Annotated in this window: 52 protein-coding genes, 1 tRNA gene and 3 pseudogenes (1 of these 56 cut by a window edge); 27 read left to right on the top strand and 29 right to left on the bottom strand. The window is 63.8% G+C overall.

Annotation, left to right across the window (positions count from 1 at the left end; translation table 11 throughout):
- The 4 genes from Q0687_RS07610 to rpmB all read right to left on the bottom strand — a co-directional run.
- Positions 1 to 692 carry the 5' portion of a DUF2235 domain-containing protein gene (locus tag Q0687_RS07610; RefSeq protein WP_298874033.1) on the bottom strand. The gene continues 691 nt to the left of window position 1, outside the view, so the window shows 692 of its 1,383 coding nt (coding positions 1-692); its start codon is at positions 690 to 692; its stop codon lies beyond the left edge, outside the window.
- A 102-nt stretch (positions 693 to 794) separates the two neighbouring features.
- Positions 795 to 1,571, bottom strand: a complete 777-nt coding sequence (locus tag Q0687_RS07605; RefSeq protein WP_298874031.1) for a hypothetical protein — start codon at positions 1,569 to 1,571, stop codon at positions 795 to 797.
- 13 nt (positions 1,572 to 1,584) lie between these two features.
- The gene (locus Q0687_RS07600) at positions 1,585 to 1,971 is read right to left on the bottom strand and encodes a DEAD/DEAH box helicase family protein (protein WP_298874030.1); all 387 of its coding nucleotides are present in this window, start codon (positions 1,969 to 1,971) and stop codon (positions 1,585 to 1,587) included.
- Between the two features lie 200 nt (positions 1,972 to 2,171).
- On the bottom strand, positions 2,172 to 2,477 hold the full coding sequence (gene rpmB / locus Q0687_RS07595) for a 50S ribosomal protein L28 (RefSeq protein WP_298874028.1): 306 nt from the start codon (positions 2,475 to 2,477) through the stop codon (positions 2,172 to 2,174).
- A 533-nt stretch (positions 2,478 to 3,010) separates the two neighbouring features.
- Here rpmB and Q0687_RS07590 point away from each other — a divergent pair.
- The 5 genes and pseudogenes from Q0687_RS07590 to Q0687_RS07570 all read left to right on the top strand — a co-directional run bounded on the left by Q0687_RS07590 (position 3,011) and on the right by Q0687_RS07570 (position 9,880).
- Positions 3,011 to 3,826, top strand: coding sequence for a DUF3108 domain-containing protein (locus tag Q0687_RS07590; RefSeq protein ID WP_298874138.1), 816 nt, complete (start codon positions 3,011 to 3,013; stop codon positions 3,824 to 3,826).
- Between the two features lie 648 nt (positions 3,827 to 4,474).
- Positions 4,475 to 7,903: a helicase-related protein gene (locus Q0687_RS07585; protein WP_298874026.1), complete on the top strand. Its 3,429-nt coding sequence runs from the start codon at positions 4,475 to 4,477 to the stop codon at positions 7,901 to 7,903.
- Positions 7,904 to 7,978: 75 nt separating this feature from the next.
- Positions 7,979 to 8,245, top strand: a pseudogene (locus Q0687_RS07580) (RNA-binding S4 domain-containing protein); the annotation flags it as partial.
- A gap of 136 nt (positions 8,246 to 8,381) precedes the next feature.
- Entirely contained in the window at positions 8,382 to 8,720 is a 339-nt protein-coding gene (gene fdxA / locus Q0687_RS07575) for a ferredoxin FdxA (protein ID WP_212333058.1), read from the top strand.
- 350 nt (positions 8,721 to 9,070) lie between these two features.
- Positions 9,071 to 9,880: a CarD family transcriptional regulator gene (locus Q0687_RS07570; RefSeq protein ID WP_298874021.1), complete on the top strand. Its 810-nt coding sequence runs from the start codon at positions 9,071 to 9,073 to the stop codon at positions 9,878 to 9,880.
- Positions 9,881 to 9,974: 94 nt separating this feature from the next.
- On the opposite strand, the gene Q0687_RS07565 is transcribed toward Q0687_RS07570, so the two are convergent.
- From Q0687_RS07565 to cyoA, 8 genes are read right to left on the bottom strand one after another with little or no spacing between them, the layout of a single operon-like run.
- Positions 9,975 to 11,462 (bottom strand): adenylate/guanylate cyclase domain-containing protein, encoded by a 1,488-nt coding sequence (locus Q0687_RS07565; protein ID WP_298874018.1) that lies wholly within the window; start codon positions 11,460 to 11,462, stop codon positions 9,975 to 9,977.
- Positions 11,463 to 11,502: 40 nt separating this feature from the next.
- Positions 11,503 to 12,036 (bottom strand): response regulator transcription factor, encoded by a 534-nt coding sequence (locus Q0687_RS07560; protein ID WP_298874016.1) that lies wholly within the window; start codon positions 12,034 to 12,036, stop codon positions 11,503 to 11,505.
- Positions 12,026 to 13,411 (bottom strand): ATP-binding protein, encoded by a 1,386-nt coding sequence (locus Q0687_RS07555; RefSeq protein WP_298874014.1) that lies wholly within the window; start codon positions 13,409 to 13,411, stop codon positions 12,026 to 12,028. The genes Q0687_RS07560 and Q0687_RS07555 overlap by 11 nt, the downstream gene beginning before the upstream one ends.
- The gene (locus tag Q0687_RS07550; protein ID WP_298874012.1) at positions 13,383 to 14,222 is read right to left on the bottom strand and encodes an SURF1 family protein; all 840 of its coding nucleotides are present in this window, start codon (positions 14,220 to 14,222) and stop codon (positions 13,383 to 13,385) included. Before Q0687_RS07550 ends, Q0687_RS07555 begins: the two co-directional genes overlap by 29 nt.
- A gap of 8 nt (positions 14,223 to 14,230) precedes the next feature.
- The gene (gene cyoD, locus Q0687_RS07545; protein ID WP_298874010.1) at positions 14,231 to 14,611 is read right to left on the bottom strand and encodes a cytochrome o ubiquinol oxidase subunit IV; all 381 of its coding nucleotides are present in this window, start codon (positions 14,609 to 14,611) and stop codon (positions 14,231 to 14,233) included.
- Positions 14,608 to 15,237 (bottom strand): cytochrome o ubiquinol oxidase subunit III, encoded by a 630-nt coding sequence (gene cyoC, locus Q0687_RS07540; RefSeq protein WP_298874008.1) that lies wholly within the window; start codon positions 15,235 to 15,237, stop codon positions 14,608 to 14,610. Before cyoC ends, cyoD begins: the two co-directional genes overlap by 4 nt.
- Positions 15,238 to 17,235 (bottom strand): cytochrome o ubiquinol oxidase subunit I, encoded by a 1,998-nt coding sequence (gene cyoB, locus Q0687_RS07535; RefSeq protein ID WP_298874006.1) that lies wholly within the window; start codon positions 17,233 to 17,235, stop codon positions 15,238 to 15,240.
- A gap of 25 nt (positions 17,236 to 17,260) precedes the next feature.
- On the bottom strand, positions 17,261 to 18,421 hold the full coding sequence (gene cyoA, locus Q0687_RS07530; protein WP_298874004.1) for a ubiquinol oxidase subunit II: 1,161 nt from the start codon (positions 18,419 to 18,421) through the stop codon (positions 17,261 to 17,263).
- 182 nt (positions 18,422 to 18,603) lie between these two features.
- Between cyoA and Q0687_RS07525 the strand changes: the two genes are divergently transcribed.
- Both Q0687_RS07525 and Q0687_RS07520 read left to right on the top strand, forming a co-directional pair.
- The gene (locus tag Q0687_RS07525) at positions 18,604 to 19,941 is read left to right on the top strand and encodes an MFS transporter (protein ID WP_298874001.1); all 1,338 of its coding nucleotides are present in this window, start codon (positions 18,604 to 18,606) and stop codon (positions 19,939 to 19,941) included.
- Between the two features lie 55 nt (positions 19,942 to 19,996).
- Positions 19,997 to 20,395, top strand: coding sequence for a cytochrome c family protein (locus tag Q0687_RS07520; RefSeq protein ID WP_298873999.1), 399 nt, complete (start codon positions 19,997 to 19,999; stop codon positions 20,393 to 20,395).
- 4 nt (positions 20,396 to 20,399) lie between these two features.
- On the opposite strand, the gene Q0687_RS07515 is transcribed toward Q0687_RS07520, so the two are convergent.
- On the bottom strand, positions 20,400 to 21,791 hold the full coding sequence (locus Q0687_RS07515; RefSeq protein WP_298874136.1) for a M48 family metalloprotease: 1,392 nt from the start codon (positions 21,789 to 21,791) through the stop codon (positions 20,400 to 20,402).
- Positions 21,792 to 21,927: 136 nt separating this feature from the next.
- Positions 21,928 to 22,779, bottom strand: a complete 852-nt coding sequence (locus Q0687_RS07510) for a thermonuclease family protein (protein ID WP_298874134.1) — start codon at positions 22,777 to 22,779, stop codon at positions 21,928 to 21,930.
- A 244-nt stretch (positions 22,780 to 23,023) separates the two neighbouring features.
- On the opposite strand from Q0687_RS07510, the gene Q0687_RS07505 reads away from it, so the two are divergent.
- From Q0687_RS07505 to Q0687_RS07495, 3 genes are all read left to right on the top strand, one after another.
- A complete protein-coding gene (locus Q0687_RS07505; RefSeq protein WP_298873997.1) occupies positions 23,024 to 24,229 on the top strand; it encodes an ABC transporter substrate-binding protein in 1,206 nt (401 codons plus the stop codon).
- Positions 24,230 to 24,365: 136 nt separating this feature from the next.
- On the top strand, positions 24,366 to 25,154 hold the full coding sequence (locus Q0687_RS07500) for an enoyl-CoA hydratase (protein WP_298873996.1): 789 nt from the start codon (positions 24,366 to 24,368) through the stop codon (positions 25,152 to 25,154).
- Positions 25,155 to 25,156: 2 nt separating this feature from the next.
- Positions 25,157 to 25,909 carry a hypothetical protein gene (locus Q0687_RS07495; RefSeq protein ID WP_298874132.1) on the top strand — a complete coding sequence of 251 codons (753 nt, stop codon included), beginning with the start codon at positions 25,157 to 25,159 and terminating at the stop codon, positions 25,907 to 25,909.
- Between the two features lie 202 nt (positions 25,910 to 26,111).
- On the opposite strand, the gene Q0687_RS07490 is transcribed toward Q0687_RS07495, so the two are convergent.
- Genes Q0687_RS07490 through Q0687_RS07480 form a run of 3 tightly spaced genes read right to left on the bottom strand, consistent with a single transcriptional unit; the run spans position 26,112 to position 29,211 of the window.
- Positions 26,112 to 26,930, bottom strand: a complete 819-nt coding sequence (locus tag Q0687_RS07490; RefSeq protein ID WP_298873994.1) for an enoyl-CoA hydratase/isomerase family protein — start codon at positions 26,928 to 26,930, stop codon at positions 26,112 to 26,114.
- A gap of 39 nt (positions 26,931 to 26,969) precedes the next feature.
- Entirely contained in the window at positions 26,970 to 28,130 is a 1,161-nt protein-coding gene (locus Q0687_RS07485) for an acyl-CoA dehydrogenase family protein (protein ID WP_194479159.1), read from the bottom strand.
- A 16-nt stretch (positions 28,131 to 28,146) separates the two neighbouring features.
- Complete coding sequence (locus Q0687_RS07480) at positions 28,147 to 29,211, bottom strand: acyl-CoA dehydrogenase family protein (protein ID WP_298873990.1); 1,065 nt, start codon at positions 29,209 to 29,211, stop codon at positions 28,147 to 28,149.
- 255 nt (positions 29,212 to 29,466) lie between these two features.
- Between Q0687_RS07480 and Q0687_RS07475 the strand changes: the two genes are divergently transcribed.
- Positions 29,467 to 30,252: an SDR family oxidoreductase gene (locus tag Q0687_RS07475; RefSeq protein ID WP_298873989.1), complete on the top strand. Its 786-nt coding sequence runs from the start codon at positions 29,467 to 29,469 to the stop codon at positions 30,250 to 30,252.
- Between the two features lie 171 nt (positions 30,253 to 30,423).
- On the opposite strand, the gene Q0687_RS07470 is transcribed toward Q0687_RS07475, so the two are convergent.
- Both Q0687_RS07470 and Q0687_RS07465 read right to left on the bottom strand, forming a co-directional pair.
- Positions 30,424 to 30,696 (bottom strand): GlsB/YeaQ/YmgE family stress response membrane protein, encoded by a 273-nt coding sequence (locus Q0687_RS07470; protein WP_298873987.1) that lies wholly within the window; start codon positions 30,694 to 30,696, stop codon positions 30,424 to 30,426.
- Between the two features lie 42 nt (positions 30,697 to 30,738).
- Complete coding sequence (locus tag Q0687_RS07465; protein ID WP_298873985.1) at positions 30,739 to 31,335, bottom strand: YidB family protein; 597 nt, start codon at positions 31,333 to 31,335, stop codon at positions 30,739 to 30,741.
- Between the two features lie 182 nt (positions 31,336 to 31,517).
- Between Q0687_RS07465 and Q0687_RS07460 the strand changes: the two genes are divergently transcribed.
- A complete protein-coding gene (locus Q0687_RS07460; protein ID WP_298873983.1) occupies positions 31,518 to 32,525 on the top strand; it encodes a 2-dehydropantoate 2-reductase in 1,008 nt (335 codons plus the stop codon).
- A 17-nt stretch (positions 32,526 to 32,542) separates the two neighbouring features.
- Positions 32,543 to 32,746: a hypothetical protein gene (locus Q0687_RS07455; protein ID WP_298873981.1), complete on the top strand. Its 204-nt coding sequence runs from the start codon at positions 32,543 to 32,545 to the stop codon at positions 32,744 to 32,746.
- Between the two features lie 135 nt (positions 32,747 to 32,881).
- On the opposite strand, the gene Q0687_RS07450 is transcribed toward Q0687_RS07455, so the two are convergent.
- Positions 32,882 to 33,490 (bottom strand): hypothetical protein, encoded by a 609-nt coding sequence (locus Q0687_RS07450; RefSeq protein ID WP_298873980.1) that lies wholly within the window; start codon positions 33,488 to 33,490, stop codon positions 32,882 to 32,884.
- Positions 33,491 to 33,857: 367 nt separating this feature from the next.
- Here Q0687_RS07450 and Q0687_RS07445 point away from each other — a divergent pair.
- The 4 genes and pseudogenes from Q0687_RS07445 to Q0687_RS07430 all read left to right on the top strand — a co-directional run.
- Positions 33,858 to 33,995 (top strand): annotated as a pseudogene (locus tag Q0687_RS07445) (alpha/beta hydrolase); the annotation flags it as partial.
- Positions 33,996 to 34,091: 96 nt separating this feature from the next.
- Positions 34,092 to 34,730, top strand: a complete 639-nt coding sequence (locus Q0687_RS07440) for an RraA family protein (protein WP_298873978.1) — start codon at positions 34,092 to 34,094, stop codon at positions 34,728 to 34,730.
- A 112-nt stretch (positions 34,731 to 34,842) separates the two neighbouring features.
- Complete coding sequence (locus Q0687_RS07435; protein ID WP_298873976.1) at positions 34,843 to 37,863, top strand: patatin-like phospholipase family protein; 3,021 nt, start codon at positions 34,843 to 34,845, stop codon at positions 37,861 to 37,863.
- A 112-nt stretch (positions 37,864 to 37,975) separates the two neighbouring features.
- Positions 37,976 to 38,052: transfer RNA gene (locus Q0687_RS07430), tRNA-Arg, on the top strand.
- On the opposite strand, the gene Q0687_RS07425 is transcribed toward Q0687_RS07430, so the two are convergent.
- The gene (locus Q0687_RS07425; RefSeq protein ID WP_298873974.1) at positions 38,053 to 38,880 is read right to left on the bottom strand and encodes a hypothetical protein; all 828 of its coding nucleotides are present in this window, start codon (positions 38,878 to 38,880) and stop codon (positions 38,053 to 38,055) included.
- A gap of 174 nt (positions 38,881 to 39,054) precedes the next feature.
- On the opposite strand from Q0687_RS07425, the gene Q0687_RS07420 reads away from it, so the two are divergent.
- A complete protein-coding gene (locus tag Q0687_RS07420; protein WP_298874129.1) occupies positions 39,055 to 40,194 on the top strand; it encodes an amidohydrolase/deacetylase family metallohydrolase in 1,140 nt (379 codons plus the stop codon).
- 9 nt (positions 40,195 to 40,203) lie between these two features.
- On the opposite strand, the gene Q0687_RS07415 is transcribed toward Q0687_RS07420, so the two are convergent.
- Complete coding sequence (locus Q0687_RS07415; RefSeq protein ID WP_298873972.1) at positions 40,204 to 40,929, bottom strand: alpha/beta hydrolase; 726 nt, start codon at positions 40,927 to 40,929, stop codon at positions 40,204 to 40,206.
- Between the two features lie 162 nt (positions 40,930 to 41,091).
- Between Q0687_RS07415 and Q0687_RS07410 the strand changes: the two genes are divergently transcribed.
- The gene (locus Q0687_RS07410) at positions 41,092 to 42,081 is read left to right on the top strand and encodes a helix-turn-helix domain-containing protein (protein ID WP_298873970.1); all 990 of its coding nucleotides are present in this window, start codon (positions 41,092 to 41,094) and stop codon (positions 42,079 to 42,081) included.
- A 12-nt stretch (positions 42,082 to 42,093) separates the two neighbouring features.
- On the opposite strand, the gene Q0687_RS07405 is transcribed toward Q0687_RS07410, so the two are convergent.
- Positions 42,094 to 43,239, bottom strand: coding sequence for an acyl-CoA dehydrogenase family protein (locus tag Q0687_RS07405; RefSeq protein ID WP_298873968.1), 1,146 nt, complete (start codon positions 43,237 to 43,239; stop codon positions 42,094 to 42,096).
- A gap of 119 nt (positions 43,240 to 43,358) precedes the next feature.
- Between Q0687_RS07405 and Q0687_RS07400 the strand changes: the two genes are divergently transcribed.
- Entirely contained in the window at positions 43,359 to 44,036 is a 678-nt protein-coding gene (locus Q0687_RS07400) for an alpha/beta family hydrolase (RefSeq protein ID WP_298873965.1), read from the top strand.
- Between the two features lie 3 nt (positions 44,037 to 44,039).
- Here Q0687_RS07400 and Q0687_RS07395 read toward each other — a convergent pair whose 3' ends face one another.
- Positions 44,040 to 45,014 (bottom strand): ketopantoate reductase family protein, encoded by a 975-nt coding sequence (locus Q0687_RS07395; protein ID WP_298873963.1) that lies wholly within the window; start codon positions 45,012 to 45,014, stop codon positions 44,040 to 44,042.
- Positions 45,015 to 45,169: 155 nt separating this feature from the next.
- On the opposite strand from Q0687_RS07395, the gene Q0687_RS07390 reads away from it, so the two are divergent.
- Positions 45,170 to 45,973, top strand: a complete 804-nt coding sequence (locus Q0687_RS07390; protein WP_298873961.1) for an enoyl-CoA hydratase-related protein — start codon at positions 45,170 to 45,172, stop codon at positions 45,971 to 45,973.
- A gap of 10 nt (positions 45,974 to 45,983) precedes the next feature.
- On the opposite strand, the gene Q0687_RS07385 is transcribed toward Q0687_RS07390, so the two are convergent.
- Positions 45,984 to 46,868 (bottom strand): LysR family transcriptional regulator, encoded by an 885-nt coding sequence (locus Q0687_RS07385; protein ID WP_298873959.1) that lies wholly within the window; start codon positions 46,866 to 46,868, stop codon positions 45,984 to 45,986.
- A 110-nt stretch (positions 46,869 to 46,978) separates the two neighbouring features.
- Between Q0687_RS07385 and Q0687_RS07380 the strand changes: the two genes are divergently transcribed.
- The 4 genes from Q0687_RS07380 (at position 46,979) to Q0687_RS07365 (ending at position 51,076) form a co-directional block, all read left to right on the top strand.
- Complete coding sequence (locus Q0687_RS07380) at positions 46,979 to 48,343, top strand: FAD-dependent oxidoreductase (protein ID WP_298873957.1); 1,365 nt, start codon at positions 46,979 to 46,981, stop codon at positions 48,341 to 48,343.
- 35 nt (positions 48,344 to 48,378) lie between these two features.
- Complete coding sequence (locus Q0687_RS07375) at positions 48,379 to 49,383, top strand: ABC transporter substrate-binding protein (RefSeq protein WP_298873956.1); 1,005 nt, start codon at positions 48,379 to 48,381, stop codon at positions 49,381 to 49,383.
- A gap of 108 nt (positions 49,384 to 49,491) precedes the next feature.
- Positions 49,492 to 50,265, top strand: a complete 774-nt coding sequence (locus tag Q0687_RS07370) for an ABC transporter ATP-binding protein (protein WP_298873954.1) — start codon at positions 49,492 to 49,494, stop codon at positions 50,263 to 50,265.
- The gene (locus Q0687_RS07365; RefSeq protein WP_298873952.1) at positions 50,258 to 51,076 is read left to right on the top strand and encodes an ABC transporter permease; all 819 of its coding nucleotides are present in this window, start codon (positions 50,258 to 50,260) and stop codon (positions 51,074 to 51,076) included. The genes Q0687_RS07370 and Q0687_RS07365 overlap by 8 nt, the downstream gene beginning before the upstream one ends.
- A 145-nt stretch (positions 51,077 to 51,221) precedes the next feature.
- Here Q0687_RS07365 and gtdA read toward each other — a convergent pair whose 3' ends face one another.
- Entirely contained in the window at positions 51,222 to 52,262 is a 1,041-nt protein-coding gene (gene gtdA, locus Q0687_RS07360) for a gentisate 1,2-dioxygenase (protein ID WP_298873950.1), read from the bottom strand.
- 181 nt (positions 52,263 to 52,443) lie between these two features.
- Here gtdA and maiA point away from each other — a divergent pair, with 181 nt between their 5' ends.
- Both maiA and Q0687_RS07350 read left to right on the top strand, forming a co-directional pair.
- Positions 52,444 to 53,076: a maleylacetoacetate isomerase gene (gene maiA, locus Q0687_RS07355; RefSeq protein WP_298873948.1), complete on the top strand. Its 633-nt coding sequence runs from the start codon at positions 52,444 to 52,446 to the stop codon at positions 53,074 to 53,076.
- Positions 53,066 to 53,578: a MarR family transcriptional regulator gene (locus Q0687_RS07350; protein WP_298873946.1), complete on the top strand. Its 513-nt coding sequence runs from the start codon at positions 53,066 to 53,068 to the stop codon at positions 53,576 to 53,578. Before maiA ends, Q0687_RS07350 begins: the two co-directional genes overlap by 11 nt.
- Positions 53,579 to 53,955: 377 nt before the next feature.
- On the opposite strand, the gene Q0687_RS07345 is transcribed toward Q0687_RS07350, so the two are convergent.
- The 3 genes and pseudogenes from Q0687_RS07345 to Q0687_RS07335 all read right to left on the bottom strand — a co-directional run.
- Positions 53,956 to 55,113 (bottom strand): FAD-dependent monooxygenase, encoded by a 1,158-nt coding sequence (locus Q0687_RS07345; RefSeq protein WP_298873944.1) that lies wholly within the window; start codon positions 55,111 to 55,113, stop codon positions 53,956 to 53,958.
- A gap of 189 nt (positions 55,114 to 55,302) precedes the next feature.
- On the bottom strand, positions 55,303 to 55,518 hold the full coding sequence (locus Q0687_RS07340) for a hypothetical protein (protein WP_298873942.1): 216 nt from the start codon (positions 55,516 to 55,518) through the stop codon (positions 55,303 to 55,305).
- A 111-nt stretch (positions 55,519 to 55,629) separates the two neighbouring features.
- A pseudogene (locus Q0687_RS07335) lies at positions 55,630 to 55,873 on the bottom strand (hypothetical protein); the annotation flags it as partial.

Here is a 55,873-nt window from a genome sequence, read left to right as displayed (position 1 = left end):
TTGACGCTCGGATTGCGCCGCGTGAAGGCGAGCTCCTCCAGGGTGAACACGAGGAAGAAGACGTCGCGGCGCGGCACGATCACGCTCGCCACCGTGTCCCACACGCCGATGAAGTGGATGGTCGGCCAGCGCGTCGAGGTGATGCGCGCGAACTGGGCGGCGAGGTCGAACTCGTCCTTCGGCAGCGGCCCCTCGTCGTCGACCACGATATTCTTGAGGTCCTCGATGTCGTTGCCGCGCCCGAGCCCGGAATATTGCTTGTAGGCGACGAGGCCCGAGCCTGCGAGGTTCGCCTGCTCCGGCGAGATCAGCCCGACCTTGTGGATCAGCCCCGCCAGCACGCGTACGGTGTAGGCGCCGCGCGAAAAGCCGAACAAATAGATGCGGTCGCCCGGCGCATAATGCTCGATCAGGAAGCAATAGGCCGAGAGCACGTTGTCATCGAGCCCGTAGCCGGTGGCGAGCCCCAGCACCAGCTTGATGTTGGCCTTCCACCTGTTCCAGGTCGACGGCTCCGTCACCGTGCCGACCCCGGGATCGTAAAACACCATCTGCCGCGGCGAGGTCTTGTCCGTCTTGCGCAGGCAGCGATAGAGCTTCAGGACGTTGGAGATGTTCTCCGAGATCTCGTTGCCGGTGCCGTCGCAGCAGATAACGAGGTTTTTCGGGGCTAGGCTGGCTGCGTGCTCCATGGGATGCGCCTCCGGGTGATGCTACCGGGGCGAGTATAGCTGAAAGGAGGAAAGGAAGGGCAGTCTGTTAGTGGCCAGTCGCTACTCGCCTCCCGATCGGGATTAGTCTCCGGTTGCAAATAGCAATTGGATACCTAGCGCCCATAATTCGAGTCCCAGCGCTGCGCCGAATGCATCATCTTCGGTGCGTGCGCGTGCTCGCAACTGCTCTAATCGCTGGCTACGCTCAATCTTTCTCTGAGCCTCGGGCGTTCGTTCTGCCATCGAACTGTGGATGGAGAACACAAACGCGCCCTGCGCGGATTCCTCTAGCTTGGGACGCCGGATCAGCGCGCGATGATCAAACCCTTCATAAATTCTATGAACTATTTGGCTAAGGTCACCTGGATCTTCGGCTAATCTAGTCCGAACATTTTCGGCAAGTGAACTAGGTCGAGTGTCACTTACCTGAGTGGGCTCCGAACAAACGTGTATAGAGGTGGTATCGTAAACTATACGGTGAACTCCATCTGGCGACTCGCGAGCATCAAGAGCATTGCGGATTGTGCTTGGGGTCACCGATATAGAATTCTCCAGCACAGCCCCGGCCTCAAAGAAGCTCGCATATTGAGGCCAATCTGCAAATCGCGGAGCTACGTAGTAAGTTTCGGCGCCGTCTTGCTCGGCCTTCAGCAAGGTCTCAAACTGTCCATCTGGCTCCGCTGTGTCGATCGAAAATCGAAAGAACGGGCTCTCAAGTATGGGAGCCAGATAGCCTTTATCTTTCCGGACAAAACGGCGCAAAGATTGGCCCAACTTGAATTGCAGTAGAATTGGCACGCCGGGCTTCTTAAATCCAACGTCAAACCCGAGCTGATCCTCTTGGACGAGGCTCGGCATGAAGGGCACGGTCTTAACTCCTATACCCGGTCGACAGCGAATAGTCGGGGTCGATAACTTCTGAGAAATTGCGAGCGGCGGGTGAAAGTTTCGACCTCTGAAAGCGATCCAGATTTTGTTGGAGAAGCTGCACGCTGTCATTCAGAAGGTGCACGACAACTCGATGTCCATCATCCAAGAGCCTTGCAGTGAGGCATATCATCATCTCGGTTTTGCCGCTCTGCGGCTCGCCGTAGATCACGAATGAAGTCGTTTTGCTGCTGAGGGTCTCGCAAGCGCTGGTGACGGCCGTCTCGATACAGGAGGTCTGTTTGCCGGACTCTTTGAGACGAGACAGTTGCGTTTTATATCGATCGCGCTGCTGCGCGATGGCCCGCAGCTGGCTGACACTGAGCCCCAACCCACTACCCCCTAGTTGAATTATCATTTTTCGCGATCATAGCGGGCAATGGATGCAGGGCAAGGTATGCGGAGGTATAATGCCGCCGCTAGCAAAAACAAAAACGGCCGGATCTTTCGACCCGGCCGCAACGCAAACTCTACTCGGCTAAGCCTACGCCACGCGACGCAACCTAGCCCCCGCCCAACTCGAAAAATCTCTTAGCTGGCCTTCTTGGCCGGCGCGTCGCCGACCTTCTTCTGGATGGCGCGCTTCAGCTCGAGGGCGCGCGGGGACAGCGCGTCGGCCTTGGCCTTGAGCAGGAAGGCATCGAGCCCGCCATTGTGGTCGACGCTCTTCACCGCGTTGGTGGAGACGCGCAGGCGCACGTTGCGCTCCAGCGCTTCGCTGATGAAGGTCACGTTGACCAGGTTCGGCAGGAAGCGGCGCTTGGTCTTGATGTTGGAGTGGCTGACCTTGTGGCCGACGAGGGGGCCCTTGGCCGTCAGTTCGCAGCGGCGAGACATGGCAAAAATCCTTGGTTCGAACCCCCAACGATTGCGGCCGCCATTCGGGGCGCCACGGGGGCTAATTCTTTCGTCCTTGTAGGGAGCGGGCGGACGTATAGGGGGTGAGGGCCGGGACGTCAAGGTTTTGGGCGGGGTTTCACGCTCCCGCGCCCGCGGTGGGTGCGCTCCCTCCCGCGCGCGCGGGGGAGGGTTGGGGAGAGGGTATCACCGCGACGGGGCCGTTAGTGAGAGCCCCCCAGAGGAGAAAGCCCTCACCCGCGCTTCGCGCGACCTCTCCCGCAGGCGGGAGAGGTATCGGAGCCCGGGGCGGGGGCACGGGAAAATCACCAAAACGGCAATGTTTAAAATGCCTTACCATCACATAAAGGGCGCAATCGCCGCCGAAAACAATGGTGAGTTCCCGGCATGGACTGCCCGGATGCATTGCTTAGTGCCGTAACTGGCTTAAGTAACAACTACTCGCCTTCCGACTGGATCGACTCGTGCACACGTTCTCCCTCATTCCGCCGCGGCTGCGCGCGGCCGGCAGGATGGCTTTGGCCACGGCCGGTGGGCTGGTTTTGGCGTGGGGGGCTGCGCCTGCGGCCGCGCAGGGCAAGCTCGAGGCGCAATATGAGGCTTCGCTGTCGGGCATTCCGGTCGGCCGCGGTGCCTGGAATATCGATATCCAGGATGATTTGTTCTCCGCAGCGGCCTCGGGCGGCACCACCGGCATCCTGAAAACCTTCGCGGGCGGGTCCGGCACCGGCGCCTCGCAGGGGCGCGTCGTCAATGGCGCGCTGGTCGCCACCGCCTACCAGGCCTCCACCACCACCTCGAAGAAGACCGAAGAGATCCACATCACCCTCGACAAGGGCAATGTGAAGGAGTTCGGCATCATTCCCGAGCCGCCCGTCGATGCCGACCGCATCGTCGTCACCGAGGCGCATCGCCGCGGCGTGTTCGATCCGATGACGGCCTCGCTGGTGCGCGTGCCGGGCACCGGCGATCCGTTGTCGCCGGAGGCCTGCCACGGCTCGGCACCCATCTTCGACGGCCGCATGCGCTACGAGCTCAAGCTCGATTTCAAGCGCATGGAGACCGTGAAGGCGGAGAAGGGCTATCATGGCCCGGTCGTGGTCTGCGCGCTCTATTTCGTGCCTGTGGCCGGCTACATCCCCGACCGCCCCGTGATCAAATACCTCGCCGCCCAGCGCAACATCGAGATCGCGCTGGCGCCTGTCGCCGGCACGCGGATCCTGGTTCCGTTCTGGCTGAAAGTGCCGACCCCGCTCGGCCCCGCCATGCTGGAAGCCACGAGCTTCATCACCACAGCCCAGCCGCCAAAGGTGGCGAAGACGCAGTAGGGGCTAAGGCCGCGCATTCCCCTCTCAGACCGTCACCCTGAGGTGGCCGCCTCTTCGGCGGCCCTCGAAGGGCGACAGCCCGGCCGTTCCCGCGGCGAATGTCAGCGTCCGCCGCCCGACCCGGGCCGTCCATCCTTCGAGGCTCCCGGCGCGATGCTGCGCATCGCACCACTCGCACCTCAGGATGACGGGTTTGCCAAACTACCTTGTGATATCAATGGCTTGCCAGCCATCACCCCACCTTCCCCCACTCGCCCGTTTCTACTGTGCATGGGGTTGTTTTCGAGTTTTGGTGAGCATGCCCTCATCCCCCGGGAATCCATTTGACTCCGTCCCGATTCTGATTCGACTCCGCGCCATCCCCAACTTAAGGATTTCAGTCGCCAAATCGCCGCTTGTGCGGCACTTGAAAACTCCATCTAGTGCACACGCAAAACGGGTCCCACGACACCTTGCGTGAACGTAACGGGACTCACGGGGGAGTCAGCGATTCGGCCGCGATTCGTTCTAGAGTCGTTCCGAAGCTTAAAGAGCAGAGGGAAAAGCGTCGCAAAGTGAGACAGTTGCGCGGCGGGCGAGCGCCCCGCATCCCACCGCTCCAGATAGCACTGACATTCGCCGCATTAGCCATTACCTAATCAGCCAGACATGCCCTTTTCTTCCTCCTCCTTCGCTTCCGAGCGCGCGCTGTCCGATCGGGTGCCTGGCGCTGGCGTCACCGCGGTGCTCGGGCCGACCAACACCGGCAAGACCCATCTCGCCATCGAACGGATGCTCGCGCATTCCTCTGGCATGATCGGCCTGCCGCTGCGCCTGCTCGCGCGCGAGGTCTATAACAAGATCGTCGCCCGCGTCGGCCCCGAGGCCGTCGCGCTGGTGACCGGCGAGGAGAAGATCAAGCCGAAGAGCCCGCGCTATTGGGTGTCGACCGTCGAGGCGATGCCGCGCGACCTCGACGTGTCTTTCCTCGCCGTCGACGAGATCCAGATCGCCTCCGATCTCGAGCGCGGCCACGTTTTCACCGACCGCATCCTCAACCGTCGCGGCCGCGACGAGACGCTGCTGCTTGGCGCTGCCACGATGCGCCCGATCATCGAGCGGCTGCTGCCGGGCGTCTCCATGATCACACGGCCGCGCCTGTCGCAGCTGGAATTCGCCGGCGACCGCAAGATCACGCGCCAGCCGCGCCGCACCGCGATCGTCGCCTTCTCCGCCGACGAGGTCTACGCCATCGCCGAGCTGATCAAGCGCCAGCATGGCGGTGCTGCCGTGGTGCTGGGCTCGCTGTCGCCCCGCACGCGCAACGCGCAGGTCGAGATGTTCCAGAACGGCGACGTCGATTATCTCGTCGCCACCGACGCCGTCGGCATGGGCCTCAATCTCGACGTCGACCACGTCGCGTTCGCCTCCGACCGCAAGTTCGACGGCTATCAGTTCCGAAGGCTGACGCCGGCCGAGTTCGCGCAAGTCGCCGGCCGTGCGGGCCGCGCCACGCGCAACGGCACCTTCGGCACCACCGGCCGCTGCGGCCCGTTCGAGCCCGAGCTCGTGAACGCGCTGCAGAACCACATCTTCGATCCCGTGAAGATGCTGCAATGGCGCAACTCGAAACTGGATTTCTCTTCCCTCGGCGCGCTCCAGGTCTCGCTGAACCTCGCCCCGGGCCACGAGACGCTGACGCGCGCCCCGATCGCCGAAGACATGCGCGTGCTCGACCATGCCGCCCGCGACGCCGAGGTGCGCGATATCGCGCACGGCAAGGCCGCGGTGGAGCGGCTCTGGGAGACCTGCCAGGTCCCGGATTACCGCAAACTGTCGCCGGCCGCCCATGCCGAACTGGTGACGACGCTCTACGGCTTCCTGATGCGGAAGGGCTGCATCCCCGATTCCTGGTTCGCGGCCCAAATCGACCAGGCCGACCGCATCGATGGCGACATCGACACGCTCTCGGCCAGAATCGCGCAGATCCGCACCTGGACCTTCGTCGCCAACCGCCCGGACTGGCTGAAAGACCCCGATCGCTGGCAGGGGACCGCGCGGGAGGTCGAAAATAAATTATCGGATGCGCTCCACGAACGCTTGACTGAGCGTTTCGTTGATCGCCGGACCAGTGTATTGATGCGCCGCCTGCGGGAGAACACGAGCTTGAATACGGAAATCGGCAAGACCGGCGAAGTGATCGTCGAAGGCCATGTCATCGGCCGCCTCGATGGCTTCACCTTTGCACCGGATGCGGCGGAAGCCGGCTCCGATGCGAAAGCCTTGCAGGCTGCCGCGCAAGCGGTGCTCGCCGGCGAGATCAATACGCGCGCCGAAAAACTCGGCAACGCGCCGGACGACCAGTTCGTGCTGACCTCGGATGGCACCATCCGCTGGACCGGCGATGCGGTCGCGCGGCTGACCGCCGCCGATGAGGCGCTGCATCCGCGCATCCGCATCATCTCGGATGAGCGGCTGACCGGCGGCCCGCGCGACAAAGTGCAGGCGCGGCTCGACCTCTGGCTCAAGACGCATATCGAAAAGCTGCTCGGGCCGATGTTCGAGCTGTCCAAGGCCGAGGACGTCACCGGCATTGCCCGCGGCATCGCCTATCAGCTGGTCGAGGCGCTCGGCGTGCTCGAGCGGCCGAAGATCGCCAACGAGCTGAAGGATCTCGATCAGCCCTCGCGCGCGACGCTGCGCAAATACGGCGTCCGCTTCGGCGCCTATCACATCTATTTCCCCGGCATCCTGAAGCCCGCTGCGCGTGCGCTCGCCGCGCTGCTGTGGGCGCTGAAGCAGGACAATGTCGATCTGTCGGCGCTGTCGGGCGCGCAGCATCTGGCCTCATCCGGCCGCACCTCGTTCCCGGTCGACAAGAGCTTGCCGCGCGATGCCTATCGCGTGCTCGGCTACAAGCAGGCCGGCGAGCGCGCCGTGCGCGTCGACATCCTGGAGCGCCTTGCGGATCTGATCCGTCCGGCGCTGGCCTGGCGCGAGAATTCGCCCGGCGAAAAGCCCGGTGGTGCATTCGACGGCCGCGGCTTCGTGGTGACGCAGGCGATGACCTCGCTCACAGGCTCCGCCGGCGAGGACTTTGCCTCGGTGCTGCGCGCGCTCGGCTATCGCATGGAGAAGCGCGCGCCGCTGCCGCCGAAGCCGGCTGCGCCTGTTGCTACGGAAATGCCGGCTGCCGAGCCATCTGCGGAAGCGCCTGCGACCGAAGAGGCGGCTGCACCCGTTGACGCCGCGATTGAAGCCGCTCCGGAAGCCGTCACCGTTGAAGACGCCCCCGGCATGGAGCAGCACGACGAGCCCGCGCACGAAGTGCCGGCGCTCGAAGCCTCACCCGAAGCGCCGGTCACGCCGGAAGATGCCCCCGGCATCGCGCCGCCGGCGGAAGAGACCGCTGCACCGGCAGAGGCGGCCGCAGAAGCCGCTCCCGCCGAGACCGCGGCAACTGAAGCCGCCGCATCTCCCGATGCCGCTGCGCCCGAGGCTGCGCCGGCTGAAGCTGCGGCCACGCCCGCCGAGCCCGAGCTCGTCGAAGTCTGGCGTCCCGGCGGCCGTCACGAGGATCGCAAGCCGCGTCACGAGCGTCATCGCCATCAGCGTCACCACAATCAGCGCCCGCAGCAGGCGGGTGCCGAAGCGGGCGCCGCGCCGGCCGAAGGAGAGGCCGCGCAATCAGCGGATGGCGAGAAGCGTGGTGAGCGTCATCGTCACGGCGGTCATCGTCGTGACGGCGGCAGAGACTTCCGCAAGCCGCGCGAAGGTGGCGAGGGCGCGCCGCGCCAGGAAGGCCGCGACGACCGCAATCGCAACTTCCAAGGTCGAGAACAAGGCAAGGACCGCGACAAGGATCGCGATCGCAACCGCGACAACAAGAAGTTCGGCGGCGATCGTGACAAGGGCCGCGACAACAGGGGCCGTGACCGCGACAAGGGCCGCGACCGCCGCGATCGCGAGTCCGGTCCGTCGCTGCGTCCCTACGCTTCGAGTGCGAACCCGCGCGAGCGCGATCGTCCGGCCGACCCGAACTCGCCTTTCGCCAAGCTCGCCGCGCTGAAAGAGCAGCTTTCGGGGCGCAAGGAGTAGCATAGCGTTTTCAAGCGAAGTGCGGAGCGGTTCGCGTGAAGAAAACGCGTCAGAAGGAATAGAGCCACGACCACCGAGCGGCAGCGCCTCGACAAATGGCTGTGGCACGCGCGGGTGGTGAAGGCGCGGACCTCAGCGGCTGAGCTCGTCGAGTCCGGCCATGTCCGCATCAACGGCACGCGCGAGAAATCGCCCGGGCATGCGATCAAGCTCGGCGACGTCATCACCGTCGCGCTCGATCGCACCGTGCGCGTGCTGAAGGTGACCGGCTTCAACGAGCGCCGCGGCGATGCAGCCTCAGCACGCTTGCTCTACGAGGAGTTCGGCGAGCGCAAAGAGTAATTAATTGCGCTGTTCGTTCATTTCTTGGTCGATCAATCACGCAAAGCCGTCATGATCGGGGCTTCCCGACCTTGCAGCGCGGAGCCATCCGCGCTACGCAAGCCGCGACTTTTAAAAGAGCTTTTCGGAGCGTTGGATGACTTACGTCGTCACTGAAAACTGCATCAAGTGCAAGTACACCGACTGCGTCGAGGTCTGCCCGGTCGATTGTTTCTATGAGGGTGACAACATGCTCGTCATCCACCCGGACGAGTGCATCGATTGCGGCGTGTGCGAGCCGGAATGCCCCGCCGACGCCATCAAGCCGGACACGGAACCGGGGCTGGAAAAGTGGCTGGAAGTGAACACCCAGTACGCCAAGAGCTGGCCGAACATCACCCAGAAGAAAGAATCACCCGAAGACGCCAAGGAGTTCGACGGGATGGAAGGGAAGTTCGAGAAATATTTTTCTCCGAACCCTGGCTCCGGCGACTAAAATCCGGCGCAAACTTAACCCTAATAGCTTCGTCAGCGCCGAAAACCAGCCCTCAAGACCCCTAAATCATTGATTTTTGCGGGAAATGTGCTATATTGGGCACATTAAGCCGAACCCCCGTCAGCCCAGTTGGCCCCGTTGGGTTCCCGTGAAACCGAATGTCGAAACAGGGGCGTGGCAGTTTCCGCGCGCAGGCTGTGTCACAGAAAACGCGTAAAAAGAGTACTTCAGCGAGGGCTTCCCATAAGGAGGCCAAAAAAGTCGCCGCGGCCAGCCGTAGCGCATCCAAGGGTCGGGCCGCTGCCAAGGCGCCGCCGGCTGCAAAGTCCTCGAAGAACAAAAGAAGCGCAATGCCTAACAAGACTGCCAAACCGGCCGCGAAAGCGACCGTTGCCAAGCCTGCTGCTGCCAAGCCTGCTGTCGCCAAGGCTCCCGCTGCCAAGCCTGTTGCTCCGAAGGCTCCTGTTGCTGCCGCCCCTGCCAAGGCCCCCGTTGCCGCTGCCAAGCCGGCCGTGAAGGCCGCTGCACCTGCGCCGAAGGTCGAGGAAAAGAAAGTTGTGACCCAGCGTCAGGGCTTCAAGGCCAACGAATTCGTGGTCTATCCCGCTCACGGCGTCGGCCAGATCCTGGCCATCGAGGAGCAGGAGATCGCCGGTGCGAAGCTCGAGCTGTTCGTCATCAATTTCATCAAGGACAAGATGACGCTGCGCGTTCCGACCGCCAAGGTCGCCAACGTCGGCATGCGCAAGCTGTCCGAGCCGGCGCTGGTGAAGAAGGCGCTGGAGACCCTCAAGGGCCGTGCCCGCGTCAAGCGCACCATGTGGTCGCGCCGTGCCCAGGAATACGAAGCAAAGATCAATTCGGGCGACATCGTCGCGATCGCGGAAGTCGTGCGCGACCTCTACCGGTCGGAATCGCAGCCCGAGCAGTCCTACAGCGAGCGCCAGCTCTATGAAGCGGCGCTCGATCGCCTGTCCCGCGAGATCGCAGTGGTGCAGCACTCGACCGAGACCGAAGCGGTCAAGGAAATCGAGGCCCAGCTCGCCAAGAGCCCGCGCCGCAACGCCAAGGCGGAAGCCGCCGAGGGTGAGGCCGATGCCGAGGGCGATACCGACGATAGCGATGGCGACGATACCACCGTCGCCGACGAGGCCGCGTAAGCATCTCGTCGCGTCAATCGCAACAGTTCAAGAGCCCGGCCTCTCGGCCGGGCTTTTTGTTTGGATGCCTGATCCATCGGCCGTCCTGACCCGCCTACGGCCTTGTGCGCGGCTGGGTCCAGATCGCGATCGGCCGCTCGAGCCCGCGGATCGCCTGGGGCTCCAGGGCAGTCAACGATGCAAATGGTTCGGCTGTGCCGCCGAGCTCCAGCTTGGCGCGGCTGACGAGATCGTGGCTTGCCACCAGCGCGCAGTCGAGCGCGCGCGTCAGCCCCTCCAGTCGGCTTGCGGCATTGACGGTCGCACCGATCACGGCAAATTCCAGGCAGGTGTGCCCGATGTCGCCGAGCACTACCGGTCCGTAATGCAGGCCAAAGCCGACGCGCATCGACGGTTCACCGAGTGCTGTTCGCCGTGCATTCCAGCCGTCCGCCGCCGCGATCATGGCCTGGGCACAGCGCAACGCGTTGCTGGCATCGCGCGGGCCCGCGAAGGGCGTGCCGAATGTCGCCATCAATCCATCGCCCAGATATTTGTCCAGCGTGCCGTCGTGACGGAAAACCTCTTGCTCCATCAATCCGTGGAATTCGCGCAACGTCCGCACCACTTCGTCCGGAGAGCGCACATCGGCAAAGGCCGTGAATCCGACGATGTCCACGAACAGCACAGCGACGTCCTGGGTGCGCACCTGCTTCAACGGCTCGTCGTGCTTCGATAATTCCGTGACGACATTGGGTGAGAAGTACCGCGCAAGGTTGCCGCGTTCGCGCTCCACCGCGGCGTGTCGGATCAAGAGATCATTGCTGCGGCGAACCGCCAGCGCCAGCGTTATGGCCACGATCATGAAGACGACGATTTCCTGGATGCGGAGGCCGAATCCAATCGCAGTGGGTGAGATCAGCGCGAACAGTCTGTGATCGCTGCCCACCGCCTCTGCAATGCGGGCGGTCAGTGCGGGATCGCGATCAGGTTGCCACCACACCCAGGCCGCGCCGATCGCCCAGAGCGCCGCCGTCCAGGTTCCGACCGCAACAACCGTTCGCCAGGAATAGGCTAGCGTGGCGCCCGCGAGCAGCACGAAGAAGTAGATGAAATTGCCGAAATGGTATTGCATCGCCACCGGCCAGTGCGTCGTTCCGAAGGGGTTCGGGACAACGATGACGATTGTGAGCAACGCCAGGTCGCAGAACAAAAGCGCCAATTCCGATCGCGATACGCCGACCCGCCCGACCCTGACCTGCGCCCAGCCGATCAGCGCGAACAGGCCGAGCAACGCCACGTAATAGAGCTGATCCCATGCCGGGTTGATGACCAGCAGCAAGCAGGCGATGACGGCCAGCGCGACATAGCGCGCCCGTACGGCGAGTTGCAGGCCCTCCTTCTTGCCGGCCTCGAGGGCGGCCTGCGCAAACTGAACGGTTTCGGTCTCGCGCTGGCTGGGGTGGGCGACAGCGCGACGGACGAGCCGAGGCGCTCGACGAGCATTGTCACGGGGCGGTCTCCTCGCTTGGGCCGTTGCAGCACGGGGGCGGCCGTCGGCCGCCGCATCCGACAGTCTAGTGATGCATGGCCGCGAGGTCATCAGCTCGGGTGAGCGTTTTCCTCTCCGCGCGGCGAACCGCTCACTTCACCGGCCGCTTCTCGAGCTTCCTCGCCAACGTGCGCCGGTGCATCCCCAGCCGCCTTGCCGCTTCCGAGATGTTGAAATCCGTCTCGATCAGCGTCTGGTGGATGCGCTCCCATTCGAGCGTCTTGATCGAGGTCGGCCGCACGTCCAGCGCGACCTCGGCGTTGCCCTCGGCCTTGGTGAAGGCGGCTTCGATGTCGTCGGTGTTGGAAGGTTTGGCGAGGTAGTGGCAGGCCCCCAGCTTGATGGCCTCGACGGCGGTCGAGATGCTGGCGAAGCCCGTCAGCACCACGATCAGCATCTCCTCGTCGTGGGCATGCAGCAGCTCGACGCAGGCGAGCCCAGAGGCGCCGCCGAGCTTGAGGTCGACAACGGCGTAGCCGAAGGTTCGGTCCTCCAGAACCTTCCGGACGTCCTCTATCGATGCGGCGAGCACGACTTCGTAGCCGCGGCGCTCGAACGAGCGTTTCAGCGTGCGCGCAAAGCCTTCGTCGTCCTCGACGACGATGAGCGAACGGTCAGGCGTCAAAGCTGCCTCCGATCGCGAGCGTGGCGAGCGGCAAGGTCAGGCGCACGGTGGCGCCACGTTTCCTGTGGTTCTCAGCCGTGACGCTGCCCCCCAGCTTGCGCACCACGTTCACCACCAGGAACAGGCCGAGCCCGCCTCCGGCGCGGCCCTTGCTCGACTGATAGGGTTTTCCGAGCTGCGCCAGCATTTCCGGTGCGAAGCCCGGGCCGCGGTCGCTGATCGAGAGCACCAGATTATCGCCCTCGCGTTCGGCGAGTAGCTCGACCCATTCGCGCGAAACTTCATAGGCGTTGTCGAGCACGTTGAAGATCACCTGCTTCAGCGCGATGTCGGAGACGATCGCGACGTCCTCGCCGAAGGTGTTGGTGAAATAAAGCGTGCGTGCCGAGCGGGCATCGCGCCATTCCTCGACCAGCGCGGTGACAAAGGCGGTGACTGTCGTCGGCGACGATCCTTCGCCGCGCGCTTCGCCGGCCGACACCAAAATCCCCGTCACGATGCTTTTGCAGCGCTGCAGCGAGGTTTCCATCTCCGTGAGGTCTTCGGCGAGCTCCTGATCGGCGGCGAGGTCCGGCATGCGGCGCCAGTCGCTGAGGATGACGGAGAGCGAGGCGAGCGGCGTGCCGAGCTCATGCGCGGCACCGGAGGCGAGCAGGCCCATCCGGACGATGTGATCCTGCTCGGCAGCGTGCTGGCGCAGCGCTGCCAGATGTGCGTCGCGCTGGCGCAAATTCCTGTTGATGCGGGTGACGAACACGACCAGCAACACTGCATTGAGAACGAAGCCCAGCAGCATGCCGGCCACGGTGAGCGTATAGGTCTCGCTCAGCGGGTTCGGCGGCAGGTCGAGCGGCCGGTAGGCCATCGTCAGCCACACGAAGCTCGCGCAGCTCAATGCCACCAGCGACCAGGTCGAGCGGGCGTCGAGCAGGACAGCGCCAAGCGTGACCTGGAGCAGGAACAGCGAGGTGAAGGGATTGGTGGCACCGCCGCTGAGGTAGAGCTGCGCAGTCAGCGCCGCGACATCCAGCATCAGCGCCACCAGCAGCTCGTTGTTGGTGATGGCGGCACGATGGCGCACCCAGATCAGGCTCGAGACATTAAGCAGCACCAGCGCGCCGATCACCGCGCCCATGCGCTCCAGGGGCAGGGGAATGCCGAGCCAGAAATGCACGCCGCCGATCGTCACGATCTGGCCGACCACGGCAGTCCAGCGCAGCTGGATCAGCAGGGCCATGTTCTTGCGGTTGGTTTCGTCGTCGGTGGGGGCAGCGCCGATCAACTCGCTGCGCGCGTCCGCCTGCGATTGCAGCGTGACGGCCAGCTCGCCAAGATTAGTCCCGTCGTCAGGTCGGTTCGACGATCGTTCCAGCATCTGATCCCGTCCTGCGGGCGGAGGCGCTTGCGCCGCCGGCCGGTTCGTGGACGAAGCGTTTGCGGCGGAACAGCCCGCCGCCGCGAAATGTGACGAAAAGTCTGCCGGCCAGCATGAAAGCCAGGGCAAACCACGTCAGCGCGTAGATCAGGTGGTTATTGGGAAAGCGGACCACGGTCAATCCGCCGATTGGACCGCCAGCTTCTTGTGATCCGGCGTCGGCATCGATGAAAAACGGCGCCACATTGTGGAGATCGCGGGCCGCCGCAATCGCGGCGACATCCCGCGAAAACCAGCGGTTGTGCTGGGGCACGTTGTCCCTGAGGAATCCGCCCTTCGGCTCGGTGACGCGCAAGAGGCCGGTGACCGCGACCTGGCCGTCCGGATTGCCGCCCTGGCGCGTCGATGGGTCACGCCGCTCCGACGGCACGAAGCCGCGGTTGATCAGGATAGTCGTGCCATCCGCACGCAGGAGCGGCGTCAGCACCCAATAGCCGGGACCTTCCTCGGTGACGGCCTGAACGAGTGTCTCGCGGTCGTGCAGGAAGCGGCCGGAGACGCCGATATGCCGGTATTCGTCGTTTGCGGCGGTGATCGTCGGCCACGAAGCCGGCGAGGGGATCGGCTGCGCCGGCGCATGAACGCGTTGCTCGACGCGGTCGATCAGTGCCAGCTTCCAGGTGCGACGCTCGACCTGCCAGACGCCGAGGGCCATCAGAACGACGAACGCAGTCAGCGAGAGAAGCGTGAGCCAGAGGCGTGGAGGCGCGGCCCTTGCGGGACTGCGCGCTTCGGCATCCTCTTGTCTCACGGGATCGCTCACTTCATTCCCGTCATCTCGTGAATCGGCATCATGTTGCTGTTGAGGTGGTTCATCACCCACAGCGAACCTGATAGCGCGATCACCACCATCACGATGGTGAAGATCAGCGCCATCATGCTCCACCCGTTCTCGGACTTCGGGCTCATGTGCAGGAAGTAGATCATATGCACGACGATCTGCACGACCGCGAAGGCCATGATGACCAGCGCGGTGATCTGCTTGCTCGGCAGCGTGCCGCTCATCACCAGCCAGAACGGGATCGCGGTCAGCACCACCGAGAGCACGAAGCCGAGCATGTAGCCCGAGAACGTGCTGTGGGCGTGGCCGTCGTCGAGGTGATGGTCGCCGGCGTGGGCGGCGTGGCTATCGGTGCTCATCGCAGAACTCCCAGGAGATAGACGAAGGTGAAGACGCCGATCCAGACCACGTCGAGGAAGTGCCAGAACATCGACAGGCACATCAGGCGGCGGCGGTTGGCTTCGATCAGGCCGAAGCGCCAGACCTGGATCATCAGCGTCACCAGCCAGATCAGGCCGCAGGAGACGTGCAGGCCGTGGGTACCGACCAGGGTGAAGAAGGCGGACAGGAAGGCGCTGCGCTGCGGCGTCGCGCCCTCATGGATCATGTGGGTGAACTCGGTGAGCTCGATGCCGATGAAGGCAGCGCCGAACAGCCCGGTGATCAGGAGCCACATCTGCGTCTGCGCGACCTTGTTCTGCTGCATCGTCAGCATCGCAAAACCGTAGGTGATCGATGACAGCAGCAGCATCGAGGTGTTCACCGCAACCAGGTTGAGGTCGAACAGGTCCTTCGGCGCGGGCCCGGCGGCGTAGTTGGCGCCGAGCACGCCGAAGGCGGCGAACAGCATTGCGAAGATGAGACAATCGCTCATCAGGTAGATCCAGAAGCCGAGCGAGGTGCTGTAGCCTTCCGGATGCGGATGTTCGTCGGCGAGATAGAAGACCGGCTCGCCGGTTTGGGTGGGGTTGACAGCGACAGTCATTTACTTGGCTCCGGCGAGCAGTTTGGTGCGCGCATCCTCGGTCCGGATGACGTCGTCAGCCGGAATGTCGAAGTCGCGGTGATAGTTGAAGGTGTGACCGATCCCGACGGCGAGCATCGCGATGAAGCTCAAGGCGGCCAGCCACCAGATGTACCAGATCAGACCGAACCCCATCGCGGTAGCCAAGCCGGCGAGGATGATACCGGTGCCGGTGCTGCTGGGCATGTGGATCGCCTTGAATCCCAGGAGCGGACGCTGGTAGCCACGCTTCTTCATGTCCCACCACGCGTCATTGTCGTGAACGACGGGAGTGAAGGCGAAGTTGTAGTCGGGCGGCGGCGAGGAGGTCGCCCATTCCAGCGTGCGTGCGTCCCAGGGATCGCCGGTGACGTCCTTGAGCTGCTCGCGCTTGAGGAAGGAGACCGCGAACTGCATCAGCATCGAGAGGATGCCGAGGAAGACCAGGACGGCGCCGATTGCGGCGATGACGAACCAGATCTGGAGCGAGGGATCGTCGAACACGCGCAGGCGGCGGGTCACACCCATCAGGCCGAGCACATAGAGCGGCATGAAGGCCATGTAGAAGCCGGTGACCCAGAACCAGAACGAGCACTTGCCCCAGAACGGATCGAGCCTGAAGCCAAACGCCTTCGGGAACCAGTAGTTGATGCCGGCGAATGCGCCGAACACCACGCCGCCGATGATCACGTTGTGGAAGTGCGCGATCAGGAACAGGCTGTTGTGCAGCACGAAGTCGGCCGGCGGCACCGCCAGCAGCACGCCGGTCATGCCGCCGATCACGAAGGTCAGCATGAAGGCGATCGTCCACATCATCGGCAGCTCGTAGCGGATGCGGCCGCGATACATCGTGAACAGCCAGTTGAACATCTTCGCGCCCGTCGGGATCGAGATGATCATCGTGGTGATGCCGAAGAACGAGTTGACGCTGGCGCCCGAGCCCATCGTGAAGAAGTGGTGCAGCCAGACCAGGTACGACAGGATGGTGATGACGACCGTGGCGTAGACCATCGAGGTGTAGCCGAACAGGCGCTTGCCGGAGAACGTCGAGGTGACTTCGGAGAAGATGCCGAAGGCCGGGAGAACCAGGATGTAGACTTCAGGGTGACCCCAGATCCAGATCAGGTTCACGTACATCATCGGGCTGCCGCCGAAGTCGTTCGTGAAGAAGTTGGTGCCGACGTAGCGATCGAGCGAGAGCAGCGCGAGCACGACGGTCAGGACGGGGAAGGAGGCGACGATCAGGATGTTGGTGCAGAGCGAGGTCCAGGTGAACACCGGCATCCGCATCATCGTCATGCCGGGGCAGCGCAGCTTGACGATGGTGCAGATCAGGTTGATGCCGGACAAGGTCGTTCCGACGCCGGCGACCTGCAATCCCCATATGTAGTAGTCGACACCGACGTCTGGACTGTAACCGATGTTGGACAGTGGCGGATAGGCCAGCCAGCCGGTGCGGGCGAATTCGCCAATGAACAGAGATAGCATCACCAGCACCGCGCCGCCGACCGTCATCCAGAAGCTGAAATTGTTCAGGAATGGGAACGACACGTCGCGCGCGCCGATCTGCAGCGGCACAACGAAGTTCATCAGGCCCGTCACCAGCGGCATCGCCACGAAGAAGATCATGATCACGCCGTGGGCGGTGAAGACCTGGTCGTAGTGATGGGCCGGCAGAAAGCCTTCCGAGCCGTTGAAGGCCATCGCCTGCTGCGCGCGCATCATCAGTGCGTCGGCGAAGCCACGCAGCAGCATCACGATGCCGAGGATCATGTACATGACGCCGATGCGCTTGTGGTCGACGGTGGTGAACCATTCGCGCCACAGATAGCCCCAGAGGCGGAAGTAAGTAACGCCGGCAAGCAAAGTGATGCCGCCGAGCGCAACCATGATGAAGGTGCCGACCAAGATCGGCTCGTGCAGCGGCAGCGAATCGATGCCGAGACGGCCGAAGATGAACTTGAGAAGATCAGGAGACATGCTGGATCTCTTTACGAGTCTGACTTCAGGAGTCTGATTTGGGACGCTGTCCCAGGAAGAAGGACGAGGACTTCAGCGGCGCGAAGGTCGGCCGCTTCAGGCCGGCTCCGAGGAGCGGCGCGGTGTCGAGGGGTGCCTTGATCGCGGCTGTGGTCTGGCCTTGCGGTGCATCCGGCGTGCAGGTGCCGACGACGAAGGTCGGTTCGGGACCAAGCACGGTGCCGCGGCGGGCGTACTTGTCGTAGGACAGCGGCAGGGTGTTGTTCAGGCCCTCATGGCCATTGCCGCCCTTGGCGTCGATCGCCATCATCTCGCTCTGGCACATCTTGCCGGTCTCGACGCACATGTTGAGGATCAGGCGGTAGAGATCGGAATCGACCGTGCCCCAACGGCGCACCGGCTCGTTCTCGCTGGGCTTCTCGAGCTGGAGATACTCGGCGCGGCCGAGCGAGCCGCGGGCAGACTTGGCCTGCGCTACCCAGCTATCAAATCCCTTGTCGTCGAGGCCATGGAAGTTGAAGTGCATGCCGGAGAAGCCGGCGCCGCTGTAGTTCGCGGAAAAGCCTCTGTAAGTGCCGGCGTGGTTGATCACGGCATGGAGCGATGTCTCCATGCCCGGCATCGCATAGATCTGTCCGGCGAGTGCGGGAATGTAGAACGAGTTCATCACCGAGGACGCGGTGATGTGGAAGTTGATCGGGCGGTCAACAGGCGCTGCGAGCTCGTTGACGGTGGCGATGCCGTAGTCGGGGTAGATGAAGAGCCACTTCCAGTCGAGCGCGACGACATCGACGTCGAGCGGAGCCTTGGACTGGTCCACGGCGCGCTCCGCATGGATGCGGCCGATGTTGCGATAGGGGTCGAGCAGATGCGTGCCCATCCAGGTCAGCGCGCCCAGGCAAACGATGATCAGCAGCGGCGCCGACCAGATCACCAGCTCGAGCTTGGTCGAGTGGTCCCAATCCGGCTCGTAGCGGGCGGATGTGTTGGACTGGCGGTAGCGCCAGGCGAACAGCACCGTCAGCGCCATCACGGGGACGACGATCAGGAGCATCAGGATGGTGGAGATGATGACGAGGTCGCGCTGTTGCGCCGCGATATCGCCGGCTGGCGCCAGCACGACGTAGTTGCAGCCGCTGAGCGCGGCGGCCAGGGGTAGCAGCGCCAGGATCTTGAGACGGGACACGGGCCGAGCCTTATGAGAATGAGTTTCCTTTGCGGGGCCAAGGGGTAGCTGCGGCGCAGCAATCCGGACATTGGACAATTTGTCCAATGTTGCACTGCGGGAGGCTAGGTCAAACAGGGGTAGCTTGCCTGGCGTCCGCCGGGCGGTCGGCTTTGGTTTTCAGGACGTTAAGGGCTTAACGCATGGCGACGGCACAGACCCCCGCAATGGCGGATATCCACTCGGGCGAGCACGGCCACGACCAGGCCAGTCCCGGCGAGATCGCCATCGGCGTCATCATCGGCCGCACCTCGGAGTTCTTCGACTTCTTCGTCTACGCGATCGCCTCGGTGATCGTGTTCCCGCGCCTGGTGTTCCCGTTCACGAGCGAGCTGACCGGCACGCTCTATTCCTTCATGATCTTCGCGCTGGCTTTCGTCGCGCGGCCGATCGGGACCGTCATTTTCATGACCGTCGATCGCGAATACGGCAAGACCGCCAAGCTGGTCTCGGCGCTGTTCCTGCTCGGCACCGCCACCGTGGCGCTGGCGTTCCTGCCCGGCTATTCCGAGATCGGCGTTGCCGCGATCTGGCTGCTGGCGCTGGCGCGTCTCGCGCAGGGTCTGGCCTGGGGCGGCGCCTGGGACGGCATGGCCTCGCTGCTGGCGTTGAACGCGCCGGCCTCCAAGCGCGGCTGGTACGCAATGGTGCCGCAGCTCGGCGCCCCGCTCGGGCTGATCGTGGCGAGCGCGCTGTTCGCCTATTTCGCCGGCAACCTCTCGGCCGAAGATTTCTTCGACTGGGGCTGGCGTTATCCGTTCTTCGTTGCCTTCGCCATCAACGTCGTGGCGCTGTTCGCGCGCCTGCGCATGGTGACGACGGAAGAATATGCCTCGCTGTTCGAGACCCGCGAATTGCAGCCCTCGCGCATCTCCGACACGGTTGCGCGCGAAGGCCACAACATCATGCTCGGCGCCTTCGCGCCGCTGGCAAGCTTTGCGCTGTTTCACATGGTCACGGTGTTCCCGTTGTCCTGGGTGTTCCTGTTCACCCGCGAAAGCCCGGTGCGCTTCCTGATCATCGAGATCGTCGCCGCCGTATTCGGCGTTGCTGCGATCGTCGCCTCAGGGATCATCGCCGACCGGGTCGGCCGCAAATCGCTGCTGATGGGATCGGCGATCGCGATCGCGATCTACAGCGGCTTCGCCCCGCAGCTGCTCGATGCCGGCGCGTTCGGCGAGACCATCTACATGGTAATCGGCTTCATCCTGCTCGGCCTCTCTTTCGGCCAGTCCTCGGGCGCGATCGCCTCGAACTTCAAGCAGATGTACCGCTACACGGCCTCCGCCCTGACTTCGGACATGGCCTGGCTGTTCGGCGCCGGCTTCGCGCCGCTGGTCGCGCTGCTGCTCGCCACCAATCTTGGCGTCATCGCCTCGGGTGCCTACCTGCTTTCGGGCGCGTTCTGGACCCTGCTGGCGCTCTGGCTCAGCGGCCAGCGCGAGGCGGGCGACATGGACGCGGGCGGATCGCCGAACTGACGGGAATAAACTTCGGGCCGGGCGATCCTGTTTGCTGCCGCAAACAGGAGCTCACATGAACGTTCGGTCAATTTCCGTCCCCCCACGAACCACGACAAGCCTGGTCCTGGCGATCATCGTGATTGCGCTATGCGCCGCCGGGCCCGCCGGCGCCACCGGCAATGCCGCGCGCGGCCAGACGCTCTACAAGGGCTGCGCAGACTGCCACTCGATCAACGAGAACGGCGTCGGGCCGATGCACAAGGGTGTGGTCGGCCGCAAGGCAGGCAGCGTCGCCGGCTACGATTACTCGCCCGATCTGAAGAACTCCGGGATCGTCTGGACCGAGGAAAATCTCGACAAATGGCTGACCGGGCCGCAGGCCATGGTGCCGGAAACCAAGATGTTCTTCGACGTGCCGGATGCGCAGGATCGCGCCGATATCATCGCGTATCTGAAGGAGAAGGCGAAGTAGCGCCTCAATCCGTCACGATCTTCACGCGGTCGCGCACCTTCACTTGCGCGTTGCGGTCGAGCCCGTTCAGCACGCGGAAGCGTTCGGCCGGGTGATCGACGCCGGCCATGCGGTGGGACAGCGATTCCACGGTGTCGCCGGGCTGCACGGTGATCACCTTGATGCGCAGCGGACGCGCGGCCTGGATTTCCTCGAGCGTCAGGCGGCGGAACGAATTGACGGTCTCGCGCGCATTGCGCTCGCTCTCGGTCGATTTCTGCCGGGTGGCGAAGATGAAGCGGTAAACGTCGCTGCCGAAGCGCAGCGCATAGACCTTGAACTGCCACTGGTCGCCCTTGGCGGTGGCGGACGCGGCCGGAAATCCGTTGATGGTGAGGTCTTCGGTAGAGGCCTTCTCGACGCCTTCCATCCAGCCCGAATTGAGGTAGTCGCCGAGCGACTGCTCGGCCGGCACGCGCACGACATCGAACCGCATCGCCTGCGAGCCACCCTCGCGCACGCCGATCACCGCCTGCGCGGTGTTGTCGAGCGTAAAGTTATCAGGCGCCTGGAAGGTGAAGCCCAGCTTCGGGTGCAGGAATCTGCGGCCACGGACAAAGCCCTCGCTGGGGTCCTCGCCATAGACGAGGTTGTCGATCGCGGCGAGATAGCTCTCGCGGTCGCGCTCGGTGTCTTCGGGCGCCGCATATTGCCGCGCGATGGTCTGCGCATTCTGCACCCGCTCGGGCGTCGCCGGATGCGACGAGGTGAAATCCTGCGCGCGCGGATCCAGCGAGCTCTTGCCGGCCTTCAGCTCGGCATTGCGTTCCATTGCAGAGAGGAAGCGGGCGGCACCATAGGGATCGAAATGGGCCTTGGCGGAGATGCCGACGCCAATGCCGTCAGCCTCGAATTCCTGGTTGCGCGAAAAGCTCGCCATGGTGAGCTTGGTCTTGGCGAGCGCGAGCGCGGTCAGGTCAGGGTCGTTGCTCATGTCGGTGACGACACGGGTCACGATCGCGGCCTGGCGGGCCTGGTCCTCACGCATCGCGGCGTGCTTGGACAGCACATGCGCCATCTCGTGGCTGAGCACGGAGGACAATTCCGAGGTATCGCTGGCCAGCGCGAGCAGGCCGCGGGTCACATAGAGCTGGCCGTTCGGCAGCGCGAAGGCATTGACCGCGCCGGAATTGAGGATGGTGACCTTGTAGCCCTGATCAGGGCGATCGGAAGCGGCAACGAGGCGGTCGACAGTCTTGCTGACCAGTGATTCGAGCCGGGGGTCGTCATAGGTCCCGCCGTAGCTCGCCAGGATGCGCTCGTGTTCCTTTTCGGTGGCGGCTGTCTGGGCCACGGCCGGCTTGGGCTTGGGCATCGCCACCGTTGCCGGGGTCGCGGCGGTCTGGAACCGGCCCATGTCGCCGCAACCGGCCAGGCCCGTGCCGAGCAGCAGGCAAAGCACGGCCGGCGCAGCCCGCAGGCGGCGGTCATCACCTCGTCCGTGCCGTTCTAGCACCCCATTCACGTCGCTTAACCCGTGCCTGGCCTTGATCTTAAGGCCTTACCCCTGTCGGCTCGTTTGCGCCCAGCAACTCGACTTGTCCCACCCGGAGCACATCGATACGCGGCCCCGTCGTCCCCTCAACCCAGCCCCGGACACGAATACGTCTGTTTTCCAGGGACTTAAGGATCATTCCGGCGTTTTCGAAGGCCGGCAGATTGCGCTTTGAAATAGTCACCGCAAAGCCGCGTGTCCAGCTCCGTCCGAAGTTGAGGTAGGTCATTGCCCCAGCTTGCCGGACCGACAGGACTTTGCCCTCGACCACCATAAAGCGCCCGATCCCCGCCAAAATATCGTCCGGACTTTCCGCGTTTTTTATGGCCGACGGGTCAGCCCAACTGCCCTTTTTTTGGCGCCTCGCCTCGGCCTCCGACACCATCAGGGCAGCCGCGCAGTCTTTGTCGGTGATCTCGGCGGAGACGAGGGCATCGCCCTGGGCGAGCAGCTTGGCCTGCACGGACGTCTCGCTCTCGCCGATGAAGATGAGCGCGCCTTGCCGACCATAACGATCGGGCGTGTCGTCGATGCCGCGCAGGACGACGTCGCGGCCGACCAACAGTGAGGTCAGCGCCTGCTTCGTCGTCGAAGTCGCCTCGATGCCGGTGAGACGGACTTCGCGACCGTCATCGAGCCGAACGCTGCGTGCGTCGGTGATGGCGGCAACGCGGCCTTCGCCTTGTGCCTCGAATTGACACGGCGCGGCGAACGCAGCGTGACCCGCGAGGAGAAGGCTTGCGACGATGAGGGAGAGTCGTTGCGTCACGAGACCCGGAGAGGTTGCGTTAGGCCCTAGCCTTACCCCAAGTATAGCGGGCAACGAAGACGTTTCCTCACACTCCGTCATTGTGAGCGCAGCGAGGCAATCCAGAATCTTTCCGCGGAGGCAGTCTGGATTGCTTCGCCGCGCTCGCAATGACGTGGAGATATTTGTCCATACATCACCATTCCGCTTTGCGGAAAACAAAACAGCGCGCGCGAGATGCGCATCGCGCTTCTGCTTGCTGCTCTCTTGCGCATGCGGCATGATTGTCGGAATAGCAATGATCAAGCCGCCATTCAGAGCAAGGCAATCAAGGGAGGTTGTTTCAATGAAGCATATTTTGTCGGGCATTTTCGCCGCTGCGTTTGCCCTCAGCGCGAGCGCCGTGCAGGCGCAGGACAAGCCTCCGCTCAAGATCGGCGGCATCCTCGACATGTCGAGCCTCTACGCCGACATCACCGGCCCCGGCAGCGAGACTGCGGCCAAGATGGCGGTGGAAGATTTTGGCGGCGAGGTGTTGGGCCGCAAGATCGAGGTCTTGGCGGCCGACCATCAAAACAAGGCCGACCTTGCCGCCAACATCGCCCGCGACATGATCGACAATCAGGGCGTCGAGATGATCTATGACGTCGCAGCCTCTGCAACCGCGCTGGCCGCCGGCGAGATCGCGAAGGCGCGAGGCAAGATCATCATGTACAATGGCCCGGGCTCGATCCGTCTCTCCAACGAGGCCTGCGGTCCCTACACCATCCACTACGTGTTCGACACCTACGGGCAGGCCAATGTGACCGGCCTTGCGGCCGTGAAGTCGGGCCTCGACACCTGGTTCTTCCTCACTGCGGATTACGCCTTCGGCCAGGATCTGGAGAAGGACACCAGCGCCGTCGTCACCAAGACCGGCGGCAAGGTGCTCGGCAGCGTGCGCCATCCGCTCAACACGTCGGATTTCTCCTCGTTCCTGCTGCAGGCGCAGGCGTCGAAAGCCAAGGTGATCGGGCTCGCGAATGCCGGCGGTGACACCGTCAACGCCATCAAGCAGTCGGCCGAGTTCGGCATCATGAAGGGAGGCCAGAAGGTCTCGCCGCTGCTGGCCTTCGTCACCGACATCGACTCGATCGGGCTCGAGACCGCGCAGGGGCTCTTGCTGGCCGAAGCCTTCTACTGGGACATGAACGACGAGACGCGCGCCTTCTCGAAGCGCTTCATGGAGCGCGTGAAGCGGCCGCCGACCTCGGCGCAGGCCGGCGTCTATTCCTCTGTCATGCACTATCTGAAAGCGGTGAAGGCGGCGGGCACGACCGATGCCGCCGCGGTCATGAAGGTGATGAAGGACACGCCGATCAACGACTTCTTCGCCCACAACGGCAAGATCCGCGAGGACGGCCGCATGGTGCACGACATGTACCTGTTCGAGGTCAAGAAGCCGTCGGAATCGAAAGGCCGCTGGGACGATTACAAGCTGCTCGCCACCGTGCCCGGCAGCGAAGCGTTCCAGTCGCTGGAGCAGTCGCGCTGCCCGCTGGTCAAAAAGTGACGCGAAGCGTCATTCCGGGGCGCGGCTAGCGCGAACTATGGTGCGCAATTGCGCACCTGGGGATCTCGAGGTTCCGGGTTCTCGCTTCGCGAGCCCCGGAACGACAGAGCAAATCAAACAACAAGGGAGACGTCCCATGAACGACATGGTCCTGCAGAAGCTCGAAGGCGGGCTGCTCACCATCACAATGAACCGGCCGGAGCGGAAGAATGCGCTCAACCCCGAGATGGTCGCAGGCCTCGTCGAGGCGGCGCGGCGCGCGGCCGACGATCCCGAGGTGCGGGCAGTGCTGTTCAAGGGCGCCGGCGGCTCGTTCTGCGTCGGCGGCGACGTCAAGTCGATGGCAGCCGGCCGCGCGCCGCTGCCGTTCGAGGTGAAAATGGCGAACCTTCGTCGCGGCATGGAGGTCTCGCGCATCCTGCACCAGATGCCAAAGCCCGTGGTGGCGCAGCTCGACGGCGCCGCAGCCGGTGCCGGTCTGTCGATGGCGCTGTCCTGCGATCTGCGTGTTGCCTCCGAATCCTGCAAGATCACCACGGCGTTCGCCAAGGTCGGATTCTCCGGCGATTATGGCGGCACCTATTTCCTGACCCAGCTGCTCGGCAGTGCACGGGCGCGCGAGCTCTATCTGACCTCGCCGGTGCTGACCGCCAGGGAAGCGCATGCGATCGGCATGGTGACCAGGGTCGTGCCCGACGCCGAGATCGACACTGCGGCGCATGAGCTTGCGATGTCGCTGGCGCAGGGGCCGTCGATCGCGCTCGGCTTCATCAAGCGCAACATCAACAACGCAGAGCATCTTCCGCTGGAAGATTGCTTCGACGGCGAGGCGATCCATCACACCCGCTGCAGCGACACCGAGGATCACAAGGAGGCCGCAAAGGCGTTCGTCGAAAAGCGCAAGCCGTCTTTCAAGGGCGCATGACGATGACGCCCTATATGCGGCTGCGGCAGATTTGTCTGGTCGCGCCGCAGCTCGCGCCCGTCATCTCGGACATCGCCGAGATCATGGGCCTTTCGGTCTGCTACCGCGACGGCAATGTCGCGAAATACGGCCTGGAGAACGCGCTGCTCCCGGTCGACACGATCATGCTGGAGGTCGTCGCGCCCTTCAAGGACGGCACCACCGCCGGCCGCTTCATCGAGAAGACCGGCGGCCGCGGCGGCTACATGGCGATCTTCTGCTGCAACGATCCGGACGAGCGCGGCCGCAACGCCAATGCACTTGGCGTGCGCACCGCCAATGTCATCGACCACGCGCCCTATCACGGTGTGCAGCTCCATCCTCGCGACTGCCGCGCGGCCTTTATCGAGTTCAATCACACCGAAGGCAGCGATGACATCTTGGGCGCCTATCCGCCGGCTGGACCCGATTGGCAAAAGTTCATCCGCAAGGATGTGACGCAGGCGCTGACGGCAGTGGAAATGCAGAGCCCGGATCCGCAAGGTCTGGCGGCGCATTGGGGCAAGATCATCGGGATTGCGCCCGATGGTGACGCCGAATTGAGATTGCCCAACGCGACGTTTCGCTTCGTGAAGGGCGCAAGCGAGATCATGAGCGCGCTGGAGTTTCGGGTGGTCGATGCGGCCAGCGTGCTTCATGCCGCGCGAGAGAAAGGGCTTGCGGTCGCGGGGAACGAGTTTTTGCTGGGTGGCGTGACGTTCCGCGTTGGGAGTTGAGCAGTTGCCCCACACGCCGCTGTCGTCCCGGACAAGCGAAGCGCAGATCCGGGACCCATACGCCGCAGCAGAAGTGTGGCGAAGACAGGCAATGACCAGCTCGCACAACAACGACTGCTGCGGCGTATGGGTCCCGGCCTTCGCCGGGACGAAGTCGGAGGTTGTGGAGGCGTCCGAGTGATACGGCGGGATATAGCCGCAATCACCTTCCCTTGAAAATCGCCACGCGCCGCTCTTCCGTCGCCTTCACGCCTTCCCTAAAGTCCTCCGTCGCGCGCAGGCGCGTCTGTTCGGCAAGCTCGTGATTGGTCGCGGCCATGACGCGGTCGGCGAGGCCGGCGCGCATCGTGGCGCGGGTGGAGAGCAGGCCGAGCGGGGAGCATTCGGCGATTTCGCCGGCGAGCTTCATTGCCGCGGATTTGACCTGATCCTGCGGCACCAACTCGTTGGCGAGGCCCCATTTGTAGGCTTCTTCGCCGGTGACGCGGCGGCTGGTGTAGAACATCAGCTCGGCGTTGTTCTTGCCGATCAGCTCGGGCAGCGTCGTCGTCAGGCCGAAGCCGGGATGGAAGCCGAGTTTTGTGAAGTTCGCGGAGAAGCGCGCCTCGGGGCAGGTGACGCGGAAGTCGGCCGAGACCGCAAGGCCCAGGCCGCCACCGATGGCCGCGCCCTGCACGGCGGCGACGATCGGCTTCTTGGCGCGGAAGATGCGCACGGCCTGGATGTAGAGATGATTGATCGGGCCGAGACTGTCGGCCGGGTCGCCCTTGGCCTTTTTCGCGGCCTCCTGCGCTTCCTGCGCCTGCCGCGCGGGATCACCAAAATTGGCGCCGGCGCAGAACGCCTTGCCTTGCGCTGATAACACGGAGGCGCGGATCACGATGTCGCGGTCGAACTCATCGAGCGCATCCGCGATCTGGTTGATCAGCGAGATGTCAAAGAAGTTCAGCGGCGGCCGGCGAATCTCGATGGTGCCGACGTGCCCGACTTTCTCGACGCCGATATCTTTGTAAGTGGTCATGATGTCCTCGAAGCGTTAGCGCAGGCTCAGTCCGCGCGACTAGCGCAAGCCAAGCCCGCGGGCGATGATGCCGCGCAGCACCTCAGTGGTGCCGCCCTGGATGGTGAGTTTCGGCGCGGTCTTGATCGCGAAGTCGAGCTGCCGCTCCAGCGTCTCGCGATTGGTCGCGGTCTCCTCGACGAAAGCCGCGAGATCGCGCACGCGGTGCGGAAGCTGCTGCTCCCAGACCGTGCCGATGTCCTTGACGATGGAGGCCTCGACCACCGGCTCCTTGCCGGCCTGCAGCATGCCCGCGACCGACACCGACATGCGCCGCATGGTGTGGAGCTGCGCCACCAGACGGCCGATGCCTTCGGCGCTGCGGGTATCCGGGTTGGGACCGACCGCGCGAACCAGCTCGGTCAGCACGTAATAGGTCTCGAGGAAGCGCTCGGGCCCCGAACGCTCATAGGCGAGCTCTGATGTCGCCTGTTTCCAGGCGCCGTCGACTTCGCCGAGCACGTGATCATCAGGGACGAAGAAATCGGTGAAGACCACCTCGTTGAATTCGTACTGGCCGGTGATCTGGCCGATCGGGTTCACCTTGATGCCCGGCTGCTTCATCTTGACCAAGAACTGGGTGAGGCCGTGACGGCGGTTCTCCTTGGTCGGCGGCGAAGTGCGGAAGATCGCAATCATGTAGTCGGCGATATGCGCCGACGAGGTCCAGATCTTGGTGCCGTTGATGAGGTAGCCGCCGTCGGTCTTGGTCGCGCGCGTCTTCGCCGCAAACAGATCCGAGCCGGAGTTCGGCTCGCTCATGCCGATGGCAAAGCAGATCTCGCCGCGGCAGATGCGCGGCAGGATGTCCATCTTGATATGTTCAGGGGCGTATTTCAGCAGCACCGGGCCGCTCTGGCGGTCGGCGACGAAGAAGCGCCGCGTCGGCGCGTTGGCGACGCGCATCTCCTCGGTCACCACGTAACGCTCGAGGAAGGAGCGCTCCTGGCCGCCATATTTTTTCGGCCAGGTCATGCCGAGCCACCCCTTGGCGCCGACCTTGCGGGAAAATTCCGGCACGTCGGTGTCTTCGCGGTTGGGCTTGTGCGGATCGAAGGTCCCGGCGGCGATTTCCTCGGCGAGGAAGGCGCGCACTTCCTTGCGCAGTTGCTCGCATTTCTCGGGCAGGCGGATCGGATCGAAACGGAGGGCAGCGGTCATGTGTTTCGTCTCCCTGTCAGCGCGACGCCACGAGCGGCCACAATTCATCGGCGCCTCGGCGCGCGACCAGCTTGCCGAGCTCGACGGCCCAGTAGCTCTCCGAGCCGAAATCGTCACGCCAGGCCAGCGCCCGCAGCGAATAGCGGTGCAGGATGTGCTCGATGGTGAAGCCGATCGCGCCGTGAACCTGGTGCGCGATGCCACCGCCCTTTTCCGCAGCTTCCGCGCAGCGGATTTTTGCCGCGGCGGCTTCGAGATAGACCTCGTCGTCGAAGCTCCCAGCATTCGCGATGGCATCAGCCGCCGATGTCGCGGCGGCAAGTGCGGCGGCAGATTCGCCGGCGAGGCGCGCGAGATTGTGCTGCACCGCCTGGAATTTCGAGATCTTCTTCTCGAAGGCGACGCGCTCGTTGGAATAGCGCACGGAGATATCGAGCATGGACTCCAGCGCGCCAGCGATCTGAAGACTGCGCGCCACGCCGCCCATCAGCATCAGATTGGTCTGGTCGACACCATCAGGCGCGGCCTTGATGGTGACAGGCTGGACCTTGTCGAGCGTTACGGTGTCGCTGTGGTCGTAGCCGACATTGAGGCCGGATTCGGTTCGCGCCTTGCTGGCATCCACAAGCGCGATCGAAACGCCGTTCTTGCCATGCGCCAGCACCGCAAAATGCTTGGCCGATTTCGCAAAGGGCACGCCGCGGCAGCGGCCGGTGAGAGCGCCATCGGCATCAACGCTGATGCGATCCTTTGGCGAGGCCGGCAGCACCGTCATCTCGCCTTCGGGCGAGGCGATCTTCGCCTGCGCCAGCAGCCAGCCCGCGAGCATGGTTTCGGCCAGGGGAACCGCAACCGCGAAACGTCCGGCGGCGTTCAGCAGCGCAAAACCGTCGGCCAGGCTGGCGCCGGAGCCGCCGAGATCTTCGGGGACCCACGACAAGGGCAAGCCGGCTTCGCTGAGCGCCTGCCACAGCGGCGCCTGCCACGAAGCCTTCTTGTCGTTGTTGATGGTTTGCGGATCGGCGAGATCGGCGAAGATTTTTTCCGCGGTCTCGACGACGATATTGTCACTCTCCGCCACAGCGTTCCCCGTGTTTTGCCATTGGCGCGTCCTGCCCAAAGGGGGCGTCGCGCAATCTCTTCTTGCGCCCGATGATCCGAAAAAGCCATGGCCCTGACAAGCGTTGATCGCAAGCCCATCTGCGGCGCCAGCATGGGGCAAGAAACAGCCCGAGCAGCGGTCTGGACTAATTCCGCTTAGCGGAGTTTGCTCGATTTGCAGGGCGCCGCAAACTCGCTAAACAAGGCGCCACATCAACACGGGAAGGAAATCCGGATGGCCAAGGACAGTTTGTGCGCAATCGTGACGGGGTCCGCATCCGGTCTCGGCGCGGCGACCGCGGAGATTCTCGCAAGCAACGGGGCGCGGCTCGTCATCAACTATTCGTCGAGCAAGACCGAAGCCGAGGCCACCGCAGAAATCTGCCGCAAGGCGGGCGCCGCGGAAGTGCTGGTTGCTCAGGGCGACGTCTCGAAGGATGACGATTGCCGCAGGATCGTCGCGGCCGCGAGCGGCTGGGGCAAGCTCGACATCCTCGTCAACAATGCCGGCACCACCAAGCATGTCGCCCATGGCAATCTTGACGGGCTCTCGGCGGAAGATTTCCAGCGCTTGTACGGCGTCAACACCATCGGACCGTTCCAGATGGTGCGTGCGGCGCGCAGTCTGCTCGAGGCCGGTGCAAACGGATCCGGGCGACCGTCAGCCGTGGTCAACATTTCCTCCGTCGCCGGCATCAGCGGCGTCGGCTCGTCCATTGCGTATGCTGCAAGCAAGGGCGCGCTCAACACGATGACGCTGTCGCTCTCGCGTGCGCTGGCGCCCTTGATTCGCGTCAACACGGTCTGCCCCGGCTATATTGACACGCCCTGGTTCACCAAGGGGCGCGGCGAGGAACAGGCAAAACAGGTGCGCGACAGCGTGGTGGCGAAGGTGCCGCTGAAAGTCGCCTCTTCAGCCGAAGACATCGCGCAGCTCGTCTGCTTCCTGGCGATGCCGGCCTCCAGCAACATGACCGGCGAGGTCGTGCGCATGGATGCGGGGATGCATTTGGTTACGTGATTGCGGCATTCTCAGTTGTCATCCCCGCGAAGGCGGGGATCCATAACCAAAGGGAGGGCTTTGGCGCGAGACGGTAACTCCGAGCCTTCGCCAAACTGCTGCTGCGGCGTATGGGTCCCGGATCGGCGCGCGCTTAGGGCGCGCTTGTCCGGGACGACGAGAGAGTTTTCGCTATCCCTTGATCACGCCGCTCGCGACCAGGCGGTGCCAGATGAACAGCACCACCACCGCGCCGATCGTGGCCATGATGAATCCCGCGCCCTGATCCGGGCCGTAATGGCCGATGGCCTGGCCGACGAAAGTCGCCAGAAATGCGCCGACGATGCCAAGGATGGTGGTGAGGATGAAGCCGCTCGGATTATTCGGTCCCGGCGCCAGAAAACGCGCGATGAGGCCGGCGACGAAGCCGATGATGATGATCCACAACAGGCCACCCATGCTCATGTCAGTGCTCCCCTTGCCAAGCCAAAGTTGATCAGAGTTCGATTAAATTCGTCCCGAGAGCTCGTTCTCGGTCGGCAGCCGTCCGTCCGGTGTCAGATGATCGACCACCTGCGGCAGGTACTGGCTGAGGCCGGAGAGCAACTCGTCACGCGACAGGCCGCTTTGGGCCGACAGGCTCTGGATCTGGTCTGCGCCGAGCGCATTGGCGAGGTCGCCGGGTGCGATCGGCTTGTTCTCGCCCTTGCCCACCCAACTGTTTGCGGTCTCGCCATGGCCGCCCTGCTGGAGCTGGTTGAGGAGATCGCCGAGGCCACCGCTCAGCACTGAGCCGGCCGCGCCGCCCGCGAGCAGGCCGCCAAGGGGGCCCTTGAGAATATCACCGAGGCCGCCACCGCCGCCGAGAGCGCCACCAAGACCTCCGCCCGGTCCCGTATTCACGGGCGGGGGCACGGGAGCAGGTGCAGACTGCGGCGCCGCGTTCGGCTGACCTGCCGTCATATGCTTGAAGGCCTTCCAGGCGAGCAGGCCGAGGATCGCCATGGTCATCGGCGACATGCCGCCGGAGGATGATTGGGAGCTCGGCGTGCTCGGGCCGCGGGGCCCGTTCTGCATGCCGTTGAGGACGTCGAGTAGACCCATGGTGCTCTCCTTTGGCGTTCTCGTCCGGCGAGCTCTCGCCGCTGACAGCGCCCCCGGGCAAAAACATATGAGGCTCTCATGACGGTTACAAGGCAGATGCGCCGTGGCTGCGGTGGGCCGCCGGCCTCGCCTGTGCCTCCTCGCTCTGCTATCGAAAGCCGATCATTCAGGGGGCATGTCGGGTGGTGACGGATCGACCGATCGTGGTGGCGGGCGCGGGCGCCATCGGCTGCTTTGTCGGCGGCATGCTGGCAGCTGCCGATCGCCGGGTCGCGCTGCTGGTGCGGCCGCGGGTGAAGACCGAGATCGAGCGGTTCGGCCTGCGGCTGACGGATTTCGGCGGCGCCGAGAAGAAGCTCGGTGCCGGCCAGCTGGCGCTGTCGGAGGACCCTGCGATCTTCCACAGCGCCGGCATCGTGCTCGTCACGGTCAAGAGCGCCGACACGGCCGATGTCGCGGACCAGATCGCGCAGCACGCGCCGCAGGATGCCGTGATCGTGTCGTTGCAGAATGGCGTCGGCAATGTTGCCATTCTGAACGAACGTCTCGACGGTCGCCGCGTGCTCGCCGGCATGGTGCCGTTCAACGTGGTTGCGATGGGCGAGGGACGTTTCCACCGTTCGACCTCGGGAGACATTACAGTCGGTGAAGATGCCGACAACACGGCCGCCGCTCTTTCGGTGCCTGATCTCGCCATCCGCGCGAGCCGCGACATCGTCGGCGTGCAATGGGGCAAGCTGATCATCAATCTGAACAATGCGCTCAGTGCGCTGTCCGACATGCCGCTCGCGGCCCAGCTGGCAAGCCGTGACTGGCGACGGCTGTTCGCCGACCAGATGGCTGAGGGCCTCGCGGTGCTCAAGGCTGCCGGCATCACACCGGCCTCGGCGACGCCGATCCCGCCAAACTGGACGCCGACCTTGCTGCGATTGCCCGACATGGTCTTCAACGCGATCCTCGGGCGCACGATGAAGATCGACCCGGAGGCGCGGTCCTCGATGTGGCAGGATCTGAAGCAGGGCCGCAAGACCGAAATCGACTATCTCCAGGGCGCGATGATCGCGCTCGCCGGGAAAAACAACGTCGATGTGCCGCTGATGCGGCGCATTGTTGCGCTGATCAAGGAGGCCGAGACATCAGGCAAGGGCCCGCCGCGACTTTCGCCGCAGCAGATTCGCGGCGTGGTTTGAACGCAATGGAGAAACCGATGAGGCGTTGTGTTATGATCGGGCTCGCGCTGGTCGCGTTCTGCGGCGCGTCGACGCTCGCCTACGCGAGGCCGCCGACCGTCATGAACTCACCCGGCTACGACGCGCGCCTGCAGGAGAGCCGCAAGGCGCTGGGCAATACGACGACCGCGCCGGAGCCGGTGACGACGCCGAAGCGCAGCAAGAAGAAGCAGAAGCACTGAAGCCCAGCGTGCTCGGTCGTCGTCCTGGCTTTCGCCAGGGCGACGGTAAAGTGACTGACGCGGATCTCCATCCACGCGTCATTGCGAGCCAACGGGCGCGGACCCGTTGGCTCGCAATGACGGATGTGGAGACAGCTACCCCTTCTTCGCCGGCTTGTTCGGCGTCGGGCTGAACAGCTTCTTCAACTCGCTGAGGCCTTCCGACAGCCGCGGCCATTCGCAGGAGAACGAGCCCTTCGTGCAGGGCGCGCCCTTCTGTCGCAACACCTTCGGCCGTTCGACCGGAACGGGCACGCGCTCGACCTCGGTTCGCAGCGCGACCTGCTGAAGCCGCTGCGCTTGCTGCTCCTGCTGCTCGCGCTGCTGCCGCGCCGTCGCCTGGGCGGCTTCATTGCTGCGGCGCTGATCGGCGAGATAGGCCGTGTAGGATTCGTCGATCCTCTTTTGCTCTTCCGGCGTCGGGTTTGGACCTGCGATGTCGAAGCTGCGATCCTGGAGGAAGTCGTAATAGGTATAGCCGCCGCCGGCCTTGCGTCGGCCCGCGAACTTTGCGTTGCAGTCGGCAAGTGCTGCGGTCTTTTCGGCCTTGCTTGCCGACTTTTCGGCAGCGTCGGCGCATTCCTCGAAATCGACGGGCGCGCGCTTCCACCATTGCGCGTGGGCATGCGGCAAGGTCAGCAGAAATAATCCTGCTGCGGCAACGAGAAACGCCGCCGCGCGACGCGATGCAACTACGTCCGACATTCTACGAGAGCATTCCTTGTGAGACTCAACCCGAACTGAATCGTGGCTGATTTTTGCCCCTTTCTCGCCGGCTTGTCACCCATGGAACCCGGGAATTTCATGGCTGGGTTGCTGACATTTTTTGCTTGACGTGGCTCGGGAGTCACAGCCCCGCAGCACATGATGCGCTTAGAATTTTATCAGTTTGATACGACAAGGAAATCTTCGTCATGAGAGCGCCGAGCTGGCTGGTCGCAATCGCTTTGGTGATGCTTTGCGGCCGCGTCCTTGCCGCGGAGGACGACGTCCCTAACGGCAAGCCGGCGAAGGTCGTGGCCGATGCGCAGCTCTCGGTTGGCGGCCAGGGACTATTGCCGCCTGTCTTTCCAGCAAGCGCGATCACGGCATGCCCAATCATACAGTGTGGGACGTCGCCGGCGTCGGGCATGACGGCGACGAGATGCTGACCTCCAAATGCGGCCTCGCCGCTCTGTTCGACAGCCCGGGCTGTGGTGCAGAGCGCTGATGAAGGCCGCCCTTGAAGGAAGGCCGCGCCTTCCGCATCATGCCGGCGAAGGCGCGGGCGCATCCGGAATAAAGAATCACAGAAGGACCAAATGCCATGACGATCACGATCGCAGCGAACAGCGTGCCGAAGCCGCCGGCTGACCTCATCGAAGGTTTCAGGAATGCACCGACCTCGATCATTTCCGACAATCTCAGCCGGTTACCGGGCGCGGTCGGGCTAAAGCCCTATCATCGCAGCGGCAAGCTGGTGGGCGTGGCCTTCACGGTGCGCACCCGGCCTGGCGACAATCTCGCCATCCACCGCGCGCTCGAGCTGGTCGGCCCCGGCGATGTCATCGTGGTCGATGGCGGTGGCGACGAAAGCCGGGCGCTGGTCGGCGAGATCATGAAGAACATCGCGCAGTGGCGAAAAGCCGAGGGCTACGTGATCGACGGCGCGATCCGCGATGTCGCCGCCTTCGCCGCGGACGACTTTCCCTGCTTCGCCCGCGCGGTGATCCACCGCGGCCCCTACAAGAACGGTCCCGGCGAGATCAACGTGCCCGTGACGGTCGGCGGCAGCGTGATCTCGCCCGGCGACATCGTGGTCGGCGACGAGGACGGCGTGGTGTCGTTTCCAGCAGCCGGTGCCGCGGCCCTGCTGGAGGCGGTGCGCGTCCAGATCAAGCGCGAGGACGACACGCTGAAGGCGATCCGCGAGGGCCGCTACCAGGGTGCGTATGGCAAATCCTGATCGGACGACGATCGTCATCACTTGATGAAAAGCGACATTTCCACTACCATCACGGGTATTAATATGACAGCACACCTACCTATTGCGACAAAGACATTTGTGGAGGGCTCCGATGGACTTCGGGCCGGAGAATGCGCAAGACGGTGTCATCGTTGAACGATGGGCCAAACTGTCGGATGTGCTTTACGACGAGCGGATCCACCTCGACAGGCTTCGTGAAATTGCAAGAGAGAATGCCCGGGCGAGGATAAGACGGTCCTCGACAGAAACCGCGCGCCTGCGGCCGGAGCCTTCAGCCGAACAGGATGAGTTCTTCGGCCTGGCGCTGTCGGGTGGAGGAATTCGAAGCGCGACATTCTCGCTCGGGGTTCTTCAGGCCCTGGCTCAAAGGCAACGGCTTGCAAGCATCGATTACATTTCCACCGTATCGGGCGGTGGTTACATCGGGACCTGGCTGTCTGCCTGCATTTACCGGGCTCGGCTTGAAGACAAGCCCGATCCGGTTGCTGATGTCGAAGCACGAATAACGCCGCGCAACACGCGAAACAGCGCTGAAGAAGCTCCTGAAATCCGGTTCCTGAGAGCCTATAGCAACTATCTGACGCCCAGGCTGGGCCTGTTCAGCAGCGACACCCTGGCCGCGATGTCGGGGTTTCTGCGAAATCTGTTCCTGAACCTTCTGCTCGGAATCTTTTCGGTTCTGCTCGTCCTGGCATTCGCGCACATGGTCATTGCCGTCGGGATGGCGGACCTCACGCGCGTTGAAGGGGAAGTCGACAGAGTCGGGCCTGGCGCCGTGCTGTTCATGTTCGTAGCGGTCGCCTCGATCGCCCTCAACCTGACACTGCAGAGTCATGACGTGCGGCGGTTGCAAGCGACCGGTCGGCACGAACGCGTCGTCAAGGCGATTATGGTGGTACAGAGCTGGCCGCGTGTGTTCACTCTGGTCCCGCTCGCTGTCAGTCTCGTTAACGGCTCGATGTGGATTTGCTTCCATGTCGGTGAGTTGGGGTGGCTTCCCATCTTCATCGTGGTCGCCGTCGCAGTCCTTGCGATGCTGCTGGGCGGTGTGTTGGCTTATGTGCTGTTAAATCCGGGCCTTCCGGAAATCCGCGGCGGCATGCGGGGCCTGGTCCGGCTGCTTCCCTCCAGCATCGCTACCGCCTTCAGGGACGTTCGAGGCGAAGCTCCTCGCTACATTGCCGCGACACTGGTTTGCGCGGCATTGGCCTATGGTCTCGCCAGCGCCGGGTCGTCATTGTTTGGGCTGTCGGAAATCAATGGCCGCAGCGCAATCCACATCATGGCGCTCGGGCCTGTCGTCGAGGTTCTGTTTCTCTGGCTGATCTTCCTGATCTGGATGGGAGTGGTTGGAAATACCTACTCCGAGTTCACGCGCGAATGGTTGAATCGATTTCTGGGCGAACTGTCGGGGCTTGCGGGCGTCTGGCTGGTGATCAGTACCCTGATCATCCACGCCCGGCCCTTCGCAGGATGGACATACGCAAAAATCCACAGGACGATACAGGCTTATCCGCTGCTCAGCGTCGTCGGTGCGGCTGCCTTGATCGTCTCGTTCCTGGTGGCGCGCTCCGTGCTTCGGCGGCGCAGGGATCTTCAAGCCATTGCAGCAGAGGGCGAAACGCAACGCTCGGGGATGATGGCGGTCTGCTGGTTGGTGGTGGTGATCTTCATTTCCGCGCTGACCGTCTCGTTCCAGAGCATCTTTTTTCTCTGGGTCGTCGGTAGCGATCAACTGAAGGCGGGCAGCGAGATGTCATATAGCGGCGTGCTGAACCAGCACATCAGCGAGCTGGTCCAGGCACTTTCGATCGGACCGGCGCCGGGCCTTCATCCGATGAGCTGGTTCTTGTGGATGCCTGCAATCAGTGCCTTTGTGGTCATTACGATTTTGGTGGTGGCCAGCTTCTTCGTTCTCGATGTGAATACGTTTTCTCTGCAAAACCTGTATCGAAATCGACTGGTTCGCTGCTATCTCGGGGCTGCTCACGGCGCGGGGCGCCTGCCAAATCCCTTTGCCGGTTTTGATCCAAGCGACGATTTTGCGCTGAGCGAGTTGAGGGAGCAGCGCCCCTATCTGCTGGTCAATGCAGCTTTGAACATCACCCAAGGGCAGGATCTTGCCTGGCAACAGAGGAAGGCCGCGTCGTTTACGTTCTCTCCGAGGTGGTGTGGCTACTGGCTCGAATCCACCGAGATGTCCAGCATCACGTCCGGCGACCGGATTCGCGGAGGCTTCGTGCGCACCGACGAATATGTGCATGAGCCCTGGGGATTTCGTGCCGTCTCCCCGGGCGTCATGGCTGGAACAGCGATAGCAACTTCGGGAGCCGCGGTCAGTTCGCAAATGGGGTTTGCCAGCCGCGGCCCGCTTGCTTTCGTATTGACGCTGATGAACCTGCGTTTGGGACGATGGGTCCCGAATACGGCACATCAGAAAAAAACTGCACGCTGGAAAGAGCCCAGTCCGGACCTCGGAGCCTATTGGTACCTGTGCGAATTGCTCGGAACGACCAACGAACGGCGGGACTGGGTCTACGTTTCCGATGGAGGCCACTTCGAAAATCTTGGAATCTACGAGCTGGTGCGGCGCCGATGCGCCCGGATATTCTGCGTGGATGCAGGTGCCGACCCGCGGCGAACCTTCTCGGATCTGGGAAACGCCGTCCAGAAGTGCCGTGTCGATTTTGGGGTTGATATCTCGATTGACCTCAAGCCGCTCGAGGTCGACCACAGTGGATTTAGCGAGGAGGCGTTCTCGATCGGAACGATCGAGTATCCCGCAACAGCCGACGCCCGAGGGTTCACCGGCGAACTGGTCTATCTGAAGCCTTCTTTGCCAAAAGCGTGCGAGCATCTGCCGTCCGACGTGCTGGCCTACCGCGCCCGGCACCGGGAATTCCCGCACGAGGCGACCACCAACCAATGGTTCTCGGAGTCCCAGTTCGAAAGTTACCGGCACCTCGGTCACGTTCTCGGACTACGGGCCTTGAATGCGGTCGACGGTTGGCGTGGTCCTCGCCGCGTCCGGAAGAAGAAATCGGACATCGCTGCGGTGCTCCAGGAAGGCCATTCGGAAGAGAGGACAGTGAACGACGGTGATCGTGCGTGACGAACCCGATCGAGGGCGCCGCATCGTCCTTTTTCAGAGTATCGCGGCGCTGGCGGTTTGAGGTTCGTTCTGCTATGGAGGCCCGAGTGCCTGCATCCGTTGCAGGTTCCGCGGTCCCGTAGCTCAGCCGGATAGAGCGGCGGTTTCCTAAACCGTAGGTCGCATGTTCGAGTCATGCCGGGATCGCCATTACGGCTTAAGGACGCTTGTGAGAAAGCGTGAGGTCGCCTCGCGCACGTCTGGCCGGTTGAGAATCGTGTGCACCTCCGCATCCACGACGAAGACGACCGCATGGAGATTGCCTTTCAGCGCGCCAGCGCACGTGCCGGTGACGGCATAGTCCTTGTTCCAGGGATTGCTCGGCGAGAAATACGGGTCGCGCGCTGAGATGGCATTGAAAACGGGCTCCTCGGGACCAAAGCCCGGGCGGGGACGATCGACGAAATAGTTGGGTTCGCACGACCACGAATAGATCAGGCGCGCTGCGCTCTCCGGGCCGGCATAGCGGCTCACCGCGACCGATCCCTCGCTGGTGCCGGCGATCACGATGCGGGCGCGGTCAACCCAGGCCCATGACTTCGAGGCCTCAAGCGCGTGCGTGAGCTCGGCAAGGCGCAGTGTGTGGACGCGTTCATAGATCTCGACCGGCACGGGCGACACATAGGTCAGCCGTCCGTCGATCGCGAGGCTGTCGGGAGCAACCGAAGCGAGCCCCAGCGTATCAGCGAGCCAGACCTGAAAATCCTTCACGGCCGGCGCGACGCCGCTCGATCCATGCAGCAGCACGACAAGCGGCGCCTTGCCGGTCACGTCGGGCGCAGCAGACGGAATGCCTTGCCAGCGCTCGCGGCCGGTCAGCGAGGCCGGCAACACGAGATTGGCGTTACGCCAGGTCGCAGCGAGATTGTCCGCCGTGGGATCGAGTGTGGTGCCCCTGATGTCGCCGGACTTGTCTTCGGCGGAGACGATCGTTGCAACCGCTGCAAGCGCGCAGACTAAGCCCGCGAAGCATGCCAACCGCGCAGATCGTTGCCAAATCCTCCCCATGGTGAATTCCCTCGGCGTCCGTGGCAGCGTCGCCGCTCTGCGGGCTGCTCGCGCAGTTTGCCTGCCCGGCTCAAAAATTGCTACAGGCGGTGAGCAGCCCTCCTGGCTGAGGCTGAAAGCCTCACCGCAAATTCGGAGACCATGATGCCTTTCGACTTGATCCTGCGCGGCGGGCGGGTGATCGACCCGTCTCAGAAACTCGATGCCGTGACGGATGTCGCGTTCTCGGGCGGCAAGGTTGCCGCGGTCGGCTCCGGGCTCAAGGCGGATCCTGGCACCGAAGTGCGCGATGTCTCGCAGTTCATCGTGACGCCGGGGCTGATCGATCTCCACACCCATGTCTATTGGGGCGGCACCTCGCTCGGCATCGATGCCGAGGAATTCTGCCGCGCCTCCGGCGTCACCACCTCGGTCGACACCGGCAGCGCCGGTCCCGGCAATTTCGCCGGCTTCCGCAAGCACGTGATCGAGCCGAGCGAGGTTCGCATTCTCGCCTATCTGCACGTCTCCCATGCCGGCATTTTCGGCTTCTCGCAGCGGATCATGGTCGGCGAGAGCGAGGAATTGCGGCTGATGAATCCGATCGAGGCGGCCAAGGTGGCGGACGCCAACCGCGACGTCATCGTCGGCATCAAGGTGCGGGTCGGGTTGCACTCCTCGGGGACCTCGGGCGCCGTGCCGCTCGACATCGCGCTCCAGGTCGCCGACGAGGTCGGCATGCCCCTGATGGCGCATATCGACCATCCGCCGCCAACCTATGAAGAGGTGCTCGCCCGCCTTCGTCCCGGCGACGTGCTCACCCATGCGTTCCGGCCCTTCCCGAACTCGCCGGCGACCGCGCAGGGGACGGTGAAGAAGGCGGTGCTGGACGCGCGCGAGCGCGGCGTGCTGTTCGACATCGGCCATGGCAAGGGCTCGTTCGCGTTCAAGACCGCGCGCGCCATGCTCGCCAACGGCTTCTATCCGGACACCATCTCGTCCGACATCCATCAGCTCTGCATCGACGGCCCGGCCTTCGACCAGGTGACGACCATGTCGAAATTCCTGTGCATGGGGATGTCGCTGTCGGACGTGATCGCGGCCTCGACGGAGAACGCTGCGATGGCGCTGCGGCGCCCCGAACTCGGCAGCCTCAAGCCCGGCTGCGTCGGCGATGCCACAATGATCTCGATCAGGGAAGGCCAGTTCGACTATGAAGACGTCGTTGGCGAGCACCTCATCGGAAGCAAGAAGATCGTCTCCGAAGGCGTCGTCATCGGCGGCCGCTGGTGGCATCCGAACTGAGCGCGCGCATCAGTCGCGTCCCGCCTCCATGATCGCTTTTGCAAGGCGCGCCGGATCGGAGAAGCACAGCTCATGGCTTCCCGAGACCTGCACCAGGCGGAACAGGCCGAGCTTCTCCGACAGCCGCGGATGCCAGCCAAGGCTGTGCGGCAGCGCGGTGTCCTCGGTGCAGTTGATGTAGGATTTTGCCAGCTGCATGTCGGCGGGATTGGTCTTGAGCGCGATCTTGTCGCTGAAGGTCTTCAGCGGATGCGGATTGAGGACGTCATAGGCCTTCTGCGCCAGCTCGAGATCGGCATCGTTGATGAAGGCCTCCCGCCAGATCGGGAAGGGCAGCACGACAGAGCCATCGCCGCGTTCGGCTGCGATCGCATCGAACAGCCCGACATAATGCGGTGGCACCATGTCGTTGAGGCTCTCGCCATTGCTTGGCACAAAGGCGTTCCAGTAGATCAGGCGGCGGATGCGCTCGGGCGCGAGGTCCGCGACGCCGGTGATGACCATGCCGCCATAGGAATGGCCGAGCAGGACGACGTCCTTCAGATTGTTCTCGGCGAGGTAGTCGGCGATCGACTGGATCGCCTCCTTCAGCCCTGTCGTCTTGGCGTCGCCCGCGCGGTTGCCTTTGATGGTGGGCGTGTAGACCTGATGGCCATGGGCGCGGATCGGGGCCGCAACAGGCTCGAACTCGGCACCGGTGTGCCAGGCGCCATGGACGAGAACGTAGGTCGACATGTTGTAGCTCCCTCGGAAGACTGCTTAGATCGGTGCGGCGATGGACGTTGCCCAAATATGCCGGCTGAACGCCCGTCATCGTCTTTGTTGCGGCCATACTGAACCGCCGGGCCCGCCGCCCGCTTGTCTGACGCTGAACCGGATTGGCCTTGGAGCGAACTGATGGAGCAGCTCATGTCCGAAAGCCGGCCCCGGCATCTGGTTTGGGACACCGGGGGCACGCGGCCGGAGGAGCAGTTCTCCTATTATCGGGAGGCAATCTGCCAGGCTTTCATGAACCTGACGCCGGAATCGGCGACCACCTCACGTTTTCCGGCCAAGGTCGAGGCGATCAAGATCGGCAATGGCGCCATCAACCGGGTGGTCTTTCCCGAGCACACCGTGCATCGCTCGCGTGCGGACATCGCAGCGTCGACCGAAAGCTGCTTCTATCTCAACTTCAAGCTCGCAGGACGCTGCCGCGTGGTCCAGGGCGGCCGCGACGTCAGCCTGTCGCGCGGCCAGGTCGGCATCTGCGACAGCGACCGGGAGGTGAAGCTCCTGCATGATCGCGGGCCGACACTGGAGGTCGCATCGTTCTGGGTGCCTTCGCGCGAGCTGCGCGATCGGCTGCCGCCATCCTTCGACTTCAGGGTCGAGCGCGTATCCGACGATCCCTTCGTCGGCCACCTCATCGTCGAGACGGCGCGATCGCTGAATGCCGGCGCGCTGCGGATGACGGAAGGCGAAGCCGTCAGGCTGTTCGGCGTGCTGCTGGACCTCGTGGCGCTGAGCCTGTCCCGCCGCTTGCGCGCGCAGACCGCGGAGGCCGCGAGCTTTGCCGACGCGACCGCGCTGGCGCTCCGCCGTGCGGTGCATGAGCGGCTTTCGGAGCAGGGGCTGACCGTGGCGGATGTCGCGCGCGCGATCGGCATCAGCGAGCGCTACGTGCACAAGCTGTTCGAGCGCGCGGGCACCACATTCTCGGACTATGTCATGGACCGCAGGCTGGACGGTGCGGCCCGCGATTTGAGCGATCCTGCGAAAGCGGACCAGGCGATCGGCTCCATCGCTTTCGACTGGGGCTTTTCGGACCTCTCCCATTTCACGCGGCGCTTCAAGCAGCGCTTTGGCTGCCGGCCGCGTGACTGGAGAGCGCGCCAAACGCGATGACAGCGGCCTGATTTACAGGGATCTGGCGATCAAGAGTTTCATGATCTCGTTGGTGCCGCCATAGATTTTCTGGATCCGCGAATCGATGAAGATGCGGGAGATCGGATATTCCTGCATATAGCCGTAGCCGCCGAACAGCTGGAGGCATTCGTCGGCAGTCTGCACCTGCTTGTCCGAGCACCAGTATTTCGCCATCGATGCCGTCACGGTGTCGAGATCCCCAGCGACCAGGCGCTCGATGCACCAGTCGACGAAGACGCGCGCGATCATCGCTTCGGTCTTGCGTTCGGCGAGCGTGAAGGCGGTGTTCTGGAAATCCATCAGCGGCTTGCCGAACGCCTTCCGCTCCTTGGTGTAATCGACGGTGAGCTTGACGGCGCGCTCCATCGCGGCGACGGCGCCGACCGCGAGCGCGAGGCGTTCCTGCGGCAGCTGCTGCATCAGCTGGACAAAACCCTGGCCTTCCTCCTTGCCGAGCAGGTTCTCCGGCGGCACGGTGACGTTGTCGAAAAAGAGCTCCGAGGTGTCGGAGGCGTGCAGCCCGATCTTGTCGAGGTTGCGTCCGCGCTTGTAACCCTCGGCGCCTGCGGTCTCGACCACGATCAGCGAGATGCCCTTGGCGCCAGCTTCGCCCGTGCGTGCGACCACCACGACGAGATCGGCAGCCTGGCCGTTGGTGATGAACGTTTTCTGGCCGTTGATGACATAGGAATTGCCCTGTTTCTTCGCCGTGGTCTTGACGGCCTGCAAATCCGAGCCGGTGCCGGGCTCGGTCATGGCGATGGCGCCGACCATCTCGCCCGAGGCCATCTTCGGCAGCCAGCGCTTCTTCTGCTCCTCCGAGCCGTAGTTGAGGATGTAGTGGGCGACGATGGCGCTGTGCACGGAGACGCCGGTGGTCAGCTCCGGCACGGTGCTTTCGAGGTCATCCAGCACGGCGGCGTCATAGGCGAAGGTTGCGCCCAGCCCGCCATATTCCTCGGGCACGCTCGCAAGCAGCGCGCCCATCTCGCCGAGACCGCGCCACGCGAAGCGATCGACCATCTTCTGCTCGCGCCATTTTTCGGCATGTGGCGCCAGGTCCTTGGCGAGATATTTCCGGAACTGGTCGCGGAAGATTTCGAGCTCTTCGGTCATCCAGGAGGAGCGGTAGGCCATGGTTATCCTCGGTTGATACGGCTTGGTAGGCTAGTCGGCGTCGTCAATTATTGTGTTTTCAGGCTGCGCAGGGGACGCTACCAAGGCAGCCATAGTAGCGTCTGTCGGGATGGTTGATTGTGGCTGTCAAAACCAAAGAGCTCAAGCTCGACATTGAACGCATCGGCGCGGTCTCCGCGATCCTGATGCAGCCGGACAGCGCACGCGCCTGCTACGTTCTGGCGCATGGCGCCGGCACTGACATGCGGCATGCGTCGATGGACAAGATTGCGGGTGGCCTGGCGAAGCGCGGCATCGCGACGCTCCGCTTCAATTTTCCTTATATGGAGAACAAGCAGGGCCGGCCCGACCAGCCGGCGGTCGCGCATGCCACCATCCGCGCGGCGGTCGAGGAGGCCGCGCGGCTGTGCCCGGGATTGAAGCTCGTCGCCGGCGGAAAGTCGTTCGGCGGCCGCATGACCTCGCAGGCGCAGTCGAAGGCGGCTTTGCCTGGTGTCAGGGGTCTCGCCTTCCTCGGCTTTCCCCTGCATGCCGACAAGAAGCCATCGACCGAGCGCGCCGAGCATCTCGCCCGTGTCGAGATCCCCATGCTGTTCCTGCAGGGCACCCGCGATGGACTGGCCGATCTCGGCCTGCTCAGGCCCGTCGTCGCAGCGCTCGGGACGAAGGCGACGCTGCATGACATCGAAGGCGGCGATCACGGCTTTGCGGTGCTGAAGAAGTCCGGCCGCACCAACGATGAGGCGCTCAGCGAGGCGCTCGACACGCTCGCGGCCTGGATCGACAAGCTCGCCTGACACTCAGGCGGAATACAGCCCCTTGTCGCGCGCCTTCTGGATCGCGAGCGCGGCAATCAGGTCGAGCGTCGGGGTCGACAGGCCGGCGGTGCGCGCGAAGGCTGCGGGCGCCTTCACCAGCACGTCGATCTCCATGGCACGGCCGAGCTCGTAATCCTGCAGCAGCGACGGCTTGTGATTGGGGGCGGGACCGCTGCGCGTCACGCGCTTGACCTCGGGAATGAAGTGCTGCGCGATATCGTTGGCCTCGTTCAGCATGCGCGGGATGACCTCGGCGAAGGCGGGGTCGTCGCGGACACCGCGCGCCGTCTGGCCCGTCAGCAGGCACAACACCGAGAGCGACATGTTGGTCAGCAGCTTTGACCAGATCGCCTCGCGGATCTCGGCCACCGGCGGCGATTCCAGCCGCGCGTCGTTGAAGACACTGCGGAGCTTGGTGATGCGCTCGCAATTGCGGTCATCGCATTCGCCGATCAGGAGGCGATTGCGGTCCGGCGTGAGGTTCTGCACCACCCCGGGTGCAGTCACCTCGTTGGAGGAGAAGACCACGCCGCCGATGATCCGCTCCTTCGGGATGCAGGCGCGCAGGCGCCCGCCCGGATCGAGGAAGGAGATGTCCGGCGGCGTCGGGTGCCGAGGTGGCAGGCCGATCCCGTACCACCAGGGGATGCCGTTCTGGGCGAACACGATGGCGGTGTCGTCCTGGAGCAGCGGCTTGATGCTGGAGACGAGGCCAGTCAGTGCCGTGGCTTTCAGCGTCGAGATCACGACGTCCTGGGGACCGAGCTGGGCCGGATCGCCTGACGCGTTCACCTTGGCCGAAACCTCGGAATCGCCGACGCGCAACTTCAGGCCGTTGGCGCGGACCGCCTCCAGATGCGCGCCCCTCATGACGCACGAGACCTCGTGGCCGGCGCGGGCGAGCCTGACCGCGAGGTGGCTTCCGACGGCGCCCGCGCCGAAAATGCAGATGCGCATATGATGTCCCGTCCCTGAATCTCTGGTCGTCGCCCGGCGCAGCATGACACAAGCCGCCATGCGATGGACGCGGCCGCCCCACGCTGGAAAGATATGGATCGGACTGCGTTGCCTCGGCCATTATGCGCGCCATCAGAATGACCGGAGGATCGCCGATGACTGCCAGCCCCGTCCTGTGGAGCCTTGATGAACGTGGGGTTGCGACCGTCACGTTGAACCGGCCGGAGGTGAATAATGCCTATGACGGCGCCCTGATCGCGGGTGTGCTCGCGGCCATGGACGATCTGGGCAAGAAGCCTGGTCTTCGCGTTGTCGTGCTCAAAGGCAACGGCAAGCATTTCCAGGCCGGCGCCGACCTCAAATGGATCAACGGCGTGCGGCCGCAATCACCTGGCGCCAACGAGGCGGCGTCGCGGGCGACGTTCGAGGCCGTGCAGCGGCTCAATACCTTGCCGATCCCGACCGTTGCATTGGTGCAGGGCGGTTGCTTCGGTGGTGGCACCGGCGTGATTGCGGCCTGCGATGTCGTGATCGCCGCCGACAACGCCCTGTTCTCCATCACCGAGGTGCGCTGGGGCCTGACCGCCGCGATCATCATTCCGCAGCTCTGCGATGCCGTTGGTGTGCGGCAAGTCCGCCGTTACGCGCTGACCGGCGAACGCTTTGGCGCCGAGGACGCTCGCCGCATCGGCCTTGTCCACGAGGTGGTGCCGCTGGCCGATCTCGAAGCCGCGGGCGCGAAAGTGGTGGAGCAGCTGCTCGCCAACGGACCGGAGGCGTTGGCCGAGACCAAGCGGCTGGCGCTGGAGAGCTCGTTCGGTGGCATGGCGGTGGACGATGCCGCCTACACGCGGCTCGTCCAGCTGCATTCTCTCAAGCGCCAGAGCGCGGAGGCGGCGGAAGGGCTGGCCTCTTTTGCCGAGAAGCGGGCGGCGAAGTGGGGCGGTGGGAAGGATTGAGCGTCGGCATTTAGAGCGACGGCGCAAGTGACGTCTTCAGCAAAGTGAGCAGTGCCTGCACGGCTGCTGCGTTGCGTCGCCGCTCGGGGATGGCGGCCTTGACCCACAATTCCGGGATCGGAAAGTCGCGCAACACCGGCTTCAGCGTGCCGTCGCGCAACGCATCGGCGACGAGATAATGCGACATCAGCGCGATGCCGTTGCCGGCAATCGCGCTGCGCGCCAGCACGTGCCCCTCGTTGGAGGAGAGCAGCGGGCTGACCTGGATGGTGATGCGGCCGCGCGGCCCGTCAAAGACCCATTCGGGACCTGTCGGCATGAAGCTGAGGCAGCGATGCTCGACGAGGTCGCGCGGATGTTTTGGCGTACCGTGCGTCTTCAAATAAGCCGGCGAGGCGCAGAGCAATCGCTTTAGCGGGACCAGCGGCTCGTCGACCACGCCGCCGAAGGAATGCGGGAAGGCGCCGATGGCAATGTCAAAGCCTTCGCTGACGGGATCGACCGGGCGATCGATCAGCACGATCTCCAGCTTGAGCCGCGGGTTTTGCGTCTGGAATGCGCTGAAGGCATCCGCAAGCCGCGCCACCGTCATCGAGGTGGGCGCCTTGATGCGGAGGTGATCGACGAGGTCGTGGCCTTTCTCGCCCATGCGCGACAGCAGATCGGTGGCATCGGTGACGACGCCGCGGGCGCGATGCACATAGCGCTGCCCGGCCTCGGTCAGCCGTAATTGCCGGGTGGAGCGGTGAAACAGCGGCGTGCCGATCCGTGCCTCCAGTTGCGTGACGCGTTTCGCCACCACTGAGGTCGAGACGTTGAGTTTTCGTGCGGCGGCGGAAAACCCGGCTGTATCGGCGGTGGCGAGGAAGGCCTGAAGGTTCACCAGGATGTCCATGTCGACCTTTCGCGATTCGAGAAAGCTGATCGCATATATTGGTGGATTGTAGCCCTTCGCGCGTTAATTCATAGTCGGCCCCAAGCAAGGGATTTTGGAAGGGACGCGCCATGCGGGCCACGACGATCGATGAACCGGCACGGCAGGTGCCGCTCTATGGCGAATACGAGGTCGTCGTGCTCGGCGGCGGTCCGGCCGGCATCGTCGCTGCGGCCTCGGCCGCGCGCGCCGGGCGCAAGACGCTGCTGATCGAGCGCTACGGTTTTCTCGGCGGCATGGGCACCGCGGCCGGCGTTACCAATTTTTGCGGCCTGCATGGCAATGTCTACGGCGAGGCCGTCCGCCTGGTGCAGGGCATGGCATCCGATCTGCTGGCGCGGATCGATCGTCTGAACGGCCTCAATGCGCCGCATCTGATCCTCGGCAAGGTCTTCGCGCAGGCCTATGACACTGCGGCCTATAAGATCGCGGCGGATGAGCTGCTGGCCCGCCACAAGGTGCACATTCTCTTCCATGCCCTCGGCGCCGGCGTCGTGATGGGCTCCGACCGCCGCATCGACGCGCTGATGGTCGAGACCAAGGCCGGCCGGCAGGCGGTGCGCTCGGAGATCTTCATCGATTGCTCCGGCGACGGCGACCTCGCGGTCTGGGCCGGCGCGCCGTTCGAGATCGGCGACGAGCATGGCCACCCCATGTATCCGTCAATGATGCTTCGTCTCAACGGCATCGATCCGGCGCGGGCGGGCGATGCCTGGCGCACCATCCCTCAATTGATGGAAGCGGCCACCGCCGCCGGCACGCATAAGTTTCCGCGGAAAAGCGCGATCGTGCGGCCGCAAAAATCCGGCATCGAATGGCGGGTGAACTTCACGCAGGTCGCGCGCGAAGACGGCCATGCCGTCAACGGCGTCGAGCCCGACGATCTCACCCGTGGCGAGATCGAGGGCCGCAAGCAGGCGCTCGCCGCCTTTGAATTCCTGCGCACTGTGCCCGGCTTTGAAAAGTCCTACATCGTCGACCTGCCGCCGCAACTCGGCATCCGCGAGACCCGCCGCATCAAAGGCGGTTACCAACTCAGCGGCGAGGACGTGCTCGGCTGTGCCTCGTTCGAGGATTCCATCGGCGTCAACGGCTGGCCGATCGAGGCCCATGTCTCAGGCGATGTCATCTTCACCTTCCCGCCAATCCCGGAATCGCGCGGCTACAACGAATTGCCGTATCGCATGCTGGTGCCTGATGGCGTAGACAATCTGCTTGTCGCCGGCCGCTGTGCCTCGATGACCCATGAGGGTCAGTCGGCGGCGCGAGTGTCCGGGGCCTGCTTCGTGATGGGTGAGGCGGCCGGTTCCGCGGCCGCGCTGGCGCTATCAGGAAACCGGATCCCGCGTGACATACCGGTTGAAAAATTGCAGGAAACGTTGAAACAACAGGGCGCCTTCATCGGTCGGGATCAGCCCGTGCCGAAAGGCCTGTAACGGACTGTAAAAAGAGAAATATTGGAGGAAGCGGGATGATCGGGATTGCGCGGGTCGCGGCACTTAGCCTTTTGGCTATGATGGCGATGGGCACTGTGAGGGCCGAGGATGCGCTGAAGGCCAAGGTCGGCGTGCTCCGACTGTCGTCTTCCGCGCCCGTTTTCATCGCGCAGGACAAGGGTTATTTCCGCGACGCGGGGCTCGACATCGAGCTGAAATTCTTCGACGCGGCACAGCCGATCGCGGTCGCCACCACCTCGGGCGACGTCGATTTTGGCGTCACCGCCTTCACCGCGGGCCTCTACAATCTCGCCGGCAAGGGCGTGCTGAAGGTGATCGGCGGCATGAGCCGCGAGAAGGCCGGCTATCCCCTGATCGGCTATTTCGCCAGCAACAACGCCTATGCTGCCGGCCTGAAGACGCCGAAGGACCTCGCGGGCAAGCGCATCGCGATGACGCAGGTCGGATCATCCTTCCATTATTCGCTCGGCCTGCTCGCCGACAAATACGGCTTCAAGCTTTCCGACGTGAAGATCGTGCCGCTGCAATCGCTGTCGAACGCAGCGGCGGCACTGAAAGGCGAGACCGTCGATGCCGCGCTGCTTCCGATCTCGACGGCGCGCAAGTTGATGGACGATGGCGGCGCGAAATTCCTGGGCTGGGTCGGCGACGAGACGCCGTGGCAGTTAGGTGCAGTGTTCACCTCGCCCAAGACGCTGACCAACAAGGCGCTGGTGACGAAATTCCTGGGCGTTCTCGCCAAAGCCGACCGCGAATATCACGACGTGATTCTGGCTTCGATGAAGGACGGCAAAGCCCCGATCAACGACAAGACCAAGCCGCTGCTGGAGATCATTGCGAAGTACACCAATCTGCCGGTCGAGCAGGTGGTCGGCAACTGCGCCTATATCGATCCGGACGGCAAGCTCGACGTCAAGAACGTCGACAACCAGATCAAATGGCTCCAGGAGCAGGGATTTGCCGACAAGGGCTATGATGCGGATACGATCATCGCCAAGGACTATGTGAAGGCGGATTAGCCGTTCGTCATTCCGGGGCTCGCGAAGCGAGAACCCGGAATCTCGAGGTCCCGGGTCTGATCCTTCGGATCATCCCGGAACGACGGAGAATGGGATAGACGAGGTAGAATGGACCTGATCGCCAATCACATCTCCCACCATTTCGGCGACCTCGCCGTGCTCGACGACGTCTCCTTCACGGTGAGTTCAGGCGAGGTGGTGGCGATCGTGGGTCCTTCCGGCTGCGGCAAGAGCACGCTGCTGTCGATTCTTGGCGGATTGCTGCAACCGTCCTCGGGCGCGCCCGAATTGCGCGGCGCGCCACCGGCGGACAGCCTCAATCCGCTGACCTTCGTGTTCCAGGACTTTGCTCTGCTGCCGTGGGCGAATGTCGAAGAGAACGTCGAATTCCCGTTGCTGCACACTCGGCTCTCGGCCGCGCAGCGCCGCGCGCTGGTCGAGGATGCCCTGCGTCGCACGGGGCTCACTGATTTCCGCAAGACCTATCCAAAGCAGCTGTCCGGCGGCATGCGCCAGCGCGTCGGTATTTCGCGCGCGCTCGCGGTCAAGCCGGCTATCCTTCTCATGGACGAGCCGCTATCCGCGCTGGATTCGCAGACGCGCGAACTCTTGATGGAAGATTTCGTCCGCCTGCTCGCCGATGGCGGCATGGGCGCGGTCTATGTCACCCATAATCTCGAAGAGGCCGCGCGGCTTGCCGATCGCATTGTGGTACTGTCGCGCCGTCCCGGGCGCATTCGCGAGGTCGTTGCGGTGCCGATGACACGCGCCAAACGTGGCGAAATCGCTGCGCGTGAACAATTGCTCGCGCTCCAGAACCAGATCTGGTCGCTGATCCGCAACGAGGCGATCGATGCCGAGCGCGAGGTCCAGCATGCTTGATCGCGCGACGGAGACGTCGGCCAACGAAACGACGCGGCGCGTGCGCTTCCGCGGCGCGGGCTTCGTGCCTGCTTCCAGCCGGTTCGGCGGCTGGATTGCGCTCGCGCTGGTCATCGCAATCTGGCAGGCGGCCGGCAGCGCCAGGCTCGTCAATCCGCTGTTCCTGCCGGCGCCCTTGGCGATCGTGCGTGCGATCTACGAGCTCGCGATGTCTGGCGCGCTCTGGCAGCATCTGTCGGCCTCGCTGCTGCGCATCGGCGTCGGGTGGCTGCTGGGCACGGCGGCGGGTATCGTGGTCGGCTTCGCCATCGGCCTGTCGCGCCTGGCGCGCAGCGTCGGCATCACCTTCATCTCGGCCTTGTTTCCGATCCCCAAGATCGCGCTGCTGCCGCTCTTGATCCTCTGGCTCGGCATCGGCGAAGAGCCCAAGATCGCAACCATTGCGCTCGGCGTGTTCTTCTCGACCGCGATCTCGGTCTATAGCGGCGTCGATGCAGTGCCGCGCAACCTGATCCGCATGGCGCAGAGCTTCAACGTTCCCTTTGCCACCATCGTGCGCAAGGTAGTCTGGCCCGGCGCGCTGCCCGCGATCCTCGCCGGATTCCGCATCACGGCATCGGTCGCGCTGCTGCTCGTCGTCAGCGCGGAGATGATCGGCGCGCAATACGGCATCGGTGCCTTCGTGCTCCAGGCCGGCAATCTCATGCAGACGGATCAACTGCTCGCGGGCGTGGTGATCCTGTCGGTGTTCGGGCTCGTGGTGGGCAAGGTGATCGGCTGGCTGGAGATCAAGCTGTTGCACTGGCGGTAGCTTCCGCCATCATTGCGAGGAGCTCGCGTCAAAATTGCGCAGCAATTTTGCGCTGATGCGACGAAGCAATCCAGACTGCCTCCGCGGAAAGATCCTGGATTGCTTCGCTACGCTCGCAATGACGGTGTGGCGAGCAGTGTGACCCTCACGCGTTGCCGCGATCCTCGCGAAACAGATCCAGCTTCTGCTGCACCGGCCGGTCCGAGAAGCTGAACAGCACGGCATCGTCATCCGCCTCGTGCGTCACCCATTGCCAGCTCGGCACCACGAACAGGTCGCGCGGGCCCCATTCGAACACGGCGTCCCCAATGCGGCTGCGGCCCTTCCCCTCGATCGGACAGAATACCGTCGCATCGGTCGAGCGATAGCGCGCGGTTTTGAAACCCTTCGGCAGCAGCTGGATGAAGGTGCCGATGGTCGGCATCGCGAAATCGCCGGTCTCGGGATTGCTGAATTTCAGCTTCAGGCCGTGGCAGGCGTCCCATTCCTGGCTGGTCCTGGCCTTCTCCAGTGCCTCGCGGGTGTAAGCATAGGGATAGCTGAAGATCGGGGAGGTTTTCGACGATCGTTTCACATCGACCGGCAGCAGATTGTGGCCGTAGCGCGCAAAGCTGTCCCCTGCGGGTTTTGTGATCTTCTGCTGGTCTTCCTTGGAGCCTTCCGCAAAAGAGCAGTCGAAGAATTGCACCAGCGGGATGTCGAGGCCGTCGAGCCAGAACATCGGCTCATCGGTCTCGTTGGAATGATCGTGCCAGGTCATCGACGGCGTGATGATGAAGTCGCCGGGCTCCATCGCGGTGCGTTCGCCGTCGACGGCGGTGTGGGCGCCCTTGCCTTCGAGCACGAAGCGCAGCGCCGACTGGCTGTGCCGGTGCGCGGGTGCGACGTCGCCGGGCACCACCATCTGCACGCCGGCATAGAGCGATGTCGTGATCTTTGACTGGCCGCGCAGGCCCGGGTTCTCGAGCACCAGCACGCGCCGTTCTGCTTCCTTGGCGGTGATGAGCTTGCCGGCTTCCGTCATGTAGTCGCGGATGATGTCGAACTTCCACAGATGCGGCCGGCAGGCGCTCTTCGGCTCCGGCGTGATCAGGTCGCTCATCACCGTCCAAAGCGCGGTGAGATTCTCGCCGTCGATCTTCTTGTAGAACGCTTCGCGTTCCGGGGTCTTGGTCACGGCTTCCATGACGAGCCTCCCGTCGTTTTGTAAATTGACAGTATACTCACTATCTGGCTAGCGTCAACGCGAGTGGTAACGTACAAAGCAGTCATTCCAGGGCTCGCGAAGCGAGAACCCGGGATCTCGAGATTCCGGGTTTGGCTTGTCGAGCCACCCCGGAATGATAGAAAACGACCGGGAGGGTTTGATGAAGCTGCACGGCTATTTCCGCTCCAGCGCGGCCTATCGCGTCCGGATCGCGCTGAATCTCAAGGGCCTCGGCACCGAGCACCTGCCGCATCATCTTCGCAAGGGCGAACAATGTGCGCCCGCTTATCTCGCCATCAATCCGCAAGGCCTGGTGCCGGCGTTGGAGAACGATGCGGGTGTGGTGCTGACCCAGTCAGTCGCCATCATCGAATGGCTGGATGAAACCTATCCCAATCCACCGCTGCTGCCGAAGGATCCGCTGCAGCGCGCCAAGGTGCGCGCGTTCGCGCTTGCGATCGCCTGCGACACCCATCCGGTGCAGAATCTGAAAGTGCTGGCGCGGCTGCGCGAGCTTGGGCTGCCCGAGGAGAGAGTCCAGGACTGGGCCGCCTGGGTCAACCGCGAGGGGCTGTCGGCATGCGAAACGCTGATCAAGGACGAGCCGGGACCGTTTTGTTTTGGCGCTGCTCCGACGCTCGCCGATCTCTGTCTCGTGCCGCAGCTTGCCAATGCGCGCCGCTTCGGTGTCGACGTCTCTGCCTATCCGCGCCTGCTCGAGGCCGAGGCCGCCGCCAAGGCGCTGCCGGCCTTCGCCAACGCTGCACCGGAGAAGCAGCCCGATGCCGAGTAAGCCTGTTCCTCCGATCACGATGGACGCGGTCTATGCCGCGCCGGGCTATCTGTTCCGGCGCATGCAGCAGATCGCGGTCTCGATCTTCATGGAGGAGTGCAAGGCCTTCGACCTCACGCCGGTGCAATATGCGGCGCTGATCGCGATCCACACCCATCCCGGCATCGATGCGACGCGGCTGTCGGCGGTGATCGCTTTCGATCGCTCCACGCTTGGCAGCGTGATCGAACGGCTCCAGGCCAAGGATTTTGTCGAGCGCAAGCCGACCCCCGAGGACAAGCGGATCAAGCTGCTCTATCTGACCAAGCAAGGTGCTGCGATCCTGCGCGAGATCATCCCCGCCGTCGAGCGCGCCCAGGCGCGCATGCTGGAGCCGCTCAAGCCCACCGAGCGCAAGGCGCTGCTGGGGCTGATGTCGCAGCTCGTCGATCTCAACAACGAAGCCTCGCGCGTGCCGCTCCGGGCCGAGGACGCGCTGGAGCATCTGGGCAAGGCGGGGTGAGGGGCCGAGCTCGCGACCCAAAATTCCGCCGTCGTCCCGGACAAGCGAAGCGCAGATCCGGGACCCATACGCCGCAGCAATAGTTTGGCGAAGACAGGCAATGACCATCGCGCGTCACAACCACCGCTGCGGCGTATGGGTCTCGGCTTTCGCCGGGACGACACTGAATGTGTAGTGCCCGCCCCCCCCTCACGTCCGCAGCAACGCCTGCCGATCGATCTTCCCGTGCCGGTCTTCGGCAGCTCATCGATGGAAGTTCGCCTCGAGCGGATAGACCCACTGACAGAAATCTTGATGAGATCATCGGCGCGGCCACGGAAGAAGTGGAAGCCGTCGCTGTCGCGGATGAAGCGGTCGCCGGTCGCGAATCGCGTTGCTCACGCCGTCGCCTCGCCGACCGCATCTCCGTCGTTGCTCTTCTCGGCCTCGTAGCGCGCCATGAAGGCCGGCGACATCGCGCGCAGCCGCGAATCGTCGATCCGGCCGGAGCGGGTGATGTAGCTATAGGCGAAGTCCATCAAGCCGAGCTGCATGTGCTGGGCAAAATGCTCGTACCAGAACGCGCTGGTGCGTGCCGCATTGACGAGCTTCTGCACCACGGGCTTTCGCGCGGCCTGGTAGCGATGCAGTGCGGTCGACAGATGCGCGTCCGATTCCAGCGCCTTGACCAGCGCGATGGCGTCCTCGATCGCGAGCCGCGTCCCCGAACCGATGGAGAAATGCGCCGAGTGCAGCGCGTCCCCGATCAGTACCATGTTCTTGAACGACCAGTGCTCGTTCCAGACCCAGGGGAAATTGCGCCAGACCGATTTGTTGGAGACCAGGCAGTGGCCGCCGAGCGTGTCGGCAAATACCTCCTCACACACGCCCTTTGACTGCTCGACGTCCTTGTAGGCGAAGCCATAGGCCTGCCAGGTTGCGTGATCGCACTCGACCAGGAATGTGCTCATGTTCGGCGAATAGCGATAATGGTGCGCGTTGAAGGCGCCGCGATCGGTCTTCACGAAGGTCTGCGACAGCGTGTCGAAGCGCTTCGAGGTGCCGTACCAGACGAATTTGTTGGAGGAGTAGGACAGCGAGGTGCCGAAATCGCCCTCATAGGCGCGGCGTACCAGCGAGTTCAGGCCATCGGCGGCGACGATCAGGTCGTGGCCGTTGAGCTGGTCGATCGTCTGGATCTGGGTGTCGAAGCGCGGGGTGACGCCAACATCGATCGCGCGTCGCTGCAGGAACTGCAGGAGCTCCAGCCGGCCAATCGAGGAGAAGCCGACGCCGTCGATGGCGACGCTGTCGCCGCCGTGATTCAGCGTGATGTTCTCCCAACTCTCCATATGCGGCGCAATCGCATCGACCGTCTCGGGGTCGTCGGCGCGCAGGAATTCAAGCGCCTGGTCGGAGAACACGACGCCAAAGCCCCAGGTCGCGTCGGCCGGGTTCTGTTCGAACAGGTCGACCTGATCCTCGGGGTGACGCTTCTTCCAGAGATAGGCGAAGTAGAGCCCGCCGGGCCCCCCGCCAATCACGGCGATCCGCAAATCCTGACTCCCTAATTGACAGTATACTTACTATCTCAGGGTAGACTAATGCGCTCCGGTCTCCCGCGCCAGCGGAACAATTGGCAAGACGAGGTGCGCCGCAGCACGGCCGTGGGCACCCGCTTTGCGCGTGCCCAAACCCGTCAGTTGCGAATCATAGCCAAACCGCGCCGGATTGACCACCCGGGCTCAGACGCAGCGCTTCACGTAGACCCCATTCACCAGCACCCTGGTACAGTGGACCACCGGGACCGGCCTGCGGACGACGACGGCGCCGTTCGGCCCGGCGCAACCGGCGCGGTAGACGCCGCGCGCACACACCACCGCATTGGCGTCGGAGGACGCGAAGGTCATGGTCGCCGCGAAGGCGAGCAGCGCGGACGCAGTCAGCAGAAATGCACGCATGTCGTTTCTCCCGGTCTTGTTGTCATTGAAATCTGGTGTCGGCAAAGGATCGGTCGCCGGCAGCGCGCGAAATTCACGCCGCCCAATATCAATGATCGCGAACTGCGCCTGTTATCGCGCGGCGAATGGTGCAAGCACGTCCTTGCAGGCCGGCGACAGCGACGCCGCGTTGCTAGCGATGCATTGGACGATGCGGCCGCCACCGGGCGCGACGCCGGCACAGAGCGAGCGAACGTCTGCGGCGCAGGCGGAGCGGATGATGAACAGCTCTTCGCGCGGGCGCAGTGGACGCAGCACGATCACGGCGGGCGCCGCCGCCGGTGCTGCTCCGGCAGCGGGCGCGGCACCAGCGGCG

The sequence above is a fragment of the uncultured Bradyrhizobium sp. genome (assembly GCF_936928535.1).
In the GTDB taxonomy this organism is placed as follows: Bacteria; Pseudomonadota; Alphaproteobacteria; order Rhizobiales; family Xanthobacteraceae; genus Bradyrhizobium.
The sequence above is the reverse complement of the archived record's forward strand: the minus strand, read 5'-3'. Positions and strand labels throughout refer to the sequence as shown.

Bases quoted from the DNA above. Each gene is read 5' to 3' on its own strand.
- Q0687_RS07605 (WP_298874031.1), bottom strand. From the start codon at position 1,571: ATGCCGAGCCTCGTCCAAGAGGATCAGCTCGGGTTTGACGTTGGATTT.
- rpmB (WP_298874028.1), bottom strand. From the start codon at position 2,477: ATGTCTCGCCGCTGCGAACTGACGGCCAAGGGCCCCCTCGTCGGCCAC.
- Q0687_RS07590 (WP_298874138.1), top strand. From the start codon at position 3,011: ATGGCTTTGGCCACGGCCGGTGGGCTGGTTTTGGCGTGGGGGGCTGCG.
- Q0687_RS07585 (WP_298874026.1), top strand. From the start codon at position 4,475: ATGCCCTTTTCTTCCTCCTCCTTCGCTTCCGAGCGCGCGCTGTCCGAT.
- fdxA (WP_212333058.1), top strand. From the start codon at position 8,382: ATGACTTACGTCGTCACTGAAAACTGCATCAAGTGCAAGTACACCGAC.
- Q0687_RS07570 (WP_298874021.1), top strand. From the start codon at position 9,071: ATGCCTAACAAGACTGCCAAACCGGCCGCGAAAGCGACCGTTGCCAAG.
- Q0687_RS07565 (WP_298874018.1), bottom strand. From the start codon at position 11,462: ATGACCTCGCGGCCATGCATCACTAGACTGTCGGATGCGGCGGCCGAC.
- Q0687_RS07555 (WP_298874014.1), bottom strand. From the start codon at position 13,411: ATGCTGGAACGATCGTCGAACCGACCTGACGACGGGACTAATCTTGGC.
- cyoD (WP_298874010.1), bottom strand. From the start codon at position 14,611: ATGAGCACCGATAGCCACGCCGCCCACGCCGGCGACCATCACCTCGAC.
- cyoC (WP_298874008.1), bottom strand. From the start codon at position 15,237: ATGACTGTCGCTGTCAACCCCACCCAAACCGGCGAGCCGGTCTTCTAT.
- cyoB (WP_298874006.1), bottom strand. From the start codon at position 17,235: ATGTCTCCTGATCTTCTCAAGTTCATCTTCGGCCGTCTCGGCATCGAT.
- Q0687_RS07525 (WP_298874001.1), top strand. From the start codon at position 18,604: ATGGCGACGGCACAGACCCCCGCAATGGCGGATATCCACTCGGGCGAG.
- Q0687_RS07520 (WP_298873999.1), top strand. From the start codon at position 19,997: ATGAACGTTCGGTCAATTTCCGTCCCCCCACGAACCACGACAAGCCTG.
- Q0687_RS07515 (WP_298874136.1), bottom strand. From the start codon at position 21,791: ATGGGCCGGTTCCAGACCGCCGCGACCCCGGCAACGGTGGCGATGCCC.
- Q0687_RS07510 (WP_298874134.1), bottom strand. From the start codon at position 22,779: ATGACGGAGTGTGAGGAAACGTCTTCGTTGCCCGCTATACTTGGGGTA.
- Q0687_RS07505 (WP_298873997.1), top strand. From the start codon at position 23,024: ATGAAGCATATTTTGTCGGGCATTTTCGCCGCTGCGTTTGCCCTCAGC.
- Q0687_RS07500 (WP_298873996.1), top strand. From the start codon at position 24,366: ATGAACGACATGGTCCTGCAGAAGCTCGAAGGCGGGCTGCTCACCATC.
- Q0687_RS07495 (WP_298874132.1), top strand. From the start codon at position 25,157: ATGACGCCCTATATGCGGCTGCGGCAGATTTGTCTGGTCGCGCCGCAG.
- Q0687_RS07490 (WP_298873994.1), bottom strand. From the start codon at position 26,930: ATGACCACTTACAAAGATATCGGCGTCGAGAAAGTCGGGCACGTCGGC.
- Q0687_RS07485 (WP_194479159.1), bottom strand. From the start codon at position 28,130: ATGACCGCTGCCCTCCGTTTCGATCCGATCCGCCTGCCCGAGAAATGC.
- Q0687_RS07475 (WP_298873989.1), top strand. From the start codon at position 29,467: ATGGCCAAGGACAGTTTGTGCGCAATCGTGACGGGGTCCGCATCCGGT.
- Q0687_RS07470 (WP_298873987.1), bottom strand. From the start codon at position 30,696: ATGAGCATGGGTGGCCTGTTGTGGATCATCATCATCGGCTTCGTCGCC.
- Q0687_RS07465 (WP_298873985.1), bottom strand. From the start codon at position 31,335: ATGGGTCTACTCGACGTCCTCAACGGCATGCAGAACGGGCCCCGCGGC.
- Q0687_RS07455 (WP_298873981.1), top strand. From the start codon at position 32,543: ATGAGGCGTTGTGTTATGATCGGGCTCGCGCTGGTCGCGTTCTGCGGC.
- Q0687_RS07450 (WP_298873980.1), bottom strand. From the start codon at position 33,490: ATGTCGGACGTAGTTGCATCGCGTCGCGCGGCGGCGTTTCTCGTTGCC.
- Q0687_RS07440 (WP_298873978.1), top strand. From the start codon at position 34,092: ATGACGATCACGATCGCAGCGAACAGCGTGCCGAAGCCGCCGGCTGAC.
- Q0687_RS07435 (WP_298873976.1), top strand. From the start codon at position 34,843: ATGGACTTCGGGCCGGAGAATGCGCAAGACGGTGTCATCGTTGAACGA.
- Q0687_RS07420 (WP_298874129.1), top strand. From the start codon at position 39,055: ATGCCTTTCGACTTGATCCTGCGCGGCGGGCGGGTGATCGACCCGTCT.
- Q0687_RS07415 (WP_298873972.1), bottom strand. From the start codon at position 40,929: ATGTCGACCTACGTTCTCGTCCATGGCGCCTGGCACACCGGTGCCGAG.
- Q0687_RS07410 (WP_298873970.1), top strand. From the start codon at position 41,092: ATGGAGCAGCTCATGTCCGAAAGCCGGCCCCGGCATCTGGTTTGGGAC.
- Q0687_RS07405 (WP_298873968.1), bottom strand. From the start codon at position 43,239: ATGGCCTACCGCTCCTCCTGGATGACCGAAGAGCTCGAAATCTTCCGC.
- Q0687_RS07395 (WP_298873963.1), bottom strand. From the start codon at position 45,014: ATGCGCATCTGCATTTTCGGCGCGGGCGCCGTCGGAAGCCACCTCGCG.
- Q0687_RS07390 (WP_298873961.1), top strand. From the start codon at position 45,170: ATGACTGCCAGCCCCGTCCTGTGGAGCCTTGATGAACGTGGGGTTGCG.
- Q0687_RS07385 (WP_298873959.1), bottom strand. From the start codon at position 46,868: ATGGACATCCTGGTGAACCTTCAGGCCTTCCTCGCCACCGCCGATACA.
- Q0687_RS07380 (WP_298873957.1), top strand. From the start codon at position 46,979: ATGCGGGCCACGACGATCGATGAACCGGCACGGCAGGTGCCGCTCTAT.
- Q0687_RS07375 (WP_298873956.1), top strand. From the start codon at position 48,379: ATGATCGGGATTGCGCGGGTCGCGGCACTTAGCCTTTTGGCTATGATG.
- Q0687_RS07370 (WP_298873954.1), top strand. From the start codon at position 49,492: ATGGACCTGATCGCCAATCACATCTCCCACCATTTCGGCGACCTCGCC.
- Q0687_RS07365 (WP_298873952.1), top strand. From the start codon at position 50,258: ATGCTTGATCGCGCGACGGAGACGTCGGCCAACGAAACGACGCGGCGC.
- gtdA (WP_298873950.1), bottom strand. From the start codon at position 52,262: ATGGAAGCCGTGACCAAGACCCCGGAACGCGAAGCGTTCTACAAGAAG.
- maiA (WP_298873948.1), top strand. From the start codon at position 52,444: ATGAAGCTGCACGGCTATTTCCGCTCCAGCGCGGCCTATCGCGTCCGG.
- Q0687_RS07350 (WP_298873946.1), top strand. From the start codon at position 53,066: ATGCCGAGTAAGCCTGTTCCTCCGATCACGATGGACGCGGTCTATGCC.
- Q0687_RS07340 (WP_298873942.1), bottom strand. From the start codon at position 55,518: ATGCGTGCATTTCTGCTGACTGCGTCCGCGCTGCTCGCCTTCGCGGCG.